The organism is Hydrogenophaga sp. T2, from assembly GCF_049843535.1.
GTDB classification, from domain to species: Bacteria; Pseudomonadota; Gammaproteobacteria; order Burkholderiales; family Burkholderiaceae_C; genus Hydrogenophaga; species Hydrogenophaga crocea.
This window is the reverse complement of record NZ_JBBHZJ010000011.1, coordinates 52,705-107,408: the sequence shown is the minus strand read 5'-3', so window position 1 is coordinate 107,408 and position 54,704 is coordinate 52,705. Positions and strand designations below refer to the sequence as shown.

Genomic DNA, 54,704 nt, shown 5'->3' with positions numbered 1-54,704 from the left:
CGGCGCGAAGGCGAGGTAGAGCGAGTGGTCGCGCTGGTGCTCTTCGAGGTTCTTGGCGTTGTAGCGCTCTTTCTGGCCGATGGTGACGGCCTGCGCCGTGCCGGTCTTGCCGCCGCTGGTGTAGCCCGCGCCCGCGAACACGCGCGCCGAGGTGCCCTCGGTGGTCACGGCCTGCATGGCGCTGAGCACGGTGCGGATGTGTTCGGGCTTGTAGCCCAGGCTCTCGCCGGGCGGACGCTCCACCGGCTCGACCTGGCCCGACAGCGGGTTGCGCCGCGCCAGCGTGAGGTGCGGCGTGTGCTTGACGCCGCCGTTGGCCAGCGTGGCCATGGCGTGCGCGAGCTGCAGCATGGTGAAGTTGTTGTAGCCCTGGCCGATGCCCAGCGAGATGGTCTCGCCCGCGTACCAGCGCTGCGCCTCGGGGCGCTTGTAGGTGGCGCGCTTCCAGGCCTGGCTGGGCAGCACGCCGCGCAGCTCGCCCTTGAGATCGATGCCGGTGATCTGGCCGAAGCCCAGCGGCTTCATGAAGTCGTGGATCGCGTCCACGCCCATCTCGTTGGCCAGCGAGTAGTAGTAGACGTTGCTCGACTTGACGATGCTGCGCCGCATGTCCACCGCGCCCAGGCCGCCGTCGCCGTGGCTGCGGAAGCGGTGGTTGCCGAGCATCCAGTAGCCGGGGTCGTTGATGACGGTCTCGGCCTTGCGCGCGCCGGTCTCGAGCGCGGCCATGGCCATGAAGGGCTTGTAGGTGGAGCCCGGCGGGTAACTGCCGCGCAGCGCGCGGTTGAGCAGCGGCTTGTCGATCGACTCGTTGAGCGCGCGCCAGTTGTCCACGTCGATGCCATCGACGAAGAGGTTGGGGTCGAAGGTGGGCTTGGACACCAGCGCCAGCACCTCGCCGTTGCGCGGGTCGAGCGCCACCAGGGCGCCGCGGCGCTCGCCATACAGCGTCTCGATCAGGTGCTGCAGCTTCACGTCGATGGTGAGCATCACGGTGTCGCCGGGCGTGGGCGCGGTGGCCGCGAGCGAGCGCACCGCGCGCCCGCCGGCCGAGGTCTCGACGCGCTCGAAACCGGTGGTGCCGTGCAGGGTCTGCTCGTGCTGCTGCTCGACGCCGAGCTTGCCGATGTATTCGGTGCCGCGGTAGTTGGCCTGTTCTTCCTCGGGCCAGTCGGCGATGAGTTCTTTCTCGCGCTGGTTGATGCGGCCGATGTAGCCCACCACGTGGCTCGCGGTCTCGCCCTGCGGGTAGCTGCGCAGCAGCCGCGCGCGCACCTCGACGCCCGGGAAGCGGTAGCGCTGGGCGGCGAAGCGCGCCACCTCTTCGTCGCTCAGCCGGGTGCGGATGGGCAGCGAGTCGAAGCGGTGCGATTCCTCGAGCAGCTTGCGAAAGCGGCGCTCGTCGCGCGGCGTGATGTTCATGAGCCCGCGCAGCTCGGCGATGGTGGTGTCGAGGTCGCCGGCCTGCGAGGGCGTGATCTCGAGCGTGTAGGCCGAGTAGTTGCTCGCGAGCACGCGGCCCTGGCGGTCGGTGATCTGGCCGCGGTTGGGCACCACCGGCAGCACCGCGGTGCGGTTGCTCTCGGCCTGCGCCATGAAGCGCTCGTGCTGCGCCACCTGCAGCCACCACATGCGTGCCACGATCAGGCCGAAGGCGAACAGCACCGCGAGCGCGATCACGATCACGCGCGTGCGGAACTGGGACAAGTCGGCTTCGACGTTGCGCAGTTCGGTCATGGCGTCACAGGGGGCGGTTGTCGTCCGGGTTCGGCGCGCGGCGCTGCGGGGCCAGCAGCATCACCGTGACCACGGGCCAGAGCATGGCCTCGATCAGCGGCGCCAGCAAGTGGTTCCAGCCCGGGAAGGTGCCGCCCGCGAGCAGGCGGATCACCAGCGTGAGCACCGAGGCCACCACGAACAGCGGCAGCACCTGCAGCGACTGCGCGGGCACCGGAAACCACAGCAGCCGCCGGTGCATGGCGACCGCGCCGAAGGCCATGGCGGTGTACGACAGCGCGTGCTGGCCGAGCAGCGCGCCCTGGTGCACGTCCATGGCCAGGCCGAAGAAGAAGGCCGTGCCCACGCCGATGCGCAGCGGCTGGTGCACGCACCAGAACACCAGCACCACGGCGAGCAGGTCGGGCACCCAGGCGGCGCGGCCGAACAGGCCCATGTTGAGCAGCATGTTCAGCGCCAGCGCGGTGATCAGGCTGAACCAGATGAAGACCGGGTTGGCGGGCAGCAGCAGCTGCTGGCCAGGGCGCATGATCACGAGGCGCTCCCTTTGGCGGCCGGCGCCGGCGGCGGGGGCGGCAGGTTGTCGCCCGCGGGGTTGAGCACCAGCACGTGCAGCGTGCCGTCCATGCGCGCCGTGGGCTCGGCGCGCACGCGCAGGAACGAGGAGCCGCTCTGGCGCTCGACCAGCGCCACGCGCGCCACCGGCAGGCCCGGCGGGTAGACGCCGTCGACCCCGCTGGTGGTGAGCACGTCGCCCTCGCGGATGTCGGTGCCCACGGGCGTGTAGCGCAGCTCCAGGCCGTCGCCCGCGCTCGAGGGCTGGCCATAGGCCAGGCTGCGCACGCCCGAGCGCGCATTGAGCACGGGGATGGCCTGGTCGCGGTCGATCAGCAGGCTCACCTCGGCGATCAGCGGGTACACGCGCGTGACCTGGCCCAGCACGCCGGCCTCGTCGATCACGGGCGCGCCGGCCTTCACGCCGTGCGTCTGGCCGCGGTCGATCACCACGCGGCGCGAGTACGGATCGGCCGCGTCGTAGATCACCTGCGCGCCGATGGCGCCCGTGGCCACGCGCTCGCGCATGGACAGCAGTTCGCGCAGGCGCTTGTTTTCGTTGAGCAGTTCGTCCACCTGCAGGCTGCGCTGGGCCTGCACGGCCAGGCGTTCACGGGCCTCGGCCTCGCTGCGCTGGGCGCTGTGCAGCGATTGCAGGTAACCCCCGGCGAGGTCCACCACATGCACCGGCTGCAGCACGGCCCACTGCACCGGGTAGAGCGCCGTGGCCAGCGCGGCGCGCAGCGGATCGGCCACGCGAAAGCGCAGGTCGGCGACCATCAGGAACAGCGCCACGGCGCTGAAGACCACCAGCTTGGACAGGGCCGAGGGGCCCTGCTTGAAGAATGGCGGCGGGGTGCGGTCCAGCGTGCCCAGTGGCATGGCGGCGAGGCCCTGTTCAGGCGGGCGCGGCGCGCTCGGTTTATTCGCTGGTGAAGATCGTGCCCAGGCGCTCCATGCGCTCCAGGGCCATGCCGCAGCCGCGCACCACGCAGGTCAGCGGCTCTTCGGCCACCAGCACCGGCAGGCCGGTTTCTTCGGCGAGCAGGCGGTCGAGGTCGCGCAGCAGCGCGCCGCCGCCGGTGAGCATCATGCCGCGCTCGGCGATGTCGGCGCCCAGCTCGGGCGGGGTCTGCTCGAGCGCGTTCTTCACCGCGCTCACGATCTGGTTCAGCGGCTCGGTGAGGGCCTCGAGCACCTCGTTGGAGCTGATGGTGAAGCTGCGGGGCACACCCTCGGAGAGGTTGCGGCCCTTGACTTCCATTTCGCGCACCTCGGAGCCCGGGAAGGCCGAGCCGATTTCCTTCTTGATGGCTTCGGCCGTGGGCTCGCCGATGAGCATGCCGTAGTTGCGGCGGATGTACGCGATGATGGCGTCGTCGAACTTGTCGCCGCCCACGCGCACGCTGCCCTTGTAGACCATGCCGCCCAGGCTGATCACGCCCACCTCGGTGGTGCCGCCGCCGATGTCGACCACCATGGAGCCCGAGGCGTCGGACACCGGCAGGCCGGCGCCGATGGCCGCGGCCATGGGTTCCTCGATCAGGTAGACCTCGCTCGCGCCCGCGCCCAGGGCCGACTCACGGATGGCGCGGCGCTCGACCTGGGTCGAGCCGCAGGGCACGCAGATGATGATGCGCGGGCTCGGCTTGAACATCGAGCGCGGGTGCACCATCTTGATGAACTGCTTGAGCATCTGCTCGGTGACGGTGAAGTCGGCGATCACGCCGTCTTTCATCGGGCGGATGGCCTCGATGTTGCCGGGCACCTTGCCCAGCATGGCCTTGGCCTCGCGGCCCACGGCCTGGATGGTCTTCTTGCCCTGGGGACCGCCTTCGTGGCGGATCGACACGACCGAGGGCTCGTCGAGCACGATGCCCTTGTGGCGCACGTAGATCAGGGTGTTGGCGGTGCCGAGGTCGATGGCCAGGTCGGTCGAGAAACTCCGACGGAACGCTTCAAACATGGTGGGTGGATCCTGTGGGATGCGCGCGGTCACGCGAACGCGTGCAGCCGGGGGTGGGGCCGTGGAGCGGGCCGGGCATCGGAAGCTTCGGGGAGCTAAGTGGTTGATTCGGTGGCGAAAAGCGGACGCAAAAGCCCCTTTTGCTGAACGCAGGATAATACCCGACTCCCTGTGCACAACCGCACGAAAACAGGCCCGTTTGCCCGGCAAACGGGGCGATTCGGGCGCGTTTTTGCATCCGGTTGCAGGCCGGGCCGTCTCCCGCGGGCCCGCCGAGTCTTTCCCAGCACCATGTCACTGACCCTCCACGACATCGATCGCATCGCCAACCTGGCGCGCCTCGACCCGGCTCCCGAGCAGCGCGAGCGCCTGCTGGGCCAGCTCAACGGCTTCTTCGACCTCGTCGCGCAGATGAACGCGGTGGACACCACCGGCGTCGAGCCGCTGGCCCATCCCACGGCCGTGCTCGAAGACGTGCAGCTGCGTCTGCGCCCTGACGTGGTGAGCGAGCCCGACGCGCGCGAAGCCAACCAGCAGAGCGCCCCGGCCGTGGAGCGCGGCCTGTTCCTCGTGCCCAAGGTGATCGAATGAGCGCCGCCGCCACCGACCTCCACGACCTGGGCGTGGCCGAGCTCGCGCAGGCCATTGCCGAGGGCAGGACCAGCAGCGTGGAAGCCACGCAGCACCTGCTGGCGCGCGCGCAGCAGCACCAGCACCTGGGCGCCTTTCTGGCCTTCAACGAAGCCGCCTCGCTCGCGCAGGCCAAGGCCGCCGACGCGCGCGTGGCCGCCGGCGAGCGCACGCCGCTGCTGGGCGTGCCCCTGGCGCACAAGGACATCTTCGTCACGCGCGACTTCCCGACCACCGCCGGCTCGAAGATGCTTGAGGGCTACCGCAGCCCCTTCGACGCCACCGTGGTGAGCCGGCTCGCGCAGCAGGGCGCGGTCACGCTGGGCAAGCTCAACTGCGACGAGTTCGCCATGGGCGGCAGCAACGAGAACTCGGCCTACGGCCCCGCGCGCAACCCCTGGGATCCTTCGCGCGTGCCGGGCGGCTCCTCGGGCGGTTCGGCCGTGGCCGTGGCCGCGCGCCTGGCGCCGGCCGTGACCGGCACCGACACCGGCGGTTCGATCCGCCAGCCCGCGAGCTTCTGCGGCGTGACCGGCATCAAGCCCACCTACGGCCGCTGCTCGCGCTACGGCATGGTGGCCTTCGCGTCCAGCCTCGACCAGGCCGGCCCCATGGCGCGCAGCGCGGCCGACTGCGCCACGCTGCTCACCGCCATGGCCGGCCCCGACATCGACCGCGACTCCACCAGCCTGGACCGCCCCGCCGAGGACTACGGCCGCCTGCTCGGGCAGCCCCGCGAAGGCGCGAGCGCCGCGCAGCCGCTCAAGGGCCTGCGCATCGGCCTGCCGCGCGAGTTCTTCGGCGACGGTGTGGCCGCCGACGTGCTCACGCCGGTGCGCGCCGCGCTCGCCGAATACGAGAAGCTCGGCGCCACGCTGGTCGAGGTCTCGCTGCCGCGCACCGAGTTGGCCATTCCCGTCTACTACATCATCGCGCCGGCCGAGGCGAGCTCGAACCTGAGCCGCTTCGACGGCGTGAAGTTCGGCCACCGCGCCGCGCAGTACAACGACCTGGTCGACATGTACAAGCGCTCGCGCACCGAGGCCTTCGGCCCCGAGGTGCAGCGCCGCATCATGATCGGCACCTACGTGCTCAGCCACGGCTACTACGACGCCTACTACCTCAAGGCGCAGCAGATCCGCCGCCTGATCGCGCAGGACTTCCAGCAGGCCTTCACGCAGTGCGACCTGATCGCCGGCCCCGCCGCGCCCACCGTGGCCTGGGCCCTGGGCGAAAAGGCCGACGATCCCGTGGCCAACTACCTGGCCGACATCTTCACGCTGCCCGGCAGCCTCGCGGGCCTGCCCGGCATGAGCCTGCCCGCGGGCTTCGGCGCCGGCGGCATGCCCGTGGGCCTGCAGCTCATGGGCAACTACCTAAAAGAAGCCGAGCTGCTGCAGGCCGCGCACGCCCTGCAGCTCGCCACCGACTGGCACCGCCAGGCGCCCGCGGGGATCTGACCATGAGCAAGACCACCACCTCCCTGCTGGTGCAAGGCTACGAAGTCGTGATCGGCTTCGAGACCCACGCCCAGCTCGCCACGCAGTCCAAGATCTTCAGCCGCGCGGCCACCGCCTTCGGCGCCGAGCCCAACACCCAGGCCTGCGCCGTCGACCTGGCCCTGCCCGGCACGCTGCCCGTGATGAACCGCGAGGCCGTGGCCTGCGCGATCCGCTTCGGCCTGGCCGTGGGTTCGCACGTGGCCGAGCGCAGCGTGTTCGCGCGCAAGAACTACTTCTACCCCGACCTGCCCAAGGGCTACCAGATCAGCCAGTTCGAGATCCCGGTGGTGCAGGGCGGCGCGGTGAGCTTCTTCCTGGGCGACGAGAAGAAGACCGTGCGCCTGGTGCGCGCCCACCTCGAGGAAGACGCGGGCAAATCGCTGCACGAAGACTTCATCGGCCAGAGCGGCATCGACCTCAACCGCGCGGGCACGCCGCTGCTCGAGATCGTGACCGAGCCCGACATCCGCTCCAGCGCCGAGGCCGTGGCCTACGCCAAGGAGCTGCACAAGATCGTGACCTGGATCGGCATCTGCGACGGCAACATGCAGGAGGGCTCGTTCCGCTGCGACGCCAACGTGTCGGTGCGCAAGCCGGGCCAGCCGCTGGGCACGCGGCGCGAGATCAAGAACCTGAACTCGTTCAAGTTCATGCAGCAGGCCATCGACTACGAGGTGCGCTGGCAGATCGAACAGATCGAAGACGGCCACGCCATTCAGCAGGCCACAGTGCTGTTCGACCCGGACAGCGGCGAGACCCGCGCCATGCGCACCAAGGAAGACGCGGCCGACTACCGCTACTTCCCCGACCCGGACCTGCCGCCGCTGGTGATCGCGCGCGACTGGGTGGCCCAGGTGCAGGCCGCCATGCCCGAGCTGCCGCGCGCCATGGCCGAGCGCTTCGTGGCGCAGTACGGCCTGCCCGAATACGACGCCACCACGCTCACGCAGAGCCCCGCCATGGCGGCCTACTTCGAAACCGCGGCCCAGGCCAGCGGTCAGGCCAAGATGGCCAGCAACTGGGTGATGGGCGAGGTCTCGCGCCGGCTCAACGCCGAAGAGCGCGGCATCGCCGAGGCGCCCGTGAGCGCGGCGCAGCTGGGCGCGCTGCTGCAGCGCATCGCCGACGGCACGGTGTCGAACAACGCGGCCAAGCAGGTGATGGACGCGCTCTGGAGCGGCGAGGGCGCGAACGGCCAGGTGCAGGACGCGCGCGCGCAGATCGACGCCGTCATCGAGGCCAAGGGCCTCAAGCAGGTCAGCGACAGCGGCGCGATCGAGAAGATCATCGACGAGGTGATGGCCGCGAACGCCGAGATGGTGGCGCAGTTCCGCGCTGGCAAGGACAAGGCCTTCAACGCGCTCGTGGGCCAGGTGATGAAGGCCAGCAAGGGCAAGGCCAACCCGCAGCAGGTGAACGACCTGCTGCGCCAGAAGCTGGGCTGATCATGGGCCCCCGGCCCGCCGCGTCAGCGGTTGGCCGGGACCTGCGCGCTCCAGAGCTGCTGGAGCTTGGCGAGTTCTTCGTCGAAGCGCTGCGCCACGCGCTTCTTCTCCTGCTCCTGCTCGGCCAGGAAGCGCTTCTGCAGTTCCATCTGCTTCTCGTTGTCGTCGCGCTTGCGCTTGAGCCAGGCCGGCGCCTTCGCCGGGTCGGCCTTGTAGAACTCGAACTCGGTGTCGATCTCCTTGCGCTGCGCGGCCAGCGCGAGCTCGCGCTTGTTCACGGCCGCGATCACCTCGTCGATCTGCGACAGCGCTTCCTGGCGCTCCTTGTCGTGCACCGCGGCCGAGGGGTAGCGGATCAGCAGCGCGCGGTTGCGGCGCTTCTCTTCGGCCAGGCGCGCTTCCTTCTCGGCCTCGGCGCGGCGCTGGGCTTCCACACGCTCGCGCTCCTCGCGGGTGTAGCTCGGCGGAATGGTCTCGCGCACGGTGCCGGTGCGGCCCATGCGCTGCTGTTCGCGGTCGAGGCAGTCGGTGATGGGCCGGTCGGAGGTGATGCGCCGGCCCTTGCTGTCGGTGCAGGTGTAGATGCTCTGCGCCGCGGCCATGCCCGACACCAGCGCGCCCAGCGCGAGGACGGCGGCGGCGCGCATCAGGGTCGGGGGCAGCGGGGCAGGTCGGTGCATGGTGGTGTTCGGTCCTAGACGCCGTAGCGTTCGCGGTAGGCCAGCACCCGTTCGCGGTGGATGGCGATCTCGCCACCGGCCTGACCGTCCAGATACTGGAGCAAATCCTCCAGCCTCGCAATCGCACAAACCTGCAGGCCGAGCTGGCGCTGCACGTATTGCACGGCACTGTGATCCACGTCGCGGACCACGCCGTCGGTACCGACCTCGGTGGCCTTTTCCTGGCGGTCCAGCGCGATCGCCACCGCGCTGGGCGTGGCGCCCGCGGCGCGGATCAGCGCGATCGACTCGCGCGCGGCCGTGCCCGCGCTCATCACGTCGTCCACGATCAGCACCCGCCCCCGCAGCGGCGCGCCCACCAGGGTGCCGCCCTCGCCGTGGTCCTTGGCCTCCTTGCGGTTGTAGGCGAAGGGCACGTTGCGGCCCAGCCGCGCGAGCTCGATCGCCACCGCCGCGCCCAGGGGAATGCCCTTGTAGGCGGGACCGAAGATCATGTCGAAGGCGATGCCGCTGTCGATCAGGGCGCGTGCATAGAATTCCGCGAGCCGGCCCAGCTTGGCGCCGTCGTCGAACAGGCCTGCATTGAAGAAGTAGGGCGAGAGCCGGCCGGCCTTGGTCTTGAACTCGCCGAACTTCAGCGCGCCGGCCTCGACGCAGAACTTCACGAATGCCTGTGCCAGCGCTTGCTCGGCCGGGGCGACTGCCTTCACCATGGAAATGTCCTTGTGTTCAACCTGACCAGCCTCAACCTCAACGGCATCCGCTCGGCCACCACCAAAGGGCTCGAAGCCTGGGTCGCCCAAAGTGCGCCGGATTGTATTTGCGTGCAGGAAGTCAAGGCCCAGGCGGCCGACGTCGCCGGTCGCTTCGAGACCCTGGCCGGGCTGCGCGGCCATTACCACTTCGCCGAGAAGAAGGGCTACGCGGGCACCGCGGTGTTCACGCGCCATGAGCCCAGTGACGTGCGGACCGGCTTCGACGGCGGCGAATTCGACACCGAAGGCCGCTACACCGAGCTGCGCTTCGACACGCCGCAGCGCAGGTTCTCGATCCTCAGCGTGTACTTTCCCAGCGGCTCCTCGGGCCCCGAGCGCCAGGAAGCCAAGTACCGCTTCCTCGCGGCCTTCCTGCCGCACCTGATCTCGCTCAAGGCCGAACGCGAATTCATCCTGTGCGGCGACGTGAACATCGCGCACACGCAGAACGACCTCAAGAACTGGCGCAGCAACCAGAAGAACAGCGGCTTCCTGCCCGAGGAGCGGGCCTGGATGTCGCACCTGCTCAGCGACGACGTGGGCCTGATCGACGTCTACCGCCGCCTGCAGCCCGACACCACCGACGCCTGCTACACATGGTGGAGCAACCGCGGCCAGGCCTGGGCCAACAACGTGGGGTGGCGGCTCGACTACCACCTGGCCACGCCCGCGACCGCGGCGCTCGCGCGCACCGAGTCCATCTACAAGGCGCAGCGCTTCTCGGACCACGCGCCGATCACCATCGGCTACGACATGACGCTCTGAGATGCTGCGCTACCTCACCGTCCCCGTCACCGCCTTCGCGCAGAACTGCTCCATCGTGTGGTGCGACGCCACCCGGGAGGCCGCCATCGTCGACCCGGGCGGCGACCTCGATCGCCTGCTTGCCGAGGTGCAGCGCCTGGGCGTGACGCTCAAGGCCATCTGGCTCACGCACGCCCACATCGACCACGCGGGCGCCACGGCCGAACTCGCGCAGCGTCTGTCGCTGCCCATCGTGGGCCCGCACGAGGGCGACCGCTTCTGGATCGACGCGCTGCCGCAGCAGGGCGCGATGTTCGGCTTTCCGCCGAGCCAGGCGTTCACGCCCACGCGCTGGCTGCACGACGGCGACACGGTGCAGATCGGGCATTGCACGCTGGCCGTGCGCCACTGCCCGGGCCACACGCCGGGCCATGTGGTGTTCCACTCGGCCGAGGCGCAGCGCGCCTTCGTCGGCGACGTGCTGTTCGTGGGCAGCATCGGCCGCACCGACTTCCCGGGCGGCAACCACGCCGAACTGCTGGCCAGCATCCGCGAGCGGCTCTGGCCCATGGGCGACGAGACGGTGTTCATCCCCGGCCACGGGCCCGAGGGCTCGTTCGGGCAGGAGCGGCGCTTCAACCCCTACGTGGGGGAGCGCGGATAGAGCCGCGCGATCCGGCGCCGGGCCGCCCCAAGCCGGATCAGCCCCCTCGGGGGGCAGCGACCCGCGCAGTGGCGGAGCGTGGGGGCCCGTTGGTTTCAGTCCAGGGTGACCTTGCTCTGGCGCACCACCTCGCCCCAGTGCGCGTATTCGCTGCGCATGTAGGCGGCGGCCTCGGCCGGGCTTGCGCTGAAGCGCGGGATGGCGCCGATCTGCAGCAGGCGGGCTTCCACCTCGGGCGTTCGCATGGCCTTGTTCATGGCTTCGAACGTGGCCTGCACCAGCGCCTTGTCGGTGTTGGCGGGGTAGATCAGCATGAGCCAGGTGCTGGCGCTGAAACCCTCGAAGCCCTGTTCCGCGATGGTGGCCACGCCGGGAAAGGCCGCCATGCGCTGCGGCGTGCCCGTGCCCAGCGCCTTGAGCTGGCCGGACTGCACGAAGGGCCGCACCGCGGCCGCGGTTTCGAGCGCCACCGAGACCTGGCCGGCCACCACGTCGGTGAGGCCGGGCGCGCTGCCGCGGTAAGGCACGTGCAGCATGTCGATGCCCGCGCGGCGCTTGAGCGCTTCCATGGCCAGGTGCGACACCGTGCCGTTGCCCGATGACGCGTGCGTGAGCCGGCCCGGGTGGGCCTTGGCGTAGCGCACCAGGTCGGCCACGTTCTGGAAGGGCAGCGAGGGGTGGCACACGAGCACGAAAGGCAGGTCGCCGAGCAGGCCCACGGCCTCGAAATCCTTGAGCGCGTCGTAGGGCACGGACTTGTACATGTGCGGCGTGGCCGCGACCGCCGACATGTGGGTGAGCATCATCACGCTGCCATCGGCCGGCGATTTGGCGACCTGGCCCATGGCGATGCTGCCGCCCTGGCCGGGCTTGTTGTCCACGATGTAGGTGTCGCCCGTGACGCCCTTGAGCTGGTCGGCCAGCAGGCGCGCCACGATGTCCGTGGCCTGGCCCGGCGGAAAGCCGACCACGATCTTCACGGCGCGCGCGGCGCGGCCTTGCGCGCCGGCGGCCGATGCCAGCGTGGCGCCCGCGGTGGCCAGCACCAGGGTGCGGCGGTTGATGCCAGGGGTTTTCATGTTGGTGTCTCCTCTAGGGGGGTGGGTTGTCGCGCAAATCGGCTCATTGCGCCAGCGCCAGCGCCAGGCCGGCCGCGGCGGCCAGGGCGCCCGCCAGGGCCGCCGCCAGCAGCCAGCCGCCCGACAGCCGGCGCACGGGCTTTGGAGGCGTGGGGGTATGTGGCACGGCGCGGGGCGCGAGGTCCGCCGCGGCGGCCGGCGCCGGCGCGGCCGCGGCGAGCTGGGCCGTGAAGGCCTCGAAGAAGTCGCCGGCCATCTTGCGCGCCACGCTCTCGATCAGCCGCGAGCCCACCTGCGCGAGCTTGCCGCCGACCTGGGCCTGGGCGCTGTAGCGCAGCTCGGTGCCCTCGGCGACCGGGTCGAGCCACACGTCGGCGCTGCCGCGGCCGAAGCCGACCGCGCCGCCCTGGCCTTCGAAGCGCAGGGTGCACGAGGCGGGGACGGTCGCGTCGTCGATGTGCAGCTGGCCGTTGAAGCGCGCGCGCAGCGGGCCGATGGTGGCGGCCATGACCAGCTCGAAGCGCTCGGGCGCGGCGCGCACCACGGACTCGCAGCCGGGCAGGCAGCGCTGCAGCACCGCGGGGTCGTTGAGGGCGTCCCACACGCGCTCGCGCGGGCTGGGAATGGAGCGGTTGCCGGTGATGTTCATGCGGGTCTCGTGGGCGGTCAGTGGGCTTTCTTCTTCATGGCGCTCGCGGTGTTCACCATCGAGTGCAGGCTGCGCGCGTAGTCGATCGCGCCCTGTTCGTCCATGCGCGGCGCCACGCGCAGGTATTCCTTGAGACCCAGCAGCGCGGGCCGCGGCCGCGACAGCAGCAGGCCCAGGAATCGCTCGACCTCGGCGTCGAGCTGCGCGGCGGGCACGACCTGGCTCACCAGGCCGTAGGCCAGCGCGCGTTCGGCGGCGATGAAGTCGGCGCTGTAGGCCATCCACAGCACGGCGTTGCGGTTCATGCGGTCGTACAGCGCCGACATCACCATGGTCGGCATCACGTTGTGGCCGATCTCGGGGATGTTGAAGCGCGCGCTGTCGGCCGCGAAGCTCACGTCGCACAGCGCGGCGATGGCGGCGCCAAAACCCATGCAGCGGCCTTCGATCACGCCCACGATGGGCACCTTGGCGCCGCGCATGGCCTGGTAGCTGCCGAAGATGCCGTCGTACTCGTCGCGGCGCACATAGGCCTCGGCGGTGGGCGGCGTGGTGCCGGCGTCGCGCACGCGGCCGGTGCAGAAGTCGGGACCGGCGCTGCGCAGCAGCACCGCGTCGGCGCGTTCGTGCGCCGTGAGCAGCAACTGCGAGAGCGCGCTGGCCATGCTGTCGGAGACGCCGTTGTCCTCGGTGCGGTTGAGCGTGATGCGCAGCAGGCGGTCTTGTGCTTCGATGAGCAGGTGCGGGTGCATGGGTTCTCCGGTGGGGTGGGCGAAGGGATGGCTCAGTGGCCGTGGCGGCGGAAGTGGCGCAGCAGGGACTCGTTGAAGGCGCGGGCCTGCTCGATGTTGGGCAGGTGTCCGGCGTCGGCGATCACGTCGAGCGAGGCGCGCGGCATGCGCGCCTGGATGTCGCGCATGGCCTCGGGCAGCACGCCGTCGCGCGCGCCGACGATCAGCGTGGTGGGCGCGGCGATGGTGTGCACGCGGGGCAGGTAGTCCAGCCCCTGGATGGCGCGCGCGCAGCCGATGAAGCCCGAGACGGTGGTGTGCGCCGCGAGCTGGCGGAAGGTCTGGGCCACCTCGGGGTGGGTGTCGAGGTAGCGGTCGCCGAACCAGCGCTGCACCGTGGCGCGCGCCAGCGGCTGGCAGCTGTTGCTCTGCAGCGCCTGCTCGATGCGCTCGCTCCAGGGCGCGGCCACCTCGGGGGGCGCGTCGGCACGCGCCGCGCACAGCACCAGGCTGATCACGCGGTCGGCGTGGTGGATGCCCAGGCCGAAGCCGCTCATGCCGCCGAGCGACAGGCCCACGTAGTGCGCGCGTTCGATGCCCAGCGCGTCGAGCACCGCGACCGCATCGGCCGCCAGCCCGTTCATGGTGACGGCCGCCATCGGGGCGGCCGAGGCGCCATGGCCGGTGGCGTCGACGCGCACCACGCAGTAGCCCTGGGCGAGCAGCTGCACGGCCTGGCTTTCCCACAGCGCGCTCGAGGTGAGGATGGAATGCCCCATCAGCACCACGGGGTCCTGCAGATCGCCCTGGATCTGGACCGACAGCTCGCCATGGACGCCGGGCACGCGATGGCGCTGGATGCACAGACAGCTCATGATCAACTCCTGGTGGGGCGCGCGGCCTGCAGGGCGCGCCAGATGGCTTGCGGGGTCATGGGCAAGGCGTCGATGGCGGCGCCGGCCGGGGCCAGCGCGTCGTTGACGGCGCTGGCGATGGCGGCAGGGCCGCCGAGGTAGCCCGCTTCGCCCGAGCCCTTCTGGCCGAAGGTGGTGAGCGGGGAGGGGGTGCAGTGGTCGACGATGGTGATGGCCGGCACCTCGGCGGCGCTGGGCAGCAGGTAGTCCATGAAGGTGCCCGACAGCAGCTGGCCTTCGGGCGAGTAGGCGAACTTCTCGAACAGGGCCGCGCCCAGGCCGTGCGCGACGCCGCCCAGGGTCATGCCGTGCACGACGTCGGGGTTGATCATCACGCCGCAGTCGTGGCCCACCACGTAGCGGTGCAGCCGCACCTGGCCGGTCTGCGGATCGAGGCTGGCGAGCACCAGGTGCGATTCGAACGAGTGGCAGGGGTACATCTGCACGCGGCCGTCGGCCGTGGGCAGCTGCCCGCCCGTGGGCACCTCCCAGCAGAACTTCTCCTGCAGGCCCGGCTCCATGCCCGCGGGCATCTCGTGGTAGCGGCGGTGCGCGATCTCCACCAGCTGCGCCCAGCCGAGGCGGCGCGCGGGGTCGGCCTGCACGAACACGTCGCCGTCTTCGTACACCAGGGCCTCGGGCGCCACGCCGAAGCGGTGCGCCGCGATGGCCAGCAGCTTGCTGCGCAGCAGCCGCGCCGCACCCGCGGCCGCGCCGCCGAGCATGATCGCCATGCGGCTGCCCACGGGGCTGTTGGAGGGCAGGGCGTTGAGCGAGTCGGCGTGCAGCACGCGGATGCTGTCGGGCTCGCGCTGCAGCACCTCGCCCACCACGGTGGACACCAGGGTCTCGTGCGCCTGGCCCGCGCTCGAGGTGCCCATGAGCGCGGTCACCGCGCCATTGAGGTCGATGCGGACCAGGCAGGCGTCCATCCAGGTGGTGGTGAGGTTCTTGGGGTTGAACAGCGGCTCGAAGGCCGAGTTGCCGCCCGAGGGTTCGAGGCAGGTCGACAGGCCGATGCCCGCAAGCAGGCCCTGCGCGCGCAGCGCGTCGCGCTCGCGGCACAGCTCGGCGTAGGGCGCGGCGGCCAGCGCCTTGTCCATCACGGTCTCGTAGTCGCCCGAGTCGTAGTGCGTGCCGCTGGGGATGAGATAGGGAAAGGCGTTGGCGGGGATGAGATTGCGCCGGCGCAGCTCGATGCGGTCCATGCCCAGGAAGCGCGCGACCTTGTCCATGCCGGTCTCGATCGCGTAGTTGGTGGGCGACTGGCCGAAGCCGCGCACCGCTTCCTGCGGCGTCTTGTTCGTGAGCACCGCGCAGGCGTCGTAGGTGACGCTCTCGATCGTGTAGGGGCCCACGATGGCGCCCACCGGCTTGCCCAGCTGCAGCGGTGAGCGGCCCGAGTAGGCGCCGATGTCTTCGAGGGCGCGCATGCGCATGGCGCGCACGCGGCCGTCGCCGTTGAAGGCGAGCTCGACGTCGAAGAGCCGGTCGGGGCCCTGCATGTCGCCGCCGCGCATGTTTTCGAGCCGGTCCTCGAGGAAGCGCACCGGGCGGCCCAGCCGCTTCGCGAGGTACCCCACGAGGATGCTGTGCTTGAGGCCGCGCTTGACGCCGTAGCTGCCCCCCACGTCGACGTCGAAGTGCACGCGCACCGCGTTGCCGGGCAGCTGCAGGCAGGCCGCGAGCAGGTCGGGGTACTTGGGCATCTGGATCGAGGCCCAGACGTCGAGCATCTGCGTGGCGTCGCTCCACAGGCCCGTGACCACGAAGGTCTCGATCGGCACCGTGGCGCTGCGCGACCAGCGCACGCGGTAGGCCAGCGTGTGCTCGGCGGCCGCAAAGTGCGCGTCCACCGGGCCCCAGTCGAAGCGGCGCTGCCAGATCACGTTGCTGCCGTGCGCGGGGTGCACCAGCGGCGCCCCGGGCGCCATCGCGGCTTCGGGGTCGACCGCGTGCGGCAGCGGCTCGTATTCCACGTGCACGAGCTCGGCCGCGTCTTCGGCCAGCGCGCGCGACTCGGCCACCACGGCCACCACCCATTCGCCCGCGTAGCGCACCACGCCGCGCGCCAGCGGGTAGCGCGTGACGCTGGGCGCGTCCACGCCGGGCAGCATGGGCTTGATGGCGTCGTTCATCTGCTCGCCCGTGAGCGCGGCGTGCACACCGGGCAGTGCGAGCGCGGGCGAGGTGTCGATGGACACGATGCGCGCACTCGCGTGCGGGCTGGCCACGATGGCCACGTGCAGCAGGCCGGGCAGGTGCACGTCGGCCGCGAAATGGCCCTGGCCCAGCACGAAGCGGCGGTGCTCCACCGCGCGGCGCGGCCGGCCGATGTACTTGAAGGCCTCGTAGGCCGGGTGGCGCGGGGCGCTCATTTCGACACCTCCGCGCCGGGCGCGGTGGCGCGCTTGACCGCGTCCACGATCTGCTGGTAGCCGGTGCAGCGGCACAGGTTGCCGCCGATGGCCTCGCGGATCTCGGCCTCGCTCGGGTGCGGCGTGCGCTCGATCAGCGCGTGGCACGCCACCAGCATGCCGGGTGTGCAGTAGCCGCACTGCAGCGCGTGCGCTTCGCAGAACGCGTCCTGCAGCTTCGAGAGCTGGCCGCGCTGCGGCGCCAGGCCTTCGACCGTGGTCACGGCCATGCCCTTGGCCTGCACCGCGAACAGGCAGCACGAGCGCACCGGCTCGCCGTCGAGCAGCACCGTGCAGGCGCCGCAGACGCCGTGCTCGCAGCCCACGTGGGTGCCGGTGAGGTGCAGGTGGTCGCGCAGGAAGTCGACCAGCGTGGTGCGCGCTTCCACCGTGCGCGGCTGGATCACGCCGTTGACGGCGATGTCGATGGAGACGAGCGGTGTGGCCATGGCGGGTGCGGTATCAGGGTTGAAGGGCGGCGGTGTGGCCTTGCGCGGCCTGCTGCAGCACGCGCGAGAGCGTCACCACGCCGAGGTGGCGCCGGTAGTCGGCGCTCGCGTGCAGGTCGGTACCGGGCTCGGTCTGCGCCACGGCGGCGTGCGCGAGCTCGTCGGCCAGCCGCGCATCGATGCGCTGTCCCACGAGCTGCTGCGCGAGTTCGGGGAAGGCGCGCGGCGTGCCGTCGAGGCCGCCAAGGCCGAAGCTCGCGCGGCGGCACACGCCGTCGGCGTCGAGCTGCAGCTGGCAGGCGGCTGCGGCCATGGCGAAGTCACCGTGACGCATCGAGACCTCGCCGAAGGCCGTGCGAATGCCCTCGCCGGACCACACGGGCCAGTGCAGGTCGACCAGGCATTCGGTCTCGCCGGTGGCGGTGAACATGGGGCCGAGGAAGAAGTCGCGCGCGGCGATGCGGCGCTCGCCGCCGGCGCGGCTGCGCAGGTGCAGCGAGGCGTCGAGCACCACGGCGGCCAGCGGCAGCTCGGCCGCCGGGTCGGCGTGCACCAGGCTGCCGCCCACGGTGCCGCGGTTGCGGGTCTGGATGTGGCCGACCCAGCGCAGCGCGTCGCGCACCAGCGGCAGCGCGCGCGCGAGTTCGGCGCTGTGTTCCACCACGCGCTGCGGCGTGGTCGCGCCCATCTGCACCCCGTCCGGCCGGACCGCGAGCTGGCGCAGCTCGGACAGGCGGTTGATGTCGAGCAGCACCGCGGGACGCGCCAGCCGCATGGCCATCATGGGCACCAGGCTCTGGCCGCCGGCGATGGGCTTGGCCTCGTGGCCGTGGCGCTCGAGCACCTCGAGCGCGTGCGCCAGCGAGTCGGCCAGGATGTATTCGAACGGGGCGGCTTTCATGGCGGTGCGGCGTGGATGTTGCGGTGCAAAAAATTCACGAACGGCTTGCGGGTTTCCCGGGCTCCTGGGAACATCTGTTTTCCCTGCTGCCTTGGGGAAAATTCTCGGCTTCGAGCCCCTGTCCAGCAATCGATCAAAGCTGGCGTAGCGTGAGAAAAACTCACGCCAAAACCGCCCCACCCGAGCACCCGATGAGACGCCTGCCCCCCATGAACGCCGTGCGCGCCTTCGAGGCCGCGGCCCGTCACGTGAGCTTCACCAAGGCCGCCGACGAGCTCAACGTGACCCACGGCGCGGTGAGCCGGCAGGTGGCGCTGCTCGAGGAATGGCTGGGCACCGCGCTGTTCCACCGCGCGGCCTCGCAGCTCACGCTCACGGCCGACGGGCGCGCCTTCGCGACCGAGCTCACGTCCATGCTCGACCGGCTGGCCGTGCTCACCATGCACATGACGCAGAAGGCCGCGCCGACGGCGCTGGGCGTGAGCGCGCCGCCGACCTTCACCATGCGCTGGCTGATCCCGCGCATGTCGGGCTTCCAGCGCCGCCGCCCCGAGACCGAGGTGCGGCTCACCACCTCGCTGGCACCGGTGAACTTCCAGGAGCACCCTTACGACATCGCGATCCGCGGCGCGCTCGAGCCGCTCGCGGGCTGCCATTCGGTGCCCTTCATGACGGAAATCATCGTGCCCGTGTGCCACGCCGATCTGGTCGAGTCGGGCGGGCTGCGAACGCCCGCCGACCTCGCGCGCCAGACCCTGCTGCACTACGCGACCGAGCCCTACCCCTGGTCGGCCTGGCAGCGCGCCGCGGGCCTGGCGCCCACCGCGGGCGCGAGCGCGCTCAACTTCGAGCAGATGTACTTTGCGCTGCAGGCCGCGGCCGAAGGCCTGGGCGTGGTGCTGGTGCCGCTGTTCCTGGTGGCCGACGACATCGGGGCCGGGCGGCTGGCCGCGCCCTTCGGCCTGCAGGGTGCGATGCAGCGGCGCTACTACGCGAACACGGCGCTGGCCTCGGCGCGCAACCCGGCGGTGGCCGAGTTCCTGGCCTGGCTGGCCGAGGAGGGGCGCAGCACCGAGCGCTTCATCGCCGAGTGGGCGAAAGAGATGGGCTGGGCCCTGCCGGCGGCCGCGCCGGCCTGAGCCGCGGTCTCAACCCCGCTGTCAGCCGCGCCGGGCCTGCTCGTACAGGCCCTGCACCTTGGGGATGTTGGCCTGCAGCTGGCGGATGCGGTCGGGCCCGCTGGGGTGGGTGGACAGGAAGCCCGGTGCGGCGCCGCCACCGGCCGCGGCCATCTTCTGCCACAGCGTGACGCTGGCCTGCGGCTCGTAGGCCGAGCGCGCCGCGAGCTCCAGGCCCACGAGGTCGGCCTCGGTCTCGTCGTCGCGGCTGTACTTGAGGCTGAGCAGCTGCGTGCCGAGGTTGGCCGCCACGTCGCCGAGCTGGCCCAGGCCCAGCAGCTGGGCCGCGATCGACAGGCCCATGCCGGTGGCGTTGGTCTTGGCCACGCGCGAGCGCGCGTGTTCGCGCAGCGCATGCGCCATCTCGTGGCCCATGATCATCGCGGCCTCGTCGTCGCTGAGCTGGAGCTTGTCGAGGATGCCGGTGTAGAAGGCGATCTTGCCGCCGGGCATGCAGAAGGCGTTGATCTGCTCGCTGCGGATCAGGTTGACCTCCCATTGCCAGCGCTTGGCGCGGTCGTTCCAGGGCGCAGCGTGCGGGATCTGGCGGCGCGCGATGTTGCGCAGGCGCTGGAGCTGCGGGTCACTGGCGGGGGCCAGCGCGCCCTTGGCCCGGGCCTCGGCCATCATCTGGTCGTACTGCTTGTCGGCGGCGTTCTCGAGCTGCTCGGCAGGCACCAGGTTGCGCAGGGCCGACCCCTGGCCCACGTCGACCTGGGCGAGCGCGGGCGCGGCCGCGGCGGCACCGGCGGCGAGCACGAAGGCGCGGCGCGCCGACCACACGGGGTCGGGCCGGGGCCGTGCGGGTTCCGGAGCGAGGCGGGTCTTGAGGTCGCAGAGCAGGCACATGCGCGAATAATAGGCAAAGCCGATCACCCGTGCGTGACGGCCACACACCACCCATCGCATGCCGCCCGACCACGCCACCCCCGAGCCCGCCCCTCCCACCCGCCCGAGCTGGGCCCAGGCGCTGCGCGTCTACCTCGAGCCCGCGAGCCTGCGCATGTTCGCGCTCGGCTTCGCGGCCGGCCTGCCGTTGCTGCTGGTGCTGGGCACGCTGAGCTTCCGGCTGCGCGAGGCGGGCATCGACCGCACCACCATCGGCTACCTGAGCTGGGTCGGCCTGGCCTATGGCTTCAAGTGGTGCTGGGCGCCGCTGGTGGACCGGCTGCCGATCCCGCTGCTCACGCGCGCCCTGGGGCGGCGGCGCAGCTGGCTGCTGCTGTCGCAGCTGTGCATCGCGGCCGCGCTGGTGGGCATGGCGCTGGCCGATCCACGCCAGGGCCTGGAGGTGGTGGTGTGGTGCGCGCTCGCGGTGGCCTTCGCCTCGGCCACGCAGGACATCGCGCTCGACGCCTTCCGCATCGAGTCGGCCGACGCGCAGCGCCAGGGCGCGCTGGCCGCCACCTACCAGACCGGCTACCGGCTGGCCATGATCTGGGCCGGCGCGGGCGTGCTGTGGCTGGCCGCGCGCAACGAGATCGCGGGCGCGGGCTACCAGCAGGCCGGCTGGAGCACCGCCTACCTGGTGATGGCCGCGAGCATGGCGGTGGGCGTGGTGACCGTGCTGCTCTCGCGCGAGCCCGCGCGCGTGGAACTGCCGCCCGCGCGCAGCGCCGCCGAGTGGCTGCGCGGCGCGCTGATCGAGCCCTTTGCCGATTTCCTGCGCCGCTACGGCAAGCAGGCCGTGCTCATCCTCGCGCTGATCGGCGTCTACCGCATCAGCGACGTGGTGATGGGCATCATGGCCAACCCCTTCTACGTGGACATGGGCTACACCAAGGACCAGGTCGCCGCGGTGAGCAAGGTCTACGGCGTGATCATGACCCTGCTGGGCGCGTTCATCGGCGGGGCCATGGCCATGCGCATGGGCGTGATGCGCGTGCTCATGCTGGGCGCGGTGCTCTCGGCGGGCAGCAACCTGCTGTTCGCCTGGCTCGCCGGCGAACTGGGCCACAGCGCCAGCCTGACCGCGCTCATGTTCGTGATCTCGGCCGACAACCTCAGCGCGGGCGTGGCCTCGGCGGCCTTCATCGCCTACCTCTCGAGCCTCACCAACGTGAGCTACTCGGCCACGCAGTACGCGCTGTTCAGCTCGATGATGCTGCTTGCGCCCAAGTGGCTCGCGGGCTATTCGGGCGCCCTCGTCGACGCCCACGGCTACGTGCCCTTCTTCCTGGGCACGGCGGCGCTGGGCCTGCCGGTGCTGCTGCTGGTGTGGCTGGCCACGCGCTGGGTGGCCAAGCCCACCGCGGCGCTCAGCGCTGGCTCACCAGCCAGGCCCGGATCGCCGGTTTGACCAGCTTGCCCAGCGCGGTGCGCGGCAGCGCGTCGACGCGGCGCCACTGGCGCGGCCACTTGTAGCGCGCCAGGCGGCCGTGCAGCGCGGCCTCCACGCCGCTCACCCAGTCGTCGGGCGCGCCTTCGCGCAGCACCACCACGGCCACGCAGACCTCGCCCCAGCGCTCGTCGGGCTGGCCCACGACCGCGCACTCGGCCACCCAGGGGTGCTCGGCCAGCAACTGCTCGATCTCGGCCGGATAGATGTTCTCGCCGCCCGAGATGATCATGTCCTTGGATCGGCCCACCACCACGTAGTGGCCCTGCGGCTCCTGGCGCGCGAGGTCGCCGCTGTGGAAGAAGCCTTCGGTGTCGACCGCGTCCACGTCGGGCCAGTACAGCGCCACCACGTTGGGCCCGCGCACGCAGATCTCGCCCACGCGGCCGCGCGCCACAGGCTCGCCCTGCGGGTCGACCAGCTTCACCTCCACGCCCGGCGCGGGCCAGCCGCAGGAGCCCGCGAATTCCTGCGCGTGCTCGGGGCCGAGCGCGATCGAGAACGGGCCGGTTTCGGTGCTGCCGTAGACGTTGCACACCGGCACGCCGCGCGCGTGGCAGGCGCGCAGCAGCTCGGCCGGCAGCAGGCTGGAGCCGGCCCAGATCGCGCGCAGGCACGACAGGTCGACCGCGCCCCAGTGCGGGTGCTGCACCAGGGCCTGCAGCGTGGCAGGCACCTGCAGCGTGAGCGTGGGGCGCTCGCGCGCGATCGTGTCGAGCACGGCGCCGGGGTCGAAGCGGCGGTGCAGCAGCACGCGCGCCCCCACCGACAAGGCCGGCAGGGTCTGGATGCACAGGCCGCCAACATGGAACAGCGGCAGCGCGGTGAGCACGGTGTCGCGCTCGCTCAGGCCCTGGGCGGGCGCGGCGATCGCCAGGTTGGCGAGCAGGTGGGCCTGGGTGTGCACCGCACCCTTGGGGTTGCCCGTGGTGCCCGAGGTGTAGACGATGAGCGCCGCGTCGCCCGGGCGGCCCTGGTCGGGCAGCGGCTCGACGGGCGTGGTGTCGAGCGTGTCGACCGCGATGGCGCGCAGGCCTTCGGTGGCCGCGAGCGCGCGTGCGGGTTCGGCGAAGGCCTCGTCGTGCACCAGGCACAGGGGCGCGCAGTCGTCGAGGATGGCGGCCCATTCGGCCGGCGAGAGGCGGTGGTTGAGCGGCACCAGCACCGCGCCGCGCAGGGCCAGCGCGAACAGCAGCGCGATCTGGGCCGGGTGGTTGAAGCCGAGCCAGGCCACGCGCAGCCCGCGCTCCACGGGCAGGGCCCGCGCCAGCGTGTGCGCGCGTTCGGCCAGGGTGGCGTAGTCCAGCCGCTGCCAGCGGGCGTCGGCGCCGTCCCATTGCAGGGCGGTGTGCCGCGGATGGGCGGCGGCGCGCTGCGCGAGCAGGGCGCCCAGGGTGCTTGCGGGTTCCAACGACATTTACCGGACTTTACGTGGGGCTCAAGCGGCGGACACCGCCACTGGTCAGCATCGCGATACTGCGCGCGGCGCCCGCGCCCGCGCAACCCCGTGGCTACACTGATCCGCATGACGCCCCACCGACTCCTGATGATCGAAGACGATGCGCGGCTGGCCCACATGGTGCAGGAGTACCTGGGGCAGTCGGGCTTCGAAGTGACGCACGCCCCCGACGGCGAACAAGGCCTGTCGCAGCTGCCGCTGGTGCAACCCGATCTGGTCATCCTCGACCTGATGATGCCCGGCATCGACGGCCTGGAGGTGTGCCGGCGCATCCGCGCGCTGAGCAACGAGCAGGCGCGCGTGCCGGTGCTCATGCTCACCGCCAAGGGCGATCCCATGGACCGCATCATCGGCCTGGAGCTCGGCGCCGACGACTACCTGCCCAAGCCCTTCGAGCCGCGCGAGCTGCTTGCGCGCGTGCGCGCGGTGCTGCGCCGCCGCGCCGAGGGCGGCCCGGCGGGCGCGTCGCGCACCACGCCGGTGCTGCGCTTCGGCTCGCTCGAGATCGACCGCGATGGCCGCACCGTGACGGTCGCCGAGCAGCCGGCCGAACTCACCTCGTACCAGTTCGACCTGCTGGTGGCCATGGCCGAGCGCGCGGGCCGCGTGCTCACGCGCGACCAGATCATGGAGGCGGTGCGCGGCCGCGAGCTCGAGGCCTTCGACCGCTCGATCGACGTGCACATCGGCCGCATCCGCAGTGCGATCGAGGTGGACAGCAAGAACCCCAAGCGCATCCTCACGGTGCGCGGCGTGGGTTACGTGTTCGCCAAGCAGCAGGACTAGGGGCGACCGCGTCCGATGAGCATTCCCGTCTTCGCCCAACGCCTGTACCTGCGCATCTGGCTGGCGGTGGTGGCTGCGGTGACGGTGCTCACGCTGGTGGTGGGCTGGCTCTGGCAGCAGGCGCTGGAGAGCGACCGCGAGGAGCGCGAGGCACGCGTGATGCGGACCATCGTGGTGCAGAACACCGCGGGCGACGTGCTCGGCGATGCGCCAGCGCGCGCCGAGCGCCTGCCCGGCGAGGGCTGGCGCTTCGAGGTGGTGATGAAGGACGGCGACAAGGTCTACGTGCTGCTGCCCTTCTCCAACCGCGGTGCGCCCACCAACCCGGGCAGCCGCGCGCCGGCCTGGCTGCTCACGCCCGCGGGCTTTGCCTGGCTGCTGGGTCTGGTGGCCTTCGCGGTGGCCCTGGGCGCCTACCCCATCGTGCGGCGCCTGACCAAGCGGCTCGAGTTCCTGCAGAAGGGCGTGGAGCGCTGGGGCACCGGCGATCTCTCCTCGCGCATGCCGGTGAGCGGCGAGGACGAGGTGGCCTTCCTGGCCGAGCGCTTCAACGCGGCCGCCGAGCGCGTGCAGTCGCTGCTGCAGGCGCACAAGCGGCTGCTGGCCAACGCCTCGCACGAGCTGCGATCGCCGCTGGCGCGCATCCGCATGGGGCTGGCGCTGATCGGCAACGACCCCGCGCACGCGGCCCAGCGCGCCGAGATCGCGCGCAGCATCGACGAGCTCGACCAGCTGATCGACGAGATCCTGCTGGCGAGCCGGCTCGACCTGCGCGACGCGGCCGACCCGGTGGCCTTCGGTCCGCAGGAAGACGTGGACCTGCTGGGGCTGGCGGCCGAGGAGTGCGCGCGCCTGGACGCCGACCTCGACGTCGCACCCGACGTGGGCCACGTGGTGGTGCAGGGCCACGCGCGGCTGCTGCGCCGCGTGGTGCGCAACCTGCTCGAGAACGCGCGCCGGTACGGCCGGGCCGGCGCGGGCGAGGCCGAGGTGAGCCTGGGCCTGCGGCGCGATGCGGCGCAGCACCAGGTGCTGCTCACCGTGGACGACCGCGGCCCGGGTGTGCCCGCAGACCTGCGCGAGCGCATCTTCGAGCCCTTCTACCGCCTGCCCGGCGCGAGCGAGCGCGAGGGCGGCGTGGGCCTGGGTCTGTCGCTGGTGCGCACCATCGTCGAGCGCCACGGCGGCAGCGTGCATTGCGAGGACCGGCCCGGCGGGGGCGCGCGCTTCGTCGTGGCCCTGCCGGCCTGACCGGCGTCATACCCCCTAGGGGTTCCCCCAGCTGGGGGATGGCACTGGACGCCCCGGCCAGGGAAAATCCCTGTGTTGCTGTCACAACAGCCCCGTTGCCGGGGCCAGCCAGCCATTGAGGCGCTCTTCAGCGGCGTCCGGGGATGATCAGGTCTCCCAACGACGTCCTTCCAAGGACTTGAGAAAGCCACCGCGAGGTGGCTTTTTTTTGCCGCTCACAGCGGCGCGGGCCGGCTCTGGCCCTCGCCGGGCGTGGTGTGCAGCCAGTCCACCACCTCACCCGCGGGCTGGTAGCCGTGCACGGCGCGCTGCAGCAGCGCGCGCAGGCCGGGCACGTCGTTGGCGAGCAGGGTGCGGTCGAGCTGGGCCAGCAGGGCCATGAGCTCGTCGTGTTCGAGCCGCACCTCGCGCGCGCGCCAGATGCGCGCGTGCGGCGTGGGCTGCGGGTCGTCGCCGATCAGCAGCTCTTCGTAGAGCTTCTCGCCGGGGCGCAGGCCCGTGACCTGGATCTCGATCTGCCCGCCGGGCTGTTCGGGGCTTTTCACCTGCAGGCCCGAGAGCTCGACCATGCGCATGGCCAGGTCCATGATGCGCACGGGCTCGCCCATGTCGAGCACGAACACGTCGCCGCCCTCGGCCATGGCGCCGGCCTGGATCACGAGCTGCGCGGCCTCGGGAATGGTCATGAAGAAGCGCGTGATGTCGGGGTGGGTGAGCGTGATGGGCCCGCCCGCGGCGATCTGCTGGCGAAACAGCGGCACCACCGAGCCGCTCGAGCCCAGCACGTTGCCGAAGCGCACCATGCTGAAGCGCGTCTGCTCGGCGTGGCGCTCGGCCAGGGCTTGCAGCACGAGCTCGGCCAGGCGTTTGCTCGCGCCCATGATGTTGGTGGGGCGCACCGCCTTGTCGGTGCTGATCAGCACGAAGTGGCGCACGCCCGCGGCCAGCGCCGCGCGCGCGGTGACCCAGGTGCCCCAGACGTTGTTGCGCAGGCCCTGCACCGCGTTGTGCTCCACCAGGGGCACGTGCTTGTAGGCCGCGGCGTGGTAGAGCGTGTGCGGGTGCCAGGCGCCCAGGATCTGCACCATGCGGGCCTCGTCCTGCACCGAGGCGAGCAGCGGCACGATCTCGACCGCGTCGCCGTCGGCGTGGCGCTGCAGCTCCTGGTGGATGGCGTAGAGCGCGTACTCGCTCTGGTCGATGAGCAGCAGCGTGCGCGGGCGCAGCGCGACGATCTGGCGGCACAGCTCGCTGCCGATGCTGCCGCCCGCGCCGGTCACGGCCACCACGCGGTCGCGGATCAGGCGTTCGAGCAACGCCGGGTCCGGCGCCACAGGCTCGCGGCCCAGCAGGTCTTCGATGTCGAGCTCGCGCAGGTCGCTCAGGTCGGTCTTGCCCGAGGCCAGATCGGACACGCCCGGCAGGGTGCGCACGTGCAGCGGCAGGCCGCGCAGCGTTTCGAGAATGGCGCGGCGCCGCTGGGGCGTGGCCGAGGGCAGGGCCAGCAGCACGTCGGTGGCGCCGATGGTCTGCACGAGTTCGGCCAGGCGTTGCGGCGGGTAGACGGTGCGGCCGTCCAGGCTGTTGCCCTGCAGCGCGGGATCGTCGTCGATGAAGCCGATCAGGCGGTGCTGGGGGCTGCGCAGCAGCGCGGCCGCGAGCTGGCGGCCCGCGCTGCCGGCGCCGTAGATCAGCACGCCCGGCAGGGTGCGGCGCGCAAGCAGGTGGCGGTAGAGCCCCCCCAGCCACACCCGCACGAACAGGCGGCTGAGCGCGACGAACATGAACAGCAGCAGCGGCTGGATGATGCCCACCGAGCGCGGCACGCCGGGCACGCCGAACACGGTGAACACCGTGGCGTAGAGCAGGCCGTACAAGGCCATGGCCTGGCCCAGCGAGAGCGTGGCGTTCCAGCCCGCGTAACGGAAGATGGCGCGGTACAGGCCGAAGCGCACGAACAGCGGGATTGCGATCAGCACCGCGCCGATGGCGGGCCAGAGATAAGGCGGCTCCAGGCGCAGCCAGACCTCCAGGCGCAGGTAGAGCGCGATCCAGACGGCGAGCACGCACAAGGCCATGTCGACGGCGACGGCAAGCGCGCGCTTGGCCGGGCGCGGGATGGCGAGCAGCGTGCTCGCCAGGCTGTCGTCGTCGTTGCCGGACTCGGGGTGCATGGGCCTCATGGGCGGCCCTCCCCGGGGGCGACGACGGTGTCGTCGGGCAGGTGGGTGTGGTAGCCGAGAGCGCTGCCGGCCTGCAGCCAGGCGCGCGCGCCGATCGAGGTGCCCCCGGCCATGGTGGCGTTGGCGCCCAGGTGGCCGTGGTCGCCGACGCGCGCGTGGTGGTCGACCACCACGCCGACGTTGACGATGACGCCATCGCCGAGCTGCGCTTCGGTGCCGATCACGGCCAGTGCCATGACCACGCAGCCCGTGCCCAGGCGGGCACTGGGCGATACACAGGCGCGGGGGTGCACCAGGGTAGCGGCCTGCAGGCCGGCCTCGCGGACGCGCGCCAGCAGCGCGGCGCGCGTGGGGTTGTGGCCGATGGCCACGTGCACCGCGGTGACGCCGCGCTCGGGCAGCCGCGGCAGTTCGGCCGTGCCGCCCCACACGGGCACGCCCAGCACCTCGGTGCCGGGCGGCAGCTGGTCGTCCAGAAAGCCCGCCACCGTGTGCGTGCCGGCCAGTTGCACGAGCTCGCTCACGCTGCGCCCGTGCCCGCCGGCGCCGACGATGACCAGCGGCGTGGGTGTCTGTGCGGTGTTGCTCACGTGTTCTTGTCTCCCCGGGAATGCCGATGCCATGCGGCCCTTCAGTGTTGCACGCCCTCGCGGCGCAGCACCTTGATGGCGGTCAGCCAGAGTATGCGCAGGTCGAAGCCCAGGCTTCGCCGGCGCAGGTACTCGGCGTCGAGCGCCACCTTCTGCGGGATCGGCAGCTCGTCGCGGCCGTTGACCTGGGCCCAGCCCGTGAGCCCGGGCACGAGTTCGTGCACGCCGGCCTCGGTGCGCAGCGCGATGAGGTCGTGCTGGTTGAACAGCGCGGGCCGCGGGCCGACGAAGCTCATGTCGCCCTTGAGGATGCTCCAGAGCTGGGGCAGCTCGTCGAGGCTGCTCTTGCGCAGGAAGGGGCCGATGGGCGTGAGCCAGCGCCGGGGGTCTTCGAGCAGGTGCGTGGCCACGGCGGGCGTGTCGGTGCGCATGCTGCGGAACTTGGGCATGCGAAAGAGGCGGTTGTGGCGGCCCACGCGGTCGCTCCAGTAGAGCGCGGGGCCCGGCGAGGTGAGGCGCACGGCCAGCGCCACGAGCGCGATGGGCACGAGCAGGAGCAGGGCGGCGGGCACGGCCAGGGCGAGGTCGAACAGGCGCTTCATGGGGTTTGCAGCCCGGCCACGGCACGGCGCAGACCTTCGTCCACGGACAGGGGCGGTGTCCAGCCGAGCGTGTCGCGGGTGTGGGTGATGTCGACCTGCAGGTTGCCCAGCAGGCGCTGGGCCATGTCGCGTTTGCCCAGCAGGGCGGCGCCGGCCTGCAGCAGCACCGGCGGCACCGGGAGCAGCCGTGCAGGCCGGTTCATCGCGCGGCCCAGGCGGCGCAGCAGATCGGCGGTGGAAAGGTCTTCGCCATCGCTCACCAGCAAGGTCCGGTTGGCGGCTGCGGGGTGGTCGATGCAGGTGATCAGCAGGTCGACGAGGTTGTCGAGGGCGACGAAGCTGCGGCGGTTGGCCGTGACGGCCCCGAACGGCAGCGGCAGACCGCGTTGCACGGCGCGCATGAGCGCGGCGAAGTTGGCCTTCACGCCCGGGCCGTAGACCAAGGGGGGCGAACGATGGCGACTTCCATGCCGCTGGCGGCCGCGAGCGCGCGCAGGCCGTCTTCCGCTTCGCGTTTGGAGATGCCATATGGATCCTCGGGCCGGGGGGCATCGTTCGCGCGGAACGGACTGCCGGCCACCGTGTGTTCGCCGTTGACCTTGATGGAGCTCACGAACACGAAGCGGCGCACGCCAGCCTCGGCGGCCTGGCGCGCCAGCCGCAAGGTGCCTGCGGTGTTGACGTCGCGGAACGCGGCCAGGGGGTCGGCCGCGTGCTCGTTCATGACGTGGACGCGGGCGGCGAGGTGGACGACGGCGCTCGCGCCCCGCAGGGCAGTGCCCCAATCGGCCTGGCTCCAGGGCGCATCGATCACGTGGGAGGAGGCGTGCACGGCATCCGCCGGGCGGCGCACGATCGGCCGCAGCGGTCGCTGCTCGGCGGCGAGGCGTTCGATCAGCGCCCGGCCGACAAACCCGGTGCTGCCGGTGACGACGCAAGTCATGCCTGGCCTTTCGGGTGGTACAAGGCGCGCGCCTCCTCGAGCAGGTCGTTCATCCGGTCCATGAGTGTGCCGCGGTCGAACTCGCGAAGGGCGAAGGCGCGGCCGCGATCGCCCATGGCGCGGCGTTCATCGGGGGGCATGGCAGCGAGCCGCTGCACCGCATCGGCCAGTGCGCCCGCGTCGCCCGCCGGGCAGGCCAGGCCGGCCCCGGCACGCCGGATCACATCGGCGCCCTCGCCATCCAGCATGCCGAGCAACGGCTTGCCGGCCGCGAGGTACGACTGCACCTTGCCCGGTATGGTCATGCTGAACGTGGGATCTTTCCTGAGGCTGACCAGCAGGGCGTCGGCATGTTCGTAAAAGGACGGCATGCGCTCCACCGGGAAGCGGCCCAGCAGCAGCACCCGCTCGCCCAACCCCCGTTCACGCACCTGTTCCTGCAGCCAGGCCGAACGTCGACCGTCACCCACGATCAACCAGCGGATGTCGCGCCGGTGCTTCAAGCGCTCGGCCGCGTCCAGGATGGCGGGAAAGTCTTGTGCGTCGCCGACATTGCCCGCGAACAGAACGCTGAAGGCAGCGGCGTCGGCGGCAACCTCGGGCGCGGGCTGGTCGGGCGCCGCCGAAAAAACGGCTTCGGCCCAGCTGGGGAAATAGCGCACCTTGGACGGGTCGCTGCAATGCTGCGCGATGCTGGGCAGGAAAGCGCGGGACTGGCCCAGCACCAGCGTGCAGCGGTCGTAGATGAAGCGCACGAGGCGCGCCACCCCAGCCAGCAGCCGCGGGTTGCGGACCACGCCGACCGCAGCCAGCGTCTCGGGCCACAGGTCCAGGGCCCAGAACACCACCGGGCAGCGCTTGAGGCGCCCCAGCAGCACGGCGGGCAGCCCGACCGTCACCGGCGATGGCTCGAACACGAAGATGACGTCGGGCCGCACGCGGCGCAGCTTCCAGGGCCCTGTGGTGCAGGCGCCGGCCACGAAGCTCGCGTAGTTGAGCATCAGGCGCAGGGCGCCGGTGCCGCGGGCCAGCATGGGGACCCTGTGCACAGCGGCCCCTTCGAAGTGCGCAAACGCCGACGGGTCGGCCCTGTAGGTGTCGAAGGTCTTGCCATCCGGGTAGTTCGGCTTGCCGGTCAGCACGGTCACCGCGTGGCCGCGCTTCAGCCATTCCTGCACCAGGTCGTTGATGCGGAAGTTCTCGGGCCAGAAGTACTGGCTCACCACCAGGATGTTCAAGGTTCAGCCGCTGTAACGTTTCCAGACCACGCGGTTCACGTAGTCGGTGTAGCTGTGCACGATGCGCAGCACCTTGTCGGACACGTTGGGCATGCTGTAGTCGGCCACCTGGCGCAGCAGGCGCTGTGCACCCCGTGGTTGCTGCTCGAGGATGGCCAGGGCCTGCAGGGCGCGCTCCAGCGATTGCCCCACCATCATGACGGCCGCCTCTTCCATGCCTTCCGGGCGCTCGTGCGCTTCGCGGATGTTGAGGGCCGGGAAGTTGAGGATGGACGACTCCTCGGAGATCGTGCCGCTGTCCGACAGCACGGCCTTGGCGTTCATCTGCAGCTTGTTGTAGTCGGAGAAGCCCAGCGGCTTGAGCAGACGCACCTCGGGCTCGAAGCGGGCGCCGGTGGCGTCCACGCGCTTCTGGGTGCGTGGGTGCGTGGACACCACCACCGGCAGGCCGTATTGCCTGGCCACGCCGTTGAGCAGGCCCACCAGGGCCTCGAAGCGCGCGTCGCTGTCGACGTTTTCCTCGCGGTGGGCGCTCACCAGGAAGTAGCCGCCGGGCTGCAGGCCCAGCCGCTCCAGCACGTCGGACGCATCGATGCCCGGCCGGTAGTGCGCGAGCACCTCGGCCATGGGGCTGCCGGTCTTGATGACCAGATCGGGCGGCAGGCCTTCGCGCAGGAGGTACTCGCGGGCGATGTCGCTGTAGGTCAGGTTGACGTCGGCCGTGTGGTCGACGATGCGGCGGTTGATCTCCTCGGGCACGCGCATGTCGAAGCAGCGGTTGCCGGCTTCCATGTGGAAGATGGGGATCTTGCGCCGCTTGGCGGGAATCACGGCCAGGCAGCTGTTGGTGTCGCCCAGCACCAGCACCGCGTCGGGTTTGTGTTGCGCCAGCAGCGCATCGACGCGGCCGATGATGTTGCCGATGGTCTCGGCCGCGGTACCGCCGGCGGCCTCCAGGAAGTGGTCCGGCTTGCGAATGCCCAGATCGTCGAAAAAGATCTGGTTCAGTTCGTAGTCGTAGTTCTGTCCGGTGTGGACGATCTGGTGCTGGCAGTGCTCGTCGAGGCGCGCCATCACGCGGGACAGGCGGATGATCTCGGGGCGCGTGCCCACGATGGTCATGACATGGAGTTTTTTCACATCGGTCTCACAAGGCTGCCGAGATGGTGTCCGGTCGGTTCCGGTCGAAGATTTCATTGGCCCACAGCATGACCACCATCAGGCTTTCGCCGGTGTTGGTGATGTCGTGCGTCCAGCCAGGCACGGTCTCCACCACGCGCGGCGACTCGGCCGTGGTGTGGATCTCGTGCGTCTCGCCGCTGAGCATGTGGCGAAAGCGAAAGCAGGCCTTTCCCTGAATCACCAGGAACTTCTCGGTCTTGGCGTGGTGGTAGTGGCCGCCCCGCGTGACCCCCGGATGGGCCGTGAAGTAAGAGAACTGGCCGCTGTCCCGGGTCTTGAGCATTTCGACGAACACGCCGCGCGGGTCTTCGTGGCGCACCAGCGGGTAGTCGAACGCCTCCACGGGGAGGTAGCTCACGTAGGTCGCATACAGGGCCCGGCCGAGGCCGTGGCCCACCGTGCCGATCACGCCGGTGTCGCGGCTGTCGCGAAAACCGCGGAGGGTGTCGGCGACCGCTCCCACCGTCGTGCTGTACACCGGCCCGGCGGTTTCGAAGCCGGCGGCGTCCGGCTGGGCGGCGGCGCCATCGACCAGCGCCAGGAACCGGTCGATCACGTCGTCCACGTGGATCAGCTGCAGTGCCGCACCGGGGTCGTGGATCTCGATGGGCAGTCCGCGGGCGATCTGGTGGCAGAACGTGGCGACCGCCGAGTTGTAGTGCGGGCGGCACCATTTGCCGAACACGTTGGGCAGGCGAAACACGTGCAGGGCGTGGCCGTGCGCACGGGCCAGGGACTGCATGGCCGCTTCGGCGGCCTTCTTCGACTCGCCGTACGGGTTGCCGCGTTCGGCCTGGGTGGACGAGGTGTGAATCAGCCGCGGCCGGTGATTCGATGCCGACGCCACCTGCGCCAGGGTGTCGCAGAGGCGGACGGTGAAGTCGACGTTGCCGGTTTGAAACTCGCTGACCTCCTTGGGGCGGTTCACGCCCGCGAGGTGGATCACCACGTCGGCCTGCTCGATGGCGTTCTGCAGGCCATCGGGCGCGCTGTGGCGGGTCCAGGGTGTCACGGTCCAGCCGGCCCGCTCCGAAATCCGAAGGCGCAGGTTGCGTCCGATGAAGCCGTCGGCGCCGGTGATGAGGATGTGCACGTCAGTCCTCCGCCCGGGCGTTCTCGCCGCGCAGGATGCGCTGCAGGAAATCGAGCTTGAGCAGCAGGCGTTTCATGCCTTCGACGTCCAGACGCTGCGTGTTGTGGGAGTGGTATTCCTCGGCATGCAGGGCCTGCGTGAGCTTGGCCTCGCCCTGGTCGACGTACTTCGCGTAGTTGAGGTCGCGCCCGTCGGGCGGCACGCGGTAGTAGTCGCCGCGGTCTTCGGCGTGGGCCATTTCTTCCTTGCTCAGCAGGGCCTCGTAGAGCTTTTCGCCGTGGCGGCTGCCGATGACGCGGATCGGGTGCCCGGGCTTGCCGAGCAGTTCACCCAGGGCCTTGGCCAGCGTTTCCACGGTGGCGGCCGGCGCCTTCTGCACGAAGATGTCGCCGTTCTGCCCGTGCTCGAAGGCGTACAGCACCAGGTCCACGGCATCGTCGAGCGTCATCATGAAGCGCGTCATGGCCGGGTCGGTGATGGTGATCGGCTGGCCCGCGAGCATCTGGTCGACGAACAGCGGGATCACCGAGCCGCGCGAGGCCATGACGTTGCCGTAGCGGGTGCCGCAGATCACCGTGGGTGTGCCCTCGAGGTTGCGGCTCGTGGCCACCATCACCTTCTCCATCATGGCCTTGCTGATGCCCATGGCGTTGATGGGGTACACCGCCTTGTCGGTGCTCAGGCAGACCACGCGCCGGACCCCGGCGTCGATGGCGGCCGACAGCACGTTCTCCGTACCCAGCACGTTGGTGAGCACCGCCTGCATGGGGTGAAATTCGCAGGAGGGCACCTGCTTGAGCGCCGCCGCGTGGAACACGTAGTCGACGCCCCGCATGGCCTGCTGCAGGCTGCCCCGGTCGCGCACATCACCGATGTAGAAGCGCAGCTTGGGGTTGTCGTAGCGCTTGCGCAGGTCGTCCTGCTTTTTTTCGTCTCGGCTGAAGATGCGGATTTCCGCGATGTCGGTGTGCAGCGCGCGCCGGAGCACCGCATTGCCGAACGAGCCGGTTCCGCCCGTGATCAGAAGGCATTTCGAAGAGAAGGACATGCTGAATTTTCCTACACGAGAGGGGTGGGGGCCGCGCCTTCGCTGGCCTGCGCGAACGCGGCGCGCTGCGCGTCCGCCCGGGAGCGAAGGGTCTGGTAGTGGCGTCGGTGCTTCTCGAGCTCGGGCTTGAGCTGGGCGTAGTCGCGCCAGACACCCAGCCCGTTCAGGGCCAGACGCGCGGCATAAACCAGGTAATTGAGGTTCAGCAGCCGCCGCGCCCAGGGCGAGCGCAGCCGGTAGCAGAACATGCGGTTGCGCATGAGCACGCGCTCCACGCCCCGTGCCACGTGGTCCCTGAGGTAGGCGAAGATCGCCAGCTTGTCCTTGTCGAACGAAGCGCTGCGCACCAGGTAAGTAGAGCCCGCCGTGCGCCGGTAGTAGATGTGCACGAGCGGCGACTGCGCGAACGACAGCGGGGCAAATCGCTCGGCCATCTTCACGTGCATGGGGTAGTCCTCGGTCACGGCGAACCCGCGCACGAAGTCCCGGATGGCGTCGTCGCGCAGCACCCGGGTGGAGAACATGATGCTGGGCGTGTGGTTGAAGCTGATGCCCAGCAATCGCTTCATGTAATCACCGCGACCGTAGATGCGGTTGCTCGCCACCATGTTCAGGTTGAAGAACGTGGGCCAGCTGAGGTGGCCGTCGATCAGGTGCAGCGGATAGCCCGATGACATGTCGTGGTCCCGCAGGCGCCGCCACTCGGCGAGCAGGTTCTCGCAGGAGTACACGTCGTCGCCGGCCGTGAGCTTGCATAGGTCGCCACGCACGTGCGACCAGACCTTCGTGTAGTTGTGGCAGGTGCCCTGGTTGGTCGCCTGCGTGTGGATCTGCACGTCGGCGAACAGGTCGCCGTGCTGGTTCAGCCAATGCCGCACCAGCGGGATGGTCTGGTCCTTGGACGCGTCGTCGGCGACGATCAGCTGGAAGGTGCAGCCCTGGCCGTGCTCGCGGATCTGGAAGGCAATGCTCTCGAGGTGCTCGAGCACATAGGCCTCGTGGTTGTAGGTGATCACGACAAAGGTGAAGTCCATCAGGCTTGTCCTTTGCGCGCGCGCAGTTTGGTGAGCAGCAACAGCCAGACGATGACCGGCGCCAGCAGGCCCGAGGCCCGAAAGCCCTGTGCGAGCATGCGCAACTTTTCGCTCAGCGTTCGCGGGGCGCCCCGCTCGCCTGTGATGCCCCGCACGCGCATATCGATGCCCAGGCCATAGCGCTCGATCAGCGGACCGGCCACCTGGGGCACCCATTTGCCCCGGTAGATCGCACCACCCATGGTGTAGTTGTAGCGGTAAACGGTTTCTTGACCGGGCCGCGCGCAGAAGTAACGACCGCGGTGCAGGAAGGTTCGGCTCGTGCCGAACAGCTCCCAGATCCAGGGGTTGTCGTCTTCCCGGGTGAGCTCGATCAGGTGCTGGCGGCGCCACAGGGCCGGGGCCGAATTGAGCCGGTAGTTGGTCAGGCGCGGGATCGCCTCGAAACCCGGGTAGGTGCTCTGCGGACGCGCGGCACCGGGCACATGGGAGAGGTAGAAGACCGAGATGGACGGATCGGCATCCATCCATCCGAGGCAGCGATCGATGGCCTCGCCGTCCACCGGTTCTTCGAGCACGAAGTCGTCGAACAACATCAGCACGTACTCGGACGACTGGTCTTTCAGCGTCGACAGCAATCGAGCGCCCCACGGCGACGACCGCTCATGGGGCGCCATCACGTGGCTGCTCACGCGAAGCCCCGGTGCGGCGGCGTCGAGCGATTCGGTATTGACCACCAGCGGGAAGGGGCAGTGCGGCCAGCGGTCCTTGAAGGCCGCGAAAAAGAGCGGCCAGACATCGGCGTAGGCGTCGCAGCTGTTGACCACGACCACGCACCGTTCGGACTGGCTCGTTGAGGGTTCGGTCGTCATGGCGCTTTGTCGGCAAGGACAGGTTCGTCGGCAAAGTCCTGGAAGCGCCCGACGCGATGAATCGCCCCGTCGCGGAGCTCGATGATCTGATCGCAAGAGCGCAGGGACGCCATCTTGTGGGCCACCATGACGATCGTGATGTCGTCGCCCAAGGTCTCGATGCTCTGCATGACCGCCGATTCGGTGCTTTCGTCGAGCGCGCTGGTGGCTTCGTCGAGCACGATCACGGTGGCCGATTTGTAGAGCGCGCGGGCGATGCCGATGCGCTGGCGCTGACCGCCCGACAACCAGGCCCCCCGCTCGCCCACCACGGTGTCCAGGCCCTGCGGAAGCTGCTCCAGGAAGTCCCCGAGCTGGGCCTGCTCGGCGCACCGGCGCACGCGTTCGACGTCGATCAGCTTTCGATCGACCCCCAGGGCGATGTTCTCGCCGATCGACGCGTCGGCGATGAAGATGGTTTGCGGCACGTGGGCCACCAGCTTGTGCCACCCCCCGGGTTGGCGGAAGTCGATCTCCACGCCGTCGACGCGCACGGCGCCCCCGGTGGGCGCCAGCAGGCCCATCACGATGTCGAGCAAGGTCGATTTGCCGCTGCCGGTCTTGCCCACGATGCCCAGGCGGGTACCCTTGCGGATCTGGAAGCTGATGCCGTTCAGGATGGAGCGGGTGCCCTCGCCGTAAGAGAAGCGCACCGCGTCGATGTCGATCGCGTGCTGGAAGGACATCGGACGGGCCGTGTTGTCGTCGGCCGGCAGGTCCAGGTCCATGAATTCGAGCGTCGATGCCACGGCATGCTGGGCACCCTGGATGCAGGCCCAGGCCGCGTAGGCCTGTTGCAGCGTGGGCAGCAGCCGCTGAAGGCCCAGTGCGAGCACGCCCAGCCCGGGGAGCGATTCGGACAGCACGCCCCTGGACGCGAGGACATAAGCGAGCGCGCCGAAGAACACCAGGCCGCCGGCCTCGATCACGTACCGCGGCACCTGGCTGATGATCTGGATATCGGCTCTGGCGCGCCTGAGCGGGCTGTCGGAGTGGACGAAATCGCGCTCGTAGAGCTTGTGGCTGCCGTCGAGGATGATGTCTCTGACCGACCCCAGCCCTTCCTGGACCTTCTTGACGATGTTGTTGGTCTCGGCATCGACCGTGGCGCCCGAGCGGCGCAGCCGCTCGCGGGTCATCAGGTGCACGCCCAGGTACAGCAGACCGAAGGACGCCGACGAGGCGATCGTGACGACCGGGCTGGCGACGAAGAGCAAGGCCACGATGGCCACCGCCAGCACCCCGGAACTCGCGATGGTGAGGATCGGAAAGAGGAACTGGCGGACCACGATCTCCGACTTGATGGACACCGCGGAAATGACGTCGCTGCTGTTGGATTTCAGCTGTTCGATGAAGGGGCGCCGGATCGCGCGCACGTAGATGCCCAAAGCGAAGTCCGAACCGATGGCATAGCTGAGCCTGGCCAGGATCACCGTCAGGGCAAAGCGGGCCGCGCCTGCCACGACCGCCAGGCAGCAGAACAGGAGGCAGGTGAAGGCCAGGATCTGGGCGTCGGAGCGGGCGTTGACGAGGTCGAGCAGGCCGCCGATCAGCGGAAGTCCGACCAGCTGCTTCGGGTTGATCAGCGCGCTGAGCAAGGGCAGCAGGGCACTGATGCTGGCGATCTCGAGCACCGAGGTGGCCGTGGACAGCAGCAGCGCAATGGCGATCTGGCTTCGCCGCCTTGGGGCGAGGTGGGCCCAGAGGCGGTGGACGAGCGTGGAGGCGGGTTGAGACATGCGCGGTGGGGGACGGCGTCGGGATCAGCTCGCGCGCAGGCGCGCCCGCGGCCGGATGGCCAGGCTGGCCACCCAGGCAAGGAACAATACGATGAAGGTCGCCAGCGATTCAAACAGGTTGAACACTTGGTTGTTGGCCGGAATGAAGATGATCAGCGTGGCCAGCAGCGGAATGCTGCACACGGCGGCTGCATTGTGCGTTGCCAGGGCCGAGATCCAGATGGCGCACGCGTAGAAGCCCAATGCCAGCATCACCAGCCCCACACCGGCAAATCCGACGTCGTTGGCCCATTGGCTGTAAGCGGAGTGCCATTGCCCGGTGGCGCTCCATTGGCCGTGAATCTTGTGCTGAAAGGTTCTGGGCGCCAGATCGATGCCCAGGTACTTCTTCAGGGTGTCCAGGATGAACTTGGAATGCCCGAGGCCATACGTGGTCTCGTGCGGGATGTCCAGGGACAGCGACATGCCGTAATAGCCCTGGGTCAGGTAGATCGACCCGATGGAGGCGAGGTGGCAGCCTTTGGCCGTCCATTCGTCTGCGTTCTCGCAGTACGACTGGAATCCCGGCTTGAGACGCACGACCCCGGCGGTCGACGACAGGCTCTCGGCGTACCCCAGCCCCGGCGCCCGGGCGTTCATGGTGTGCTGGAAGTACGCACCCGCGAACACAAAAACACCGGCGGTCAGCGCGATCAGCGCCCGGCGTGAGCCGATGAACGCCAGCCGGCCGCCTGACGGCGCCATGAACACGTTCGCGGCCAGAATGGCCGCGAACATGAACGCCACGTCGAACACCGGCTTGTTCGTGCCCACGCAGACGCCGGAGGCGATCGGAAACAGGGCAACCAGGCACCCCAGCAGCTTCTTCAGCCGCGACAGCGCGGGCCAGCCGGCCACCAGCATGTGCACCAGCACCAGCTTGGAGAAGGCCAGCACGCCGAACAGCAGCGTGAGCGCCGGGTTGCCCGCGAAGTTGCCTTTGGCCTCGTCGCTCAGCTTGTACAGGTAGGCGCCCAATGGGTCGACCAGGCCGTCCACGAAGTCGGAGAACAAGGTGGTCGGCAGGTAGCTGGGGCCCAGGGTCAGGTTGCGGTGGCCGATCAGGACCACCAGGGCCGCGCAAAGCCAGATGGGCCAGAAAAAGCGCGCCGTGAAAGCGCGAGACGATGCGGAGGGGGTGTCAGCGGCCCACCGCTTCCTCAGGACCAACGCGACCGCATAGCCGGCGAGAAACATCGACAGGTAGAGCGCATTGAACGCCCAGAGCTCGCCCCCGTTGCGCACCGGCCAGTCGACAGGCCCGAATTTGAAGAGCAGCAAAGAGCCGCCCAGGTACAGCAGGGTGACGATGCAAGGCCCCCACAGCAGAGGCAGCGAATGGCTCGGGGTCGAGGTCGTGATGGCTTGAGGAACGCTCTGCTGGACAGTCATCTTGGGAGGGTAGCTCGGATCGAGCGGATCAGGGCCTTTCGATGCCCGCGCTTCGGCGGCAAGACCGCGAGGGGTCGCCAGCCGACGACGCAATATGTTGTGAATTGAAAGGGGCGTGCTGCAGATGTGTCGGCCCCGGCAGCCGTGCGCCAGCTGCCCGCCAGGCCGATCGTCTGCAAGGCGTGCTTATTCGGGCACGAACAGCAGGTTGGCGTGCAGGTAGGAGCTGGTCGGTGCATGGTCGCGAAGGCGGCCGTCTTTCCATTCCTTGGCGCGGTAGCCGTGCTGGATCAACAGGCGCACGGCCGATGCGCTGTCCTTGTAGTTGCCGGCCTTGACGTCGCCGACCTCGAGGGTCACGAGGGGACGCATGTCGTTCAGGGTGCGCTTCATGCCGAGCAGGATGTCGTGCTCGGCGTTCTCCGCGTCGATCTTGATGAAGGTCGGCTTCACCCGATGTGCATCGACGTACTCGTCGATGCTGATGGCGGCCACGGTGTACTCGGTGGGCTGCAGCGTCCGGGCCACGGCGTCGTCGAGTTTGGCCTCGTAGAGCGAGTTGAAGGCCGACATGGTCATGCCGTAGTCCTTGAACTTCAGCTCCGTGGTTTCCGACCAGGCCGCGGCATTGGTCAGCTTGACGTTGCCCTTGCCGCTCACGTTGGAGCGCACCACTTCATGCGTGTGTCGGGTGGGCTCGAAGCTGTGCACCTGGCCCTGCGGACCCACCAGGTGCGAGGCCAGCAGGCTGTAGTAGCCGAAGTGCGTGCCGATGTCGAACACCACGTCGCCCGGATGGACGGAATCGATGACGATGCGGGTCAGGTCGGGCTCGAAGAAGCCGTATCGATACAGGAAACACGACACGATTTCGGGGAAGACCACATTCATGCGCTCGCCCCAGAAGAGGCGCGCCTGAAGCTGTCGCGTCGAGCCGGTCATGCGGCAGTACTTCTCCAGCGCCTTGGACATCGGCAGCATCAGCGGTGCGCGCAAGGTCCGCTGCAGGCGGTTGCCGGTGTTTCGCTGGACATGCTGTTCGAGTTGCTCGATCAACAGCTGCTTGACCTGTTGGCGGTTGTCGTGCGAAGCGGTGCGGGCGTTGGGATCCGGCATGGGTGATGTCCCTGGGTGTCGATGGGGCGTTGCGCCGTTCGTGGGCGTGCGGCGGGGCGAAGGTCTGAACCGGGCGGGCTATGCCTGGGGCATGGCTGTCAGGACGCCGGTGACCGCCTCGATGACGTGATCGACCTGGGCGGCGCTCAGGTGCGGGCCGATGGGCAGGCTGAGCACCGTGGCGGCGTACTGCTCGGCCAACGGGAAGCTGCCCGCGCCGAGCCCCAAGGGCGCGTACGCCGCTTGCAGGTGAGGGGGGCGCGGGTAGTGGATGAGTGTCGTGACCCCGGCGTCCGAGAGCTGCTGTTGCAAGCGGTCGCGATCGGGATGGCGAATGACGTACAGGTGCCACGCGTGACCCTGGCGCTCTGACGGGAGGGCGGGCGTGGGCAGCAGCGCGCCGAAAGCCTGCTCATACCGTTCGGCGATGGCGTGGCGGCGTGCGTTCCATTCGTCGAGGCGCGGCAGCTTGGCGCGCAGGATGGCCGCCTGCAGCGGGTCGAGGCGGCTGTTGTAGCCGATGCTGTCGTTGACGTACTTGGTGCGCGAGCCGTAGTTGCCCAGCATGCGGATACGGCGCGCCAGCGCCTCGTCCTGCGTCGACACGGCGCCGCCGTCGCCGAACGCCCCCAGGTTTTTTCCGGGGTAGAAGCTCCAGGCCACGGCATGCCCGTGCGACCCGATGCGGCGACCGCGGTAGACGGCGCCATGCGCCTGTGCCGCGTCTTCGAGCACAAAAAGGCCGTGGCGCTCGGCAATGTCGATCAGGGGGTCGAGATCGGCCGGCTCGCCATACAGGTGCACGGGAATGATGCCCTTGGTCTTCGGGGTGATGCGGGCCGCCACCCGCTGCGGGTCGATGTTGAACCCGTCAGCGGCCGGCTCCACCGGCACCGGCGTCGCGCCGCACTGGCTGACCGCCAGCCAGGTGGCGATGAACGTGTGGCTCGGCACGATGACCTCGTCGCCGGGTCCCACGTCGAGCGCCAGCAAGGCCAGCTTGAGCGCGTCGAGCCCGTTGGCGACCCCCACCACATGGCGTGCGCCGCAGAAGCCCGCGAACGCGTTCTCGAAGGCCTCCACCTCGGCGCCCCCGATGTAGCTGCCGCTGTGAAGCACCCGCTGCACGGCCTCGTCGATCTCGGGCTGCAGCTCGAGGTAGGTGGACTTCAAATCAAGAAAGGGCACGTTCACGGTTGACTCCCGATCGCCTGCAGAAACTCGCCGTAGTCGCGGTAATAGTCCGCCTCGTCGTAGGTGTTCGAGGCGAGCACGACGCAGACCGAGCCCGACGAAAAGTTGTTGAGTTCGCGCCAGATGAGCGGGCACACGTACAGGCCGTAATACGAGCGGTTGAGGTGGAACTGCTTCTTGTTGCGGCCGTCGTCCAGCAGCACATCGAAGCTTCCGGACATCGCGATGATGAGCTGGTGCAGGGCCTTGTGCGCGTGGCCGCCCCGCTCCGCGCCGCCCGGCACGTCATAGAGGTAGTACATGCGCTGGAAATCGAAGGGCACGTGGCGCCTGCCCTCGATGAAGGTGAGGTTGCCGCGGGGGTCCGAGATCTTGGGCAGTTCGACGATGCGGCACTGGTCCACGCCGAACTGCGGCTGCGTTCCGCTCATGAGGGCTCTCTGTTCATCACGCGGGCCGGGTTGCCGACCACGCAGGTGTTGGCGGGTACGTCCCGCGTGACCACGGCGCCGGCGGCCACCACGGCGTTCTCGCCGATCCGGATGCCGGGCAACAGCACCGCGCCGGCGCCGATGGAGGCGCCTCTTTCGATCACGGTCGTGAGTTGCACGAAACCGGTGTTGCGGCTGCGGGGGTGCTTGTCGTTCGTGAAGGTGGCGTTGGGGCCGATGAACACGTCATCGCCCACCCTCAGGCCATCCCACAACTGCACGCCGCTCTTGATGGTGACGCGATCACCGATCACCACATCGTTCTCGATGAAGCAGTGCGAGCACACGTTGCAGTCCTGGCCGATCCGCGCGCCGGCCAGGACGACCACGAACTGCCAGATGCGCGTGCCGGGGCCGATGGCCTCGCTCGCCACGTCGGCGCTGGGATGGATCCGGGCGCTCAAGCGAACACCTCCGCGCGATCGAAAGCGGTGCCCGACGCGTCCTTCGCGGACAGGCTGGGGGCGTCGGTCAATGGCCACTCGATGCTCAGCCGCGCGTCGTTCCAGACGATGCAGCGCTCATGCGCCGGCGCGTAGTACGCCGTGGTCTTGTAGAGGAAGTCGGCACTGTCGCTCGTGACCATGAAGCCGTGGGCGAAGCCGGGCGGGATCCAGACCTGGCGCTGGTTCTCCTCACTGAGCTCCACCCCTACCCACCGCCCGAACGTGGCCGACCCGCGCCGGATGTCCACCGCCACGTCGAACACGCTGCCGCGCACCACGCGCACCAGCTTGCCCTGCTCGTGGGGCGGCAGCTGGTAGTGCAGGCCGCGCAGCACGCCCCGGGCGCTGCGGCTGTGGTTGTCCTGAACGAAGTTCAGGTCGAGCCCGGTGGCGTCGCGAAAGGCCTGCTGGTTGAAGCTTTCGAAGAAGAACCCGCGCGCATCGCCGAACACCCGGGGCTCGACGATCAGCACGTCGGGGATGGCGGTCGGGGTGACCTTGAGGTGGCCGCTCACGTGCCCGGCCCCCGGATCACGCGGTCGCTCAGCAGGCGCAGCAGGTACTGCCCATACCCGTTCTTCTTCAACGGCTCCGCCAGCCGTTGCAGCTGCTCCGCACCGATCCACCCGTTGCGCCAGGCGATCTCTTCGGGGCAGGCGATCTTGAGCCCCTGCCGGTGTTCGAGCGTGGCGATGAACTGGCCCGCGTCGAGCAGGCTGTCGTGTGTGCCCGTGTCGAGCCAGGCATAGCCGCGCTGCAGGATCTGCACGTTGAGCTGGCCGCGCTCCAGGTAGGCCTGGTTCACCGCGGTGATCTCGAGCTCGCCGCGCGCGCTCGGCTTCACGGCCTTCGCGATGTCGACCACCTGCGCGTCGTAGAAGTACAGGCCGGTGACGGCGTAGCTGCTCTGGGGCTGCGCGGGTTTTTCTTCGATGCTGGTGGCCTTGCCCTGGGCGTCGAAGGCCACCACGCCGTAGCGCTCGGGGTCGGTCACGTGGTAGGCGAACACGGTGGCGCCCTGGGGCTGCTGGTCGGCCTGGCGCAGCAGGCTCGCGAAATCGTGCCCGTAGTAGATGTTGTCGCCCAGCACCAGCGCGCTCGGGCCCTGGCCCACGAAGTCGGCGCCGATGATGAAGGCCTGGGCCAGACCGTCGGGGCTGGGCTGCACCGCGTACTGCAGGTGCATGCCCCAGGCGCTGCCGTCGCCCAGCAGCTGCTGGAAGCGCGGCGTGTCCTGCGGCGTGCTGATCACCAGCACCTCGCGGATGCCCGCGAGCATCAGCGTGCTCAGCGGGTAATAGATCATGGGCTTGTCGTACACCGGCAGCAGCTGCTTGCTGATGGCCAGCGTGGCCGGGTGCAGGCGTGTGCCCGAGCCGCCGGCGAGGATGATGCCCTTGCGTTGCATGGTCGTCATGGTGCGGTGAGGATTTCCGCGAGCATACGACGCACCCCGTGCTCCCAGGGCGGCAGCCGCAGCCCGAACGCGGCCTGCAGCCGGCCGGTGTCGAGCCGGGAATTGAGCGGGCGCTGCGCTGGCGTGGGGTAGTCGCGCGTGGGGATGGGCTCGATGCGTTCGACCTGCCAGGGCAGCTCGGGCCGCAGCGCACGCGCGGTGTCGATCGCGAAGCGCGCCAGCCCGTGCCAGCTGGTCTCGCCCGCCGCGGCCACGTGGTAGGTGCCCGCGAGCGCCGCCTCGGCGCGCAGGCGGCGCAGCGCGTGGGCGGTCACGTCGGCGAGCAGCTCGGCGCCCGTGGGCGCGCCCACCTGGTCGTCGATCACGCGCAGCTCGGGCCGCTGCTGCGCCAGCCGCAGCATGGTCTTGGGAAAGTTCTGGCCGCGCGCCGCATAGACCCAGCTGGTGCGCAGGATCAGGTGTCGCGCGCCGCTCTCGCGCACCGCCTGCTCGCCCGCGAGCTTGGTGCGGCCGTACACGCTCAGTGGCGCGGTGGGCGCGTCTTCGGCGCGCGGCTGGTGGCCGCTGCCGTCGAACACGTAGTCGGTCGAGTAGTGCACGAACAGCGCGCCGCGCGCGGCCGCCGCGCGCGCGAGCACGCCGGGCGCGGTGGCGTTGAGCGTGTGCGCGAGCGCGGGCTCGCTCTCGGCCTTGTCCACCGCGGTGTGCGCGGCGGCGTTCACGACCACGTCGGGGGCCACGCGGTCCACCAGGGCCGCGAGCGATTCGGGCCGGCTGAAATCGGCCGGCTCGGGCGTGTCGTGGTCGAGCGCCACCAGCTCACCCAGCGGCGCGAGGCTGCGCTGCAGCTCCCAGCCCACCTGGCCGTTGGCGCCGAGCAGCAGCAGCCTCAAACCGCCCCCTGGTATTGCGTGTCCACCCACGCACGGTAGGCGCCGCTCTGCACCTCGGCCACCCAGTCGGCGTGGTCCAGGTACCACCGCACGGTCTTGCGGATGCCGGTCTCGAAGGTCTCGGCGGGGCGCCAGCCCAGCTCGCGTTCGATCTTGCGCGCGTCGATCGCGTAGCGGCGGTCGTGACCGGGGCGGTCCTTCACATGCGTGATCTGCGTGGCGTACGACAGGCCGTCGGCGCGCGGGCGCAGCTCGTCGAGCAGCGCGCAGATGGTGTGCACGATCTCGATGTTGGGCTTCTCGTTCCAGCCGCCCACGTTGTAGGTTTCGCCCACGCGGCCGGCCTCGAGCACGCGGCGGATCGCGCTGCAGTGGTCGCCCACGTAGAGCCAGTCGCGCACCTGCAGGCCGTCGCCGTACACCGGCAGCGGCTTGCCCGCGAGCGCGTTGACGATCATCAGCGGGATCAGCTTCTCGGGGAAATGGAACGGCCCGTAGTTGTTGCTGCAGTTGGTGGTGAGCACCGGCAGGCCGTGCGTGTGGTGCCAGGCGCGCACCAGGTGGTCGCTGGCGGCCTTGCTCGCGCTGTAGGGGCTGTTGGGCTCGTAGGCGTGCTGTTCGGTGAAGGCGGGGGCGTCGGGCGCCAGGCTGCCGTAGACCTCGTCGGTGCTCACGTGCAGGAAGCGAAAGGCCGCGCGCTCGGCCTCGGGCAGGTCGAGCCAGTGGCCGCGCACCGCTTCGAGCAGGCGGAAGGTGCCCACGATGTTGGTCTGCACGAAGTCTTCGGCGCCGTGGATGGAGCGGTCCACGTGGCTTTCGGCCGCGAAGTTGAGCACCGCGCGCGGCCGGTGCTCGGCCAGCAGGCGCGCCACCAGGCCGCTGTCGCCGATGTCGCCCTGCACGAACACGTGGCGCGCATCGCCTTCGAGCGCGGCGAGGTTGCGCCGGTTGCCCGCGTAGGTGAGCTTGTCGAGGTTGAGCACCGGCTCGTCGCTTTGCGCGAGCCAGTCCAGCACGAAATTGCTGCCGATGAAGCCGGCGCCGCCGGTGACCAGAATCATGGAGGTGTCCTCTCTGTGCGGTGTCGTGTGCCCGTCACCGCCCACCTGCCGGTATGTTCAATGGCCTTGGGCGACGTGCTCGCCCGCGGCGAGCCGGTAGACCGTGCCGCAGTACGGGCACTTGGCCTCGCCGGTCTTGGCCACGTCCAGGTAGACCTTGGGGTGGCTGTTCCAGAGCTTCATCTCGGCCAGCGGGCTGGGGCAGAAGACCCCGCCGTGCTGGTTGAGGTCGCTGGCCTTGAGTTCGACGACTGCCTTGCTCATGTTCAGACCTTGGTGAGCCAGTGCGCGTACTTCGGGTTGCGGCCGTTCACGATGTCGAAGAACGCGGACTGGATCTTCTCGGTGATGGGGCCGCGGCTGCCGGCGCCGATCTCGATGCGGTCGAGTTCGCGGATCGGGGTGACCTCGGCCGCGGTGCCGGTGAAGAAGGCCTCGTCGGCGATGTAGACCTCGTCGCGCGTGATGCGCTTCTGCACGATCTCCAGGCCCAGGTCCTTGGCGATGTGGAACACGGTGTTGCGCGTGATGCCGTTGAGCGCGCCGGCCGAGAGGTCGGGCGTGTAGATCACGCCGTTCTTGATGACGAACAGGTTCTCGCCCGCGCCTTCGCTCACGAAGCCGGCGGTGTCGAGCAGCAGGGCCTCGTCGTAGCCCTCGTCCGTGGCTTCCATGTTGGCCAGGATGCTGTTGGTGTAGTTGCTCACCGCCTTGGCCTGCGTCATGGTGATGTTGACGTGGTGGCGGGTGTAGCTGCTGGTTTTCACGCGGATGCCGCGCTTCAAGCCCTCGTCGCCCAGGTAGGCGCCCCAGGCCCAGGCCGCGACCATCAGGTGGATGGTGTTGCCCTTGGGGCTCACGCCGAGCTTCTTGTCGCCGATCCAGGTGAGCGGGCGGATGTAGCAGCTCTCGAGCTTGTTCTCGCGCACCACCTGCTTCTGTGCCTCGTTCACCTGCTCGGGGGTGAAGGGAATCTTCATGCGCAGGATCTTGGCGCTGTTGAACAGGCGCTCGGTGTGCTCCTGCAGGCGGAAGATGGCCGTGCCGTTGACCGTGTTGTAGGCCCGCACGCCCTCGAAGGCGCCGCAGCCGTAGTGCAGCGTGTGGGTCAGCACGTGGATCTTGGCGTCGCGCCAGTCCACCAGCTGGCCGTCCATCCAGATCTTGCCGTCACGGTCGGACATCGAGGGCGGGGTCGGGCTCATGGGAATCCTTGGGGTGTGGGGGTGTTCGGGACAACCGGCGATTTTACGGCCGCGTGCGGGCTCATTCGTTGCCCGATGTGTCGGCCTCGGGGCGCTTGAAACCCCAGTCGGTGAGCTTGCCGTGGGTGAAGCGGGCCAGCACGCTGGCGCCGCCCGGGTCGGTCCAGCGGTAGACCTCGGGCTGCTCGTCGGCCGGCGAGGTGAGTTCGCCCAGCGCGCGCGTGAGGCCGATCACCGCGACCAGGGGCATGCCGGCGTGCAGCTTGGCGTTGAGCATCACGGCGCTGTCCACGTGGCCGATGGGGCGCTGGGCAGCGCGCCGCATCACGGTCATGAGGCGGGTGAAATGCAGCAGCAGCCACATCATCAGGCCGCCGGCCACGGCGGCCACGCCGGCCCAGCCGAATTCGGTGTAGCCCCAGTACAGCAGGGCGGCGGCCACCAGGGCCAGGGCGATCTTGATCAGGAATCTCATGGGGGGCGATTGTCGCGGAGCGTGGAAGCGTCGATCCGGCGCCGGGCCGCCCCAAGCCGGATCAGCCCCCTCGGGGGGCAGCGACCCGCGCAGCGGCGGAGCGTGGGGGCTCATTTCACTCCAGGTCGCGCAGCGCGGCCAGGGCCTCCTCGATGCGCTCCACCGCCACGATCTTCAGCCCCTCGAAGGCGCGCGCGCCGCCTTTGGGCGCGTTGGCCTTGGGCACGATGGCCACCGAGAACCCGAGCTTGGCCGCTTCCTTGAGCCGCTCCTGGCCGCGCGGCGCGGGCCGCACCTCGCCCGCCAGGCCGACCTCGCCGAAGGCGATGAAGCCCTTGGGCAGGGCCCGGCCGCGCAGGCTGCTGGTGATGGCCAGCATGACCGCCAGGTCGGCCGCGGGCTCGCTGATGCGCACGCCGCCCACCGCGTTGACGAACACGTCCTGGTCCATGCAGGCCACGCCCGCGTGGCGGTGCAGCACGGCCAGCAGCATGGCCAGGCGGTCGCGCTCCAGGCCCACGCTCAGGCGGCGCGGGCTCGGGCCGCCGCTGTCCACCAGGGCCTGCAGCTCCACCAGCAGCGGGCGCGTGCCTTCGAGCGTCACCATCACGCAGCTGCCCGGCACCGGCTGGGCGTGCTGCGACAGGAAGATGGCGCTGGGGTTGCTCACGCCCTTCAGGCCCTTGTCGGTCATGGCGAACACGCCGATCTCGTTGACCGCGCCGAAGCGGTTCTTGATGGCGCGCACCAGCCGGAAGCTGCTGTGCGTGTCGCCCTCGAAGTACAGCACCGTGTCCACCATGTGCTCGAGCACGCGCGGGCCCGCGAGCGCGCCTTCCTTGGTCACGTGGCCCACGAGCACGATGGCCGTGCCCGAGGCCTTGGCCGCGCGCGTGAGGTGGGCCGCGCATTCGCGCACCTGGGCCACCGAGCCCGGCGCGCTCGTGAGCTGCTCGGAGTACACGGTCTGGATCGAATCGATCACCGCGATCGCGGGCTTGACCGCGTCCAGCGTGGCCAGGATCTTCTCGAGCTGGATCTCGGCCAGCACCTGCACCTGCGAGCCCTCGATGCCGAGCCGGCGCGCGCGCAGCGCCACCTGGGCACCACTTTCTTCGCCGGTGACGTAGAGCGTGCCCTGACCGGCGCGCTGCAGGCTGTCCAGCGCCTGCAGCAGCAGGGTCGATTTGCCGATGCCGGGGTCGCCGCCGATCAGCACCACGCCGCCCTCGACGATGCCGCCGCCCAGCACGCGGTCGAGCTCTTCGTGGCCGGTGGGCGTGCGCTGCACGTCGCGCGCCTCGATGCTGGCCAGCGGCATCACCTCGGCGGTCTTGGCCAGCGCCGCAAAGCGGTTCTTCGGCGCCGCGCCGCCGCTCTCGGCCACCGACTCGGTGAGCGTGTTCCAGGCGCCGCAGGCCGGGCACTTGCCCAGCCAGCGCGGGCTGGTGCCGCCGCATTCGTTGCACACGTAGATCGTCTTGTCTTTGGCCATGGCGGGTCGCTGAGTCGGGTGGGCAATATAGTCGAGCGCCCCGTGACCGCCCGCACCCCCGCCCCCCTGCCCACCGCGCTGCCGCCCGGCGAGCCGCCGCCGTCGCCGGCCGCCCGCGCGCACCGCCTGCAGCGCCAGCGGCTGGACACCCTGCGCGCGCAACTGGCCGAGCTCGACGCGCTCGAACAGACCGCGCGCCAGGACCACACGGCCTGGGTGGCGCCGCTGCAGGCCCGCCAGGTGCAGCTGCAGAAGGCGCTGGTGCAGGCACTCGACGCCGCCCTCGACGCCGACGCGTTGCACCGCCCCCTCAGCCCCGCCCAGCGCGCCACCGCGCGCGAGCGCCTGTGTGCCCTGGCCCAGGCCCTGGTCGAGGACGGCCACGCCGACATGGCCGCCCTGCACGACCGCCACAGCCCCCAGACCCTGGCGCAGAAACGGCAGGCCCGCGCCGAGGCCCTGCGCGCGCAGTTCGAGGCCGCGCTCGGCGCGCCCATCGAGGGCCTGGACGGGGCCTCACCCGAGGCCGTGCTGCGCGCGGGCTGGCAGCGGCTGCAGGCGGCCGACGAGGCGCGGCGCCAGGCCCGGCAGGACAAGCGCGAGAAACGCGATCAGCGCCAGCAGCGCAAGAAGACCGCCGCGGCCGCGGGCGCGCCCGGCCTGCCGCCGCCCGATCCCGCGGCCGACGCCGACCGCCTGCTGCGCCAGGTGTTCCGCCAGCTCGCGAGTGCCCTGCACCCCGACCGCGAGAGCGACCCGGCGCGCCGCGCCCACAAGACCGCGCTCATGGCCGAGGCCAACACCGCTTACGCGCGGCGCGACCTGATGGCGCTGATGGACCTGCAGCAGCGCGCCGCGCTGGCCGACAGCGGGCCGGCCGCGGCCCCGTCCGACGAGCGCCTGGCCGCGCTCACGTTGCTGCTCAAGCAGCAGGTGGCCGCCCTGGAGCGCGAACGCGCCGCGCGCCAGGCCGCGCTCGGCCAACTGTTCGAACTGCCCGCGGGCGTGAGCGCCAACGCCAACACCCTGCGCCAGGCGCGGCTCGACGCGGTGCAGCGGCTCGACGGGGCGATCGCCGCGCTCGAACACGCGCTCGGGCAGACCGCCGACGCCGCGCGCCTGAAGCGCTGGCTCAACGGCCCGGGCTGAAGCCCTCGGCCAGGGCCGCGGTGATCGCCGCCGCGGACGCGCTGCGGCAGCCGCTGGCGTTCTGCCCCGACCACAGCGGCGTGAAGTCGCCGCGGCCTTGCGCCTCCCAGTGCGCGCGCAGCGGCGCGATGGCCGCGGTGGCCAGCGGGAAGGCCGGCGCGGCCGGGTTCATGGCGCCGAGCTCACGCATCACGCGGTTGACGATGCCGCGCGCGGGCCGGCCGGTGAACAGCGTGGTGAGCTGCGTATGCCGGGCGGCTTCGCTTTGCAGCGCCGCGCGGTGCAGCGCGCTGGTGGTGGCCTCGTCGCTGCACAGGTAGGCCGTGCCCACCTGCACGCCGTCGGCGCCCAGGGCCATGGCCGCGCGCACGCCCGCCGCGTCGGCAATGCCGCCGGCCGCGATCACCGGCACGCGCACGGCGGCCTTCACCTGCGGCAGCAGCACGAAGGTGCCGCTCTGGCGCGTGAGGTCGTCGCTCAGGAAGTGGCCGCGGTGGCCGCCGGCCTCCAGGCCCTGGGCGATCACCGCGTCGGCGCCGTTCGCTTCGAGCCAGCGCGCCTCGTCCACCGTGGTGGCCGAGGCCAGCACCACCGCGCCCCAGGCCTTCACGCGCGCCAGCAGTTCGGGCGCGGGCAGGCCGAAGTGGAAGCTCACCACGCGTGGGCGGAAGGCCTCGAGCACCTCGGCCGCGGCGGCGCCGAAGGGCAGGCGGCCGGGGCCCGCGGCGATGGCCGCCGGATCGAGCCCGATCTCGGCGTGGTAGGGCGCGAGCGCGGCGCGCCACGCGGCCTCGCGCGCCGCGTCGGGCACGGGCGGCGCGTGGCAGAAGAAGTTCACGTTGTAGGGCAGGTCGCTGGCCGCGAGCCGTTGCAGTTCCTGCCGCATCGCCTCGGGCGTGAGCATGGCGCAGGGCAGCGAGCCCAGCGCGCCCGCGCGGCCCGCGGCGAGCGCGAGCGCCGCGCTCTGCACGCCGGCCATGGGCGCCTGAATCAAGGGGAGGGCGGTGCCCAGCAGGTCGGTGAGTCGGTTCATGCGCGGATTGTGGAGTGCATGGGGCGCTCCGGGTAAACACCCATGCGGCCCAGGGTCGGGGGCGTTGCCGTTTTATTTAACTTATTAAATAATGCGACCCATGTCGGCCCCGCCCACCCACGCGTTCACGCACCGCAACCTGCCGCGCCTGCTGCTGCAGGCGCGCGAGGCCGTGATGCAGCACACCCGCCCGAGCCTGCGCGAGCACGGCCTGAGCGACCAGCAGTGGCGCGTGCTGCGCGTGCTGGGCGAGCACGCGCGCGACCCCGCGGGCATCGAGACCGGCCGCATCGCGCGCGAAGCCTTCCTGCTCGGCCCCAGCCTCACCGGCGTGCTCGCGCGCATGGAGCGCGACGGCCTGATTTCACGCGAGCGCTGCAGCCAGGACGCGCGGCGCACCGTGGTGCGCGCCACGCCCGCGGGCCTCAAGCTCGTGCGCAAGCTCTCGGCCACCATCGAGGCGCACTACCAATGGCTCGAGCAGCGCCTGACCAAGGCGCGGCTGGCCGAGCTCTACGACCTGCTCGACGAGGTCATCGCCCTGGAGGGCGGTGTCGACGAGCCCCTGAACGAGGAAAACGAATGAGTTGGACCCCCGGCGGCACCGTGTACGGCACGCTGCTCAACTTCCAGCGGGAATGGGCGCTGTGGCGGCCGCGCATGGACGACAAGCCCTACGTGGCGCCGCCGAAAGCGCCCGTGCTCTATGTGAAAACCGCCAACACCTTCACGCCGCACGGCGGGCGCATCGCCTTGCCCGCGGGCGAGGCGGTGGAAGTCGCGGCCAGCCTGGGCCTGGTGATGGGCGCGCACGGCGCGCCCACGCACGCGGTGCTGGTGAACGACGTGAGCGTGGCGCACGACAGCTACTACCGCCCCGCGATCCGTTTCCGCAACCGCGACGGCTTCCTCGGCCTGGGCGCCGAGCCCACGCCGATCGAGGCCCTGGGCGGCGTCGAAGGCCTCGCCGGCCTCGAGATCGAGTTGCGCATCCACGGCGTGCACAAGCAGACCACCGCGCTCAAGGACCTGGTGCGCGGCGTGCCGCAGCTGCTGCTCGACGTGGCGGAATTCATGTCGCTGCAGCCCGGCGACCTGCTGCTGGTGGGCAGCGAGGCGCTGGCCGACGGCACGCGTCCGCGCGTGGTGGCGGGCGACGCGGTGGAGATCAGCGCGCCCGGCCTCAAGCCCGCGGTGCAGGTGTTTGAAGAAGAAGAGGTGCTGTCTTGAAGCGCGCACGCATCGCCTGGGCCGGCGCGGTCCACGACGCCATCGAGCGCGATGGCCAGCTCGAACTGCTCACGCCCGCCTTCAAGGGCCGGCGCCTTTCGTTCGACGAGGCGGTGTGGCTGCCGCCGCTGGCGCCGGTGGCGCGCGCGCGCACGGTGCTCGCGCTGGGCCTGAACTACGCCGACCACGCCAAGGAACTGGCCTTCAAGCCGCCCACCGAACCGCTGGCCTTCGCCAAGGGCGAGGCATCGCTGATCGGTCACCGCGCCTTCACCGTGCGGCCCGCGGGCGTGCAGTTCATGCACTACGAGTGCGAGCTCGCGGTGGTGATCGGCCGCACCGCCAAGCGCGTGCGCCGCAGCGACGCGCCCGACTTCATCGCGGGCTACACCGTGGCCAACGACTACGCGATCCGCGACTACCTCGAGAACTGGTACCGCCCCAACCTGCGCGTGAAGAACCGCGATACCTGCACGCCCCTGGGCCCCTGGCTGGTCGACGCGGCCGATGTGCCCGACCCGATGAACCTCGCGCTGAGCACCACCGTGAACGGCCGCGTGACGCAAAGCGGGAACACGCGCGACATGGTGTTCGACGTGGCCACGCTGATCGAGTACTTCACGTCCTTCATGACCCTGCACCCGGGCGACCTGATCCTCACCGGCACGCCCGACGGCGTGGTCGACTGCCAGCCCGGCGACGTCGTGGTCACCGCGATCGAGGGCATCGGCGAACTGCACAACACCATCACCACACCCGCATGACCATCCAGCACCTCATCAACGGCAAAGCCGTGGACAGCGCCGCGCGCTTCGAAACCCTCAACCCCGCAACGCAAGCCGTGCTCGCCGAGGTCGCCGCCGGCGGCGAGGCCGAGGTGAACGCCGCGGTGCAGGCCGCCAAGGACGCCTTCCCCGCCTGGGCCGGCCGGCCCGCCACCGAGCGCGCGGCCATCGTGCGCCGGCTCGGCGAGCTGATTGCCAAACACGTGCCCGAGATCGCGCGCACCGAAACCGACGACACCGGCCAGACCATCTCGCAAACCGGCAAACAGCTGGTGCCGCGCGCGGCCGACAACTTCAGCTACTTCGCCGAGATGTGCGTGCGCGTGGACGGCCACACCTACCCCACGCCCACCCACCTCAACTACACGCTGTTCCACCCGGTGGGCGTGTGCGCGCTCATCAGCCCCTGGAACGTGCCCTTCATGACCGCCACCTGGAAGGTCGCGCCCTGCCTGGCCTTCGGCAACACCGCGGTGCTCAAGATGAGCGAGCTCAGCCCGCTCACGGCCGCGCGCCTGGGCGAGCTCGCGCTCGAGGCCGGGGTGCCCGCGGGCGTGCTCAACATCGTGCACGGCTACGGCAAGGACGCGGGCGAGCCGCTGTGCGCCCACCCCGACGTGCGCGCCATCAGCTTCACCGGCTCCACCGCCACCGGCAACCGCATCGTCAAGGCCGCGGGCCTCAAGAAGTTCAGCATGGAGCTGGGCGGCAAGAGCCCCTTCGTCATCTTCGACGACGCCGACCTCGACCGCGCGCTCGACGCCGCGGTGTTCATGATCTTCAGCAACAACGGCGAGCGCTGCACCGCGGGCAGCCGCATCCTGGTGCAGCAGAGCATCTACGCCGATTTCGCGCAGAAGTTCGCCGAGCGCGCGAAGAAGATCGTGGTGGGCGACCCGCAGGACGAAAAAACCATCATCGGCCCCATGATCAGCCCGGCCCACCTGGCCAAGGTGCGCAGCTACATCGAGCTCGGCCCGAAAGAAGGCGCCACGCTGCTGTGTGGCGGCCTGGACCGGCCGAGCTATGCGCCCGAGCTGCCCGCGCACGTGCGCCAGGGCAACTACGTGTGGCCCACGGTGTTCGCCGACGTGGACAACCGCATGAAGATCGCGCAGGACGAGATCTTCGGCCCCGTGGCCTGCCTGATCCCGTTCAAGGACGAGGCCCACGCGATCGCGCTCGCCAACGACATCGCCTACGGTCTGTCGAGCTATGTGTGGACCGAGAACATCGGCCGCGCGCACCGCGTGGCCGCGGCGATCGAGGCGGGCATGTGCTTCGTGAACTCGCAGAACGTGCGCGACCTGCGCCAGCCCTTCGGCGGCACCAAGGCCTCGGGCACGGGCCGCGAAGGCGGCACCTGGAGCTACGAGGTCTTCCTCGAGCCCAAGAACGTGGCGGTGTCGCTGGGCTCGCACCACATTCCGCATTGGGGCGTCTGAACCCCGCACAGGAGACACCCATGGGCAAGCTCGCACTGGTCGCCAAGATCACCCACGTCCCGTCCATCGTGCTCAGCGAGTTCGATGGCCCGCGCAAAGGCTCGCGGCAAGACGCCATCGACGGCCTCAAGGCCATCGGCCAGCGCTGCCGCGACCTCGGCGTGGACACCCTCGTCGTGTTCGACACGCACTGGCTGGTAAACGCCAGCTACCACATCAACTGCACGCGCCACTGGGAAGGCCGCTACACCAGCAACGAGCTGCCGCACTTCATCAGCAACATGCCCTACGCCATTCCGGGCAACCCCGAGCTCGGGCACCTGCTGGCGCGCGTGGCCAACCGCATGGGCGTGGACACGCTGGCGCACGAAGGCACCACGCTCGCGCCCGAGTACGGCACCCTGGTGCCCATGCGCTACATGAACCCCGACCAGCACTTCAAGGC

At 70.2% G+C, this 54,704-nt stretch carries 56 protein-coding genes (2 of these 56 only partly in view); 15 read left to right on the top strand and 41 right to left on the bottom strand.

Annotation, left to right across the window (positions count from 1 at the left end):
* The 4 genes in view from mrdA to WDZ95_RS21640 are tightly spaced (at most 40 nt apart) and all read right to left on the bottom strand, a layout consistent with a single transcriptional unit that may run on beyond the window.
* Window positions 1-1,737 carry the 5' portion of a penicillin-binding protein 2 gene (gene mrdA, locus WDZ95_RS21655; RefSeq protein ID WP_166229454.1) on the bottom strand. Its footprint begins 237 nt before the window's first position, so only the first 1,737 of its 1,974 coding nucleotides appear in the window; the start codon lies at window positions 1,735-1,737; its stop codon lies off the left edge, out of view.
* Between the two features lie 4 nt (window positions 1,738-1,741).
* Window positions 1,742-2,272: a rod shape-determining protein MreD gene (gene mreD, locus WDZ95_RS21650; protein ID WP_166229456.1), complete on the bottom strand. Its 531-nt coding sequence runs from the start codon at window positions 2,270-2,272 to the stop codon at window positions 1,742-1,744.
* Window positions 2,269-3,174 (bottom strand): rod shape-determining protein MreC, encoded by a 906-nt coding sequence (gene mreC / locus WDZ95_RS21645; protein ID WP_287470161.1) that lies wholly within the window; start codon window positions 3,172-3,174, stop codon window positions 2,269-2,271. The genes mreD and mreC overlap by 4 nt, the downstream gene beginning before the upstream one ends.
* 40 nt (window positions 3,175-3,214) lie before the next feature.
* Window positions 3,215-4,258 (bottom strand): rod shape-determining protein, encoded by a 1,044-nt coding sequence (locus tag WDZ95_RS21640; protein WP_166229460.1) that lies wholly within the window; start codon window positions 4,256-4,258, stop codon window positions 3,215-3,217.
* A 291-nt stretch (window positions 4,259-4,549) separates the two neighbouring features.
* Between WDZ95_RS21640 and gatC the strand changes: the two genes are divergently transcribed.
* Genes gatC through gatB form a run of 3 tightly spaced genes read left to right on the top strand, consistent with a single transcriptional unit; the run spans window position 4,550 to window position 7,835 of the window.
* Window positions 4,550-4,849, top strand: a complete 300-nt coding sequence (gatC, locus tag WDZ95_RS21635; RefSeq protein WP_425781571.1) for an Asp-tRNA(Asn)/Glu-tRNA(Gln) amidotransferase subunit GatC — start codon at window positions 4,550-4,552, stop codon at window positions 4,847-4,849.
* A complete protein-coding gene (gatA, locus tag WDZ95_RS21630; protein ID WP_425781569.1) occupies window positions 4,846-6,348 on the top strand; it encodes an Asp-tRNA(Asn)/Glu-tRNA(Gln) amidotransferase subunit GatA in 1,503 nt (500 codons plus the stop codon). Before gatC ends, gatA begins: the two co-directional genes overlap by 4 nt.
* Before the next feature lie 2 nt (window positions 6,349-6,350).
* The gene (gatB, locus tag WDZ95_RS21625) at window positions 6,351-7,835 is read left to right on the top strand and encodes an Asp-tRNA(Asn)/Glu-tRNA(Gln) amidotransferase subunit GatB (RefSeq protein ID WP_425781567.1); all 1,485 of its coding nucleotides are present in this window, start codon (window positions 6,351-6,353) and stop codon (window positions 7,833-7,835) included.
* 23 nt (window positions 7,836-7,858) lie between these two features.
* Here gatB and WDZ95_RS21620 read toward each other — a convergent pair whose 3' ends face one another.
* Entirely contained in the window at window positions 7,859-8,515 is a 657-nt protein-coding gene (locus WDZ95_RS21620; RefSeq protein WP_240936429.1) for a DUF4124 domain-containing protein, read from the bottom strand.
* Window positions 8,516-8,529: 14 nt separating this feature from the next.
* Entirely contained in the window at window positions 8,530-9,228 is a 699-nt protein-coding gene (gene pyrE, locus WDZ95_RS21615; RefSeq protein WP_166229468.1) for an orotate phosphoribosyltransferase, read from the bottom strand.
* A 12-nt stretch (window positions 9,229-9,240) separates the two neighbouring features.
* On the opposite strand from pyrE, the gene WDZ95_RS21610 reads away from it, so the two are divergent.
* A complete protein-coding gene (locus tag WDZ95_RS21610) occupies window positions 9,241-10,035 on the top strand; it encodes an exodeoxyribonuclease III (protein WP_166229470.1) in 795 nt (264 codons plus the stop codon).
* 1 nt (window position 10,036) lies between these two features.
* Entirely contained in the window at window positions 10,037-10,678 is a 642-nt protein-coding gene (locus tag WDZ95_RS21605) for an MBL fold metallo-hydrolase (RefSeq protein WP_425781564.1), read from the top strand.
* A 95-nt stretch (window positions 10,679-10,773) separates the two neighbouring features.
* On the opposite strand, the gene WDZ95_RS21600 is transcribed toward WDZ95_RS21605, so the two are convergent.
* The 7 genes from WDZ95_RS21600 to WDZ95_RS21570 are packed head-to-tail and all read right to left on the bottom strand — an operon-like array spanning window position 10,774 to window position 17,818.
* Window positions 10,774-11,757, bottom strand: a complete 984-nt coding sequence (locus tag WDZ95_RS21600) for a Bug family tripartite tricarboxylate transporter substrate binding protein (RefSeq protein WP_166229474.1) — start codon at window positions 11,755-11,757, stop codon at window positions 10,774-10,776.
* Between the two features lie 43 nt (window positions 11,758-11,800).
* Complete coding sequence (locus WDZ95_RS21595; RefSeq protein WP_425781562.1) at window positions 11,801-12,406, bottom strand: SRPBCC family protein; 606 nt, start codon at window positions 12,404-12,406, stop codon at window positions 11,801-11,803.
* A gap of 17 nt (window positions 12,407-12,423) precedes the next feature.
* Entirely contained in the window at window positions 12,424-13,158 is a 735-nt protein-coding gene (locus tag WDZ95_RS21590; RefSeq protein WP_425781560.1) for an enoyl-CoA hydratase/isomerase family protein, read from the bottom strand.
* Between the two features lie 32 nt (window positions 13,159-13,190).
* Window positions 13,191-14,012 carry an alpha/beta fold hydrolase gene (locus tag WDZ95_RS21585; protein ID WP_166229480.1) on the bottom strand — a complete coding sequence of 274 codons (822 nt, stop codon included), beginning with the start codon at window positions 14,010-14,012 and terminating at the stop codon, window positions 13,191-13,193.
* A gap of 2 nt (window positions 14,013-14,014) precedes the next feature.
* Window positions 14,015-16,429, bottom strand: coding sequence for a xanthine dehydrogenase family protein molybdopterin-binding subunit (locus tag WDZ95_RS21580; RefSeq protein WP_425781558.1), 2,415 nt, complete (start codon window positions 16,427-16,429; stop codon window positions 14,015-14,017).
* Window positions 16,426-16,917 (bottom strand): (2Fe-2S)-binding protein, encoded by a 492-nt coding sequence (locus tag WDZ95_RS21575; protein WP_425781556.1) that lies wholly within the window; start codon window positions 16,915-16,917, stop codon window positions 16,426-16,428. The genes WDZ95_RS21580 and WDZ95_RS21575 overlap by 4 nt, the downstream gene beginning before the upstream one ends.
* A 13-nt stretch (window positions 16,918-16,930) precedes the next feature.
* The gene (locus WDZ95_RS21570; RefSeq protein WP_425781554.1) at window positions 16,931-17,818 is read right to left on the bottom strand and encodes an FAD binding domain-containing protein; all 888 of its coding nucleotides are present in this window, start codon (window positions 17,816-17,818) and stop codon (window positions 16,931-16,933) included.
* Between the two features lie 191 nt (window positions 17,819-18,009).
* Here WDZ95_RS21570 and gcvA point away from each other — a divergent pair, with 191 nt between their 5' ends.
* Window positions 18,010-18,957, top strand: coding sequence for a transcriptional regulator GcvA (gene gcvA, locus WDZ95_RS21565; RefSeq protein ID WP_425781552.1), 948 nt, complete (start codon window positions 18,010-18,012; stop codon window positions 18,955-18,957).
* A gap of 21 nt (window positions 18,958-18,978) precedes the next feature.
* On the opposite strand, the gene WDZ95_RS21560 is transcribed toward gcvA, so the two are convergent.
* On the bottom strand, window positions 18,979-19,845 hold the full coding sequence (locus tag WDZ95_RS21560) for a M48 family metallopeptidase (RefSeq protein WP_166231476.1): 867 nt from the start codon (window positions 19,843-19,845) through the stop codon (window positions 18,979-18,981).
* Between the two features lie 58 nt (window positions 19,846-19,903).
* Here WDZ95_RS21560 and WDZ95_RS21555 point away from each other — a divergent pair, with 58 nt between their 5' ends.
* A complete protein-coding gene (locus WDZ95_RS21555) occupies window positions 19,904-21,295 on the top strand; it encodes an AmpG family muropeptide MFS transporter (protein WP_425781550.1) in 1,392 nt (463 codons plus the stop codon).
* Here the strand turns inward: WDZ95_RS21555 and WDZ95_RS21550 are convergent.
* Window positions 21,255-22,751 carry a class I adenylate-forming enzyme family protein gene (locus WDZ95_RS21550; protein ID WP_425781548.1) on the bottom strand — a complete coding sequence of 499 codons (1,497 nt, stop codon included), beginning with the start codon at window positions 22,749-22,751 and terminating at the stop codon, window positions 21,255-21,257. The two genes, WDZ95_RS21555 and WDZ95_RS21550, sit on opposite strands and share 41 nt — an antisense overlap.
* Before the next feature lie 108 nt (window positions 22,752-22,859).
* Here WDZ95_RS21550 and WDZ95_RS21545 point away from each other — a divergent pair, with 108 nt between their 5' ends.
* Together WDZ95_RS21545 and WDZ95_RS21540 are read left to right on the top strand one after the other, a co-directional pair.
* On the top strand, window positions 22,860-23,579 hold the full coding sequence (locus tag WDZ95_RS21545) for a response regulator (protein WP_166229498.1): 720 nt from the start codon (window positions 22,860-22,862) through the stop codon (window positions 23,577-23,579).
* Between the two features lie 15 nt (window positions 23,580-23,594).
* Complete coding sequence (locus WDZ95_RS21540) at window positions 23,595-24,830, top strand: ATP-binding protein (RefSeq protein WP_425781545.1); 1,236 nt, start codon at window positions 23,595-23,597, stop codon at window positions 24,828-24,830.
* Between the two features lie 215 nt (window positions 24,831-25,045).
* Here the strand turns inward: WDZ95_RS21540 and WDZ95_RS21535 are convergent, their stop codons facing one another.
* The 25 genes from WDZ95_RS21535 to radA form a co-directional block, all read right to left on the bottom strand.
* A complete protein-coding gene (locus tag WDZ95_RS21535; protein WP_425781543.1) occupies window positions 25,046-27,013 on the bottom strand; it encodes a polysaccharide biosynthesis protein in 1,968 nt (655 codons plus the stop codon).
* Window positions 27,010-27,603, bottom strand: coding sequence for an acetyltransferase (locus WDZ95_RS21530; RefSeq protein WP_425781541.1), 594 nt, complete (start codon window positions 27,601-27,603; stop codon window positions 27,010-27,012). Before WDZ95_RS21530 ends, WDZ95_RS21535 begins: the two co-directional genes overlap by 4 nt.
* 41 nt (window positions 27,604-27,644) lie before the next feature.
* Window positions 27,645-28,205 (bottom strand): sugar transferase, encoded by a 561-nt coding sequence (locus tag WDZ95_RS21525; protein ID WP_166229504.1) that lies wholly within the window; start codon window positions 28,203-28,205, stop codon window positions 27,645-27,647.
* Complete coding sequence (locus WDZ95_RS21520) at window positions 28,202-28,630, bottom strand: hypothetical protein (RefSeq protein ID WP_425781539.1); 429 nt, start codon at window positions 28,628-28,630, stop codon at window positions 28,202-28,204. Before WDZ95_RS21520 ends, WDZ95_RS21525 begins: the two co-directional genes overlap by 4 nt.
* Complete coding sequence (locus WDZ95_RS21515) at window positions 28,627-29,148, bottom strand: NAD-dependent epimerase/dehydratase family protein (RefSeq protein ID WP_425781537.1); 522 nt, start codon at window positions 29,146-29,148, stop codon at window positions 28,627-28,629. Before WDZ95_RS21515 ends, WDZ95_RS21520 begins: the two co-directional genes overlap by 4 nt.
* Window positions 29,145-30,386, bottom strand: coding sequence for a glycosyltransferase family 4 protein (locus WDZ95_RS21510; RefSeq protein ID WP_425781535.1), 1,242 nt, complete (start codon window positions 30,384-30,386; stop codon window positions 29,145-29,147). The genes WDZ95_RS21515 and WDZ95_RS21510 overlap by 4 nt, the downstream gene beginning before the upstream one ends.
* Window positions 30,387-30,389: 3 nt before the next feature.
* Window positions 30,390-31,526, bottom strand: coding sequence for a non-hydrolyzing UDP-N-acetylglucosamine 2-epimerase (wecB, locus tag WDZ95_RS21505; protein WP_287469828.1), 1,137 nt, complete (start codon window positions 31,524-31,526; stop codon window positions 30,390-30,392).
* 7 nt (window positions 31,527-31,533) lie between these two features.
* Complete coding sequence (gene wbjC, locus WDZ95_RS21500) at window positions 31,534-32,661, bottom strand: UDP-2-acetamido-2,6-beta-L-arabino-hexul-4-ose reductase (protein ID WP_425781532.1); 1,128 nt, start codon at window positions 32,659-32,661, stop codon at window positions 31,534-31,536.
* 1 nt (window position 32,662) lies between these two features.
* Window positions 32,663-33,709: a polysaccharide biosynthesis protein gene (locus WDZ95_RS21495; protein ID WP_287469826.1), complete on the bottom strand. Its 1,047-nt coding sequence runs from the start codon at window positions 33,707-33,709 to the stop codon at window positions 32,663-32,665.
* Window positions 33,710-33,720: 11 nt separating this feature from the next.
* Window positions 33,721-34,743, bottom strand: coding sequence for a glycosyltransferase family 2 protein (locus WDZ95_RS21490; protein ID WP_425781530.1), 1,023 nt, complete (start codon window positions 34,741-34,743; stop codon window positions 33,721-33,723).
* Window positions 34,743-35,615, bottom strand: a complete 873-nt coding sequence (locus WDZ95_RS21485; RefSeq protein WP_425781528.1) for a hypothetical protein — start codon at window positions 35,613-35,615, stop codon at window positions 34,743-34,745. The genes WDZ95_RS21490 and WDZ95_RS21485 overlap by 1 nt, the downstream gene beginning before the upstream one ends.
* Window positions 35,612-37,288, bottom strand: a complete 1,677-nt coding sequence (locus WDZ95_RS21480) for an ABC transporter ATP-binding protein (RefSeq protein ID WP_425781526.1) — start codon at window positions 37,286-37,288, stop codon at window positions 35,612-35,614. The genes WDZ95_RS21485 and WDZ95_RS21480 overlap by 4 nt, the downstream gene beginning before the upstream one ends.
* A 129-nt stretch (window positions 37,289-37,417) precedes the next feature.
* Window positions 37,418-38,917: a hypothetical protein gene (locus WDZ95_RS21475; protein WP_425781524.1), complete on the bottom strand. Its 1,500-nt coding sequence runs from the start codon at window positions 38,915-38,917 to the stop codon at window positions 37,418-37,420.
* Between the two features lie 93 nt (window positions 38,918-39,010).
* Window positions 39,011-39,940 (bottom strand): FkbM family methyltransferase, encoded by a 930-nt coding sequence (locus WDZ95_RS21470; protein WP_425781522.1) that lies wholly within the window; start codon window positions 39,938-39,940, stop codon window positions 39,011-39,013.
* Window positions 39,941-40,018: 78 nt separating this feature from the next.
* Window positions 40,019-41,134 carry a DegT/DnrJ/EryC1/StrS family aminotransferase gene (locus WDZ95_RS21465; RefSeq protein ID WP_287469821.1) on the bottom strand — a complete coding sequence of 372 codons (1,116 nt, stop codon included), beginning with the start codon at window positions 41,132-41,134 and terminating at the stop codon, window positions 40,019-40,021.
* Window positions 41,131-41,565, bottom strand: coding sequence for a sugar 3,4-ketoisomerase (locus WDZ95_RS21460; protein ID WP_425781520.1), 435 nt, complete (start codon window positions 41,563-41,565; stop codon window positions 41,131-41,133). The genes WDZ95_RS21465 and WDZ95_RS21460 overlap by 4 nt, the downstream gene beginning before the upstream one ends.
* Complete coding sequence (locus WDZ95_RS21455) at window positions 41,562-42,029, bottom strand: DapH/DapD/GlmU-related protein (RefSeq protein WP_425781518.1); 468 nt, start codon at window positions 42,027-42,029, stop codon at window positions 41,562-41,564. The genes WDZ95_RS21460 and WDZ95_RS21455 overlap by 4 nt, the downstream gene beginning before the upstream one ends.
* On the bottom strand, window positions 42,026-42,586 hold the full coding sequence (gene rfbC, locus WDZ95_RS21450) for a dTDP-4-dehydrorhamnose 3,5-epimerase (protein WP_425781516.1): 561 nt from the start codon (window positions 42,584-42,586) through the stop codon (window positions 42,026-42,028). The genes WDZ95_RS21455 and rfbC overlap by 4 nt, the downstream gene beginning before the upstream one ends.
* A complete protein-coding gene (gene rfbA, locus WDZ95_RS21445; protein WP_287469817.1) occupies window positions 42,583-43,488 on the bottom strand; it encodes a glucose-1-phosphate thymidylyltransferase RfbA in 906 nt (301 codons plus the stop codon). Before rfbA ends, rfbC begins: the two co-directional genes overlap by 4 nt.
* Window positions 43,485-44,381, bottom strand: coding sequence for a dTDP-4-dehydrorhamnose reductase (gene rfbD / locus WDZ95_RS21440; protein ID WP_425781514.1), 897 nt, complete (start codon window positions 44,379-44,381; stop codon window positions 43,485-43,487). The genes rfbA and rfbD overlap by 4 nt, the downstream gene beginning before the upstream one ends.
* Window positions 44,378-45,442, bottom strand: a complete 1,065-nt coding sequence (gene rfbB / locus WDZ95_RS21435) for a dTDP-glucose 4,6-dehydratase (protein ID WP_425781512.1) — start codon at window positions 45,440-45,442, stop codon at window positions 44,378-44,380. Before rfbB ends, rfbD begins: the two co-directional genes overlap by 4 nt.
* A 57-nt stretch (window positions 45,443-45,499) precedes the next feature.
* On the bottom strand, window positions 45,500-45,706 hold the full coding sequence (locus WDZ95_RS21430; RefSeq protein ID WP_166229548.1) for a zinc-finger domain-containing protein: 207 nt from the start codon (window positions 45,704-45,706) through the stop codon (window positions 45,500-45,502).
* Between the two features lie 2 nt (window positions 45,707-45,708).
* Window positions 45,709-46,647 (bottom strand): branched-chain amino acid transaminase, encoded by a 939-nt coding sequence (locus WDZ95_RS21425; protein ID WP_166229550.1) that lies wholly within the window; start codon window positions 46,645-46,647, stop codon window positions 45,709-45,711.
* Window positions 46,648-46,708: 61 nt separating this feature from the next.
* The gene (locus tag WDZ95_RS21420; RefSeq protein WP_166229552.1) at window positions 46,709-47,122 is read right to left on the bottom strand and encodes a glycerate kinase; all 414 of its coding nucleotides are present in this window, start codon (window positions 47,120-47,122) and stop codon (window positions 46,709-46,711) included.
* A gap of 115 nt (window positions 47,123-47,237) precedes the next feature.
* Window positions 47,238-48,617: a DNA repair protein RadA gene (gene radA, locus WDZ95_RS21415; RefSeq protein WP_425781509.1), complete on the bottom strand. Its 1,380-nt coding sequence runs from the start codon at window positions 48,615-48,617 to the stop codon at window positions 47,238-47,240.
* Window positions 48,618-48,659: 42 nt separating this feature from the next.
* On the opposite strand from radA, the gene WDZ95_RS21410 reads away from it, so the two are divergent.
* A complete protein-coding gene (locus WDZ95_RS21410; RefSeq protein WP_425781507.1) occupies window positions 48,660-49,766 on the top strand; it encodes a hypothetical protein in 1,107 nt (368 codons plus the stop codon).
* On the opposite strand, the gene WDZ95_RS21405 is transcribed toward WDZ95_RS21410, so the two are convergent.
* On the bottom strand, window positions 49,750-50,799 hold the full coding sequence (locus WDZ95_RS21405) for an NAD(P)H-dependent flavin oxidoreductase (protein WP_425781505.1): 1,050 nt from the start codon (window positions 50,797-50,799) through the stop codon (window positions 49,750-49,752). The genes WDZ95_RS21410 and WDZ95_RS21405 overlap by 17 nt on opposite strands.
* 100 nt (window positions 50,800-50,899) lie before the next feature.
* On the opposite strand from WDZ95_RS21405, the gene hpaR reads away from it, so the two are divergent.
* The 5 genes in view from hpaR to hpaD are tightly spaced (at most 20 nt apart) and all read left to right on the top strand, a layout consistent with a single transcriptional unit that may run on beyond the window.
* Window positions 50,900-51,385 carry a homoprotocatechuate degradation operon regulator HpaR gene (gene hpaR, locus WDZ95_RS21400; protein ID WP_425781503.1) on the top strand — a complete coding sequence of 162 codons (486 nt, stop codon included), beginning with the start codon at window positions 50,900-50,902 and terminating at the stop codon, window positions 51,383-51,385.
* Complete coding sequence (locus WDZ95_RS21395) at window positions 51,382-52,029, top strand: fumarylacetoacetate hydrolase family protein (protein ID WP_425781501.1); 648 nt, start codon at window positions 51,382-51,384, stop codon at window positions 52,027-52,029. The genes hpaR and WDZ95_RS21395 overlap by 4 nt, the downstream gene beginning before the upstream one ends.
* Window positions 52,026-52,793, top strand: a complete 768-nt coding sequence (locus tag WDZ95_RS21390; protein WP_425781499.1) for a fumarylacetoacetate hydrolase family protein — start codon at window positions 52,026-52,028, stop codon at window positions 52,791-52,793. The genes WDZ95_RS21395 and WDZ95_RS21390 overlap by 4 nt, the downstream gene beginning before the upstream one ends.
* The gene (gene hpaE, locus WDZ95_RS21385) at window positions 52,790-54,259 is read left to right on the top strand and encodes a 5-carboxymethyl-2-hydroxymuconate semialdehyde dehydrogenase (protein WP_425781497.1); all 1,470 of its coding nucleotides are present in this window, start codon (window positions 52,790-52,792) and stop codon (window positions 54,257-54,259) included. Before WDZ95_RS21390 ends, hpaE begins: the two co-directional genes overlap by 4 nt.
* A gap of 20 nt (window positions 54,260-54,279) precedes the next feature.
* On the top strand, window positions 54,280-54,704 hold the start of the coding sequence (gene hpaD, locus WDZ95_RS21380) for a 3,4-dihydroxyphenylacetate 2,3-dioxygenase (protein WP_425781495.1). It continues 499 nt past the right edge of the window; only the first 425 of its 924 coding nucleotides appear in the window; its start codon is at window positions 54,280-54,282; the stop codon falls past the right edge of the window.

Excerpts from the sequence above, each read along its gene's own strand:
- mreC (WP_287470161.1), bottom strand. The coding sequence starts at position 3,174 with ATGCCACTGGGCACGCTGGACCGCACCCCGCCGCCATTCTTCAAGCAG.
- WDZ95_RS21640 (WP_166229460.1), bottom strand. The coding sequence starts at position 4,258 with ATGTTTGAAGCGTTCCGTCGGAGTTTCTCGACCGACCTGGCCATCGAC.
- gatC (WP_425781571.1), top strand. The coding sequence starts at position 4,550 with ATGTCACTGACCCTCCACGACATCGATCGCATCGCCAACCTGGCGCGC.
- gatA (WP_425781569.1), top strand. The coding sequence starts at position 4,846 with ATGAGCGCCGCCGCCACCGACCTCCACGACCTGGGCGTGGCCGAGCTC.
- gatB (WP_425781567.1), top strand. The coding sequence starts at position 6,351 with ATGAGCAAGACCACCACCTCCCTGCTGGTGCAAGGCTACGAAGTCGTG.
- WDZ95_RS21620 (WP_240936429.1), bottom strand. The coding sequence starts at position 8,515 with ATGCACCGACCTGCCCCGCTGCCCCCGACCCTGATGCGCGCCGCCGCC.
- pyrE (WP_166229468.1), bottom strand. The coding sequence starts at position 9,228 with ATGGTGAAGGCAGTCGCCCCGGCCGAGCAAGCGCTGGCACAGGCATTC.
- WDZ95_RS21605 (WP_425781564.1), top strand. The coding sequence starts at position 10,037 with ATGCTGCGCTACCTCACCGTCCCCGTCACCGCCTTCGCGCAGAACTGC.
- WDZ95_RS21600 (WP_166229474.1), bottom strand. The coding sequence starts at position 11,757 with ATGAAAACCCCTGGCATCAACCGCCGCACCCTGGTGCTGGCCACCGCG.
- WDZ95_RS21595 (WP_425781562.1), bottom strand. The coding sequence starts at position 12,406 with ATGAACATCACCGGCAACCGCTCCATTCCCAGCCCGCGCGAGCGCGTG.
- WDZ95_RS21590 (WP_425781560.1), bottom strand. The coding sequence starts at position 13,158 with ATGCACCCGCACCTGCTCATCGAAGCACAAGACCGCCTGCTGCGCATC.
- WDZ95_RS21585 (WP_166229480.1), bottom strand. The coding sequence starts at position 14,012 with ATGAGCTGTCTGTGCATCCAGCGCCATCGCGTGCCCGGCGTCCATGGC.
- WDZ95_RS21580 (WP_425781558.1), bottom strand. The coding sequence starts at position 16,429 with ATGAGCGCCCCGCGCCACCCGGCCTACGAGGCCTTCAAGTACATCGGC.
- WDZ95_RS21575 (WP_425781556.1), bottom strand. The coding sequence starts at position 16,917 with ATGGCCACACCGCTCGTCTCCATCGACATCGCCGTCAACGGCGTGATC.
- WDZ95_RS21570 (WP_425781554.1), bottom strand. The coding sequence starts at position 17,818 with ATGAAAGCCGCCCCGTTCGAATACATCCTGGCCGACTCGCTGGCGCAC.
- gcvA (WP_425781552.1), top strand. The coding sequence starts at position 18,010 with ATGAGACGCCTGCCCCCCATGAACGCCGTGCGCGCCTTCGAGGCCGCG.
- WDZ95_RS21560 (WP_166231476.1), bottom strand. The coding sequence starts at position 19,845 with ATGTGCCTGCTCTGCGACCTCAAGACCCGCCTCGCTCCGGAACCCGCA.
- WDZ95_RS21555 (WP_425781550.1), top strand. The coding sequence starts at position 19,904 with ATGCCGCCCGACCACGCCACCCCCGAGCCCGCCCCTCCCACCCGCCCG.
- WDZ95_RS21550 (WP_425781548.1), bottom strand. The coding sequence starts at position 22,751 with ATGTCGTTGGAACCCGCAAGCACCCTGGGCGCCCTGCTCGCGCAGCGC.
- WDZ95_RS21545 (WP_166229498.1), top strand. The coding sequence starts at position 22,860 with ATGACGCCCCACCGACTCCTGATGATCGAAGACGATGCGCGGCTGGCC.
- WDZ95_RS21540 (WP_425781545.1), top strand. The coding sequence starts at position 23,595 with ATGAGCATTCCCGTCTTCGCCCAACGCCTGTACCTGCGCATCTGGCTG.
- WDZ95_RS21535 (WP_425781543.1), bottom strand. The coding sequence starts at position 27,013 with ATGAGGCCCATGCACCCCGAGTCCGGCAACGACGACGACAGCCTGGCG.
- WDZ95_RS21525 (WP_166229504.1), bottom strand. The coding sequence starts at position 28,205 with ATGAAGCGCCTGTTCGACCTCGCCCTGGCCGTGCCCGCCGCCCTGCTC.
- WDZ95_RS21515 (WP_425781537.1), bottom strand. The coding sequence starts at position 29,148 with ATGACTTGCGTCGTCACCGGCAGCACCGGGTTTGTCGGCCGGGCGCTG.
- WDZ95_RS21495 (WP_287469826.1), bottom strand. The coding sequence starts at position 33,709 with ATGTCCTTCTCTTCGAAATGCCTTCTGATCACGGGCGGAACCGGCTCG.
- WDZ95_RS21490 (WP_425781530.1), bottom strand. The coding sequence starts at position 34,743 with ATGGACTTCACCTTTGTCGTGATCACCTACAACCACGAGGCCTATGTG.
- WDZ95_RS21485 (WP_425781528.1), bottom strand. The coding sequence starts at position 35,615 with ATGACGACCGAACCCTCAACGAGCCAGTCCGAACGGTGCGTGGTCGTG.
- WDZ95_RS21470 (WP_425781522.1), bottom strand. The coding sequence starts at position 39,940 with ATGCCGGATCCCAACGCCCGCACCGCTTCGCACGACAACCGCCAACAG.
- WDZ95_RS21460 (WP_425781520.1), bottom strand. The coding sequence starts at position 41,565 with ATGAGCGGAACGCAGCCGCAGTTCGGCGTGGACCAGTGCCGCATCGTC.
- rfbA (WP_287469817.1), bottom strand. The coding sequence starts at position 43,488 with ATGACGACCATGCAACGCAAGGGCATCATCCTCGCCGGCGGCTCGGGC.
- rfbB (WP_425781512.1), bottom strand. The coding sequence starts at position 45,442 with ATGATTCTGGTCACCGGCGGCGCCGGCTTCATCGGCAGCAATTTCGTG.
- WDZ95_RS21430 (WP_166229548.1), bottom strand. The coding sequence starts at position 45,706 with ATGAGCAAGGCAGTCGTCGAACTCAAGGCCAGCGACCTCAACCAGCAC.
- WDZ95_RS21425 (WP_166229550.1), bottom strand. The coding sequence starts at position 46,647 with ATGAGCCCGACCCCGCCCTCGATGTCCGACCGTGACGGCAAGATCTGG.
- WDZ95_RS21420 (WP_166229552.1), bottom strand. The coding sequence starts at position 47,122 with ATGAGATTCCTGATCAAGATCGCCCTGGCCCTGGTGGCCGCCGCCCTG.
- radA (WP_425781509.1), bottom strand. The coding sequence starts at position 48,617 with ATGGCCAAAGACAAGACGATCTACGTGTGCAACGAATGCGGCGGCACC.
- WDZ95_RS21405 (WP_425781505.1), bottom strand. The coding sequence starts at position 50,799 with ATGAACCGACTCACCGACCTGCTGGGCACCGCCCTCCCCTTGATTCAG.
- hpaR (WP_425781503.1), top strand. The coding sequence starts at position 50,900 with ATGTCGGCCCCGCCCACCCACGCGTTCACGCACCGCAACCTGCCGCGC.
- WDZ95_RS21395 (WP_425781501.1), top strand. The coding sequence starts at position 51,382 with ATGAGTTGGACCCCCGGCGGCACCGTGTACGGCACGCTGCTCAACTTC.
- hpaE (WP_425781497.1), top strand. The coding sequence starts at position 52,790 with ATGACCATCCAGCACCTCATCAACGGCAAAGCCGTGGACAGCGCCGCG.